The sequence below is a fragment of the Paraclostridium sordellii genome (genome assembly GCF_000953675.1).
In the GTDB taxonomy this organism is placed as follows: Bacteria; Bacillota; Clostridia; order Peptostreptococcales; family Peptostreptococcaceae; genus Paraclostridium; species Paraclostridium sordellii.
Genome location: NZ_LN679998.1, coordinates 3,287,129 through 3,331,040, shown reverse-complemented (window position 1 = coordinate 3,331,040; position 43,912 = coordinate 3,287,129). Strand labels below are relative to the sequence as shown.

The following is a 43,912-nucleotide window of genomic DNA, read 5'->3' as shown; positions in this document are numbered from 1 at the left end:
CCGAACACAGAAGTTAAGCTCTTTAGCGCCGATGGTACTTGGTGGGAAGCTGCCTGGGAGAGTAGGACGTAGCCACGTAATCTTTTTTTACTTTCTCTTAAGATAGTTAATCTTTATTTAAATGAAGTAAAAAATTTTATGACTAAGATTATAAAATAGCAAATAAAAAAGAAGTGTTTTTACACTTCTTTTTTTATACTTCTCTTCTTGGAATTTCCATTTCTATGCTATCTTCTATTTCTTTTAATGTATTGAAATCTTTTGGGTCTACAAACATACATGTATAACCTTCTTCACCAGCTCTTCCTGTTCTTCCAATTCTATGGATATATGTTTCAGCATTTTCAGGTATATCATAATTATATACATGAGATACCCCACTTATATCTAAACCTCTAGATGCAACATCAGTTGCTATTAGATATTGAATATCTGCATTTCTAAAAGATTTCATTATTCGTTCTCTATGAGATTGCTTTATATCACTATGAAGCTTAGCGCAGTTGTATTTTCTTCTATGAAGAACTTCTTCCAGTTTATCAACCCTAGCTTTAGTTCTACAGAATATTATCCCCATAAATGGGTTATCTTGATCTAGAACTGTACATAGAGCATCTTGTTTTTTTCTATCTGTAGTTTCAACCACGTTTTGTTTTATATTAGTTAAAGTTATTTCTTCTTTTTCTATACTAACAACTGATGGATTATTCATATACTTATATGCTAATTTCTTTACGGCAGCATCCATAGTTGCAGAGAAACAAAGCATTTGACGAGTTTTAGGAGTATATCTAAGTATAGTTTCCACTTCATTTCTAAATCCCATAAATAACATTTGGTCAGCCTCATCTAAAACTAAAACTTTCAATTTACTAAGATCTATAGTTTCTCTATCTATATGATCTAATAATCTACCAGGCGTAGCTATAACTAAGTGTATATTTCTTTTTAACTTTTTTAACTGGCCACCAATATCTTTTCCACCATACATTGCTAGCAAGTTAATTTCTGTATTCTCACTAAGTTTTTCTGCTTCTTTAGTTATTTGTATTGCAAGTTCTCTAGTTGGTGAAATTATAAGAGCTTGAATATTGTTATCATCAGATGATAGATTTTCAAATATAGGAAGTAAGAATGCTAATGTCTTTCCTGTTCCTGTTTGAGCTTCTGCTATCAAATCTTTACCTGATTTTATTATATCTATACTTTCTTCTTGTATAGGTGTAGGACTTGTTATTCCCATCTTATTTAATTTTTCTATTGTATTATCATTAATTCCTAATTCTTTAAAATTCATAATATTTACCTCTCAAAATAGTGCTAATTTAATTGATTACAACTTATTAATCATATCATAAATAAGTACATTAATACTAACTATATTATTAATTATTGACATGAATTAATTAATATATATACAATAATTTATTTATACATTAATTATTAGGTATTTATATGTTAAAACTCACATTTAGGAGTTTATGTAGAAAAATGTTTTTATATAGAAAACTTTTTTCTAAAACAATAAAATCTATTTCATTTATATAAGAAAAATATTAATATTACATTAATGTTATTCAATTTATATTACTTATAAAACATTCAAATAGCAATAAAACTTCAGAAAAGAATGTATTTGGAATATGTTTTAAATTAGGAAATTTTTCATAACCTTTTAGTACAATTGAAAGGTCTGAAATTTTGGCAAGTGAAGAACTGCTATTTCCTACAAAACTAATAATTTCTATACCATTATTTTTTGCGGTTTCTGATACTTCTAGAATACTTGAACTTTCTCCAGAGTTAGATATTACTATTAGTAAGACATCATCTTTGTTAGATTTGTTCAAAAGTTGTAAATGAGTGTTGGCTATACATTTAAATCCGTTTATAACAAAACGCTCACTCATATAATTGGCAATCATTTGTGAGTATCCAACACCAAGAAGCATTATTAATTTATTTCTTGATTTATTAAGTATTGTAGAAAGGGGTTTTAGGTTTTTACTTATCTCATTCGAAGCATTTGTAAAAATATCAACAGAAGAATCTGAATCTTCTGACTTATTGGAATAAGATATGTTATAAATCATATCAGAGTAACCTTCAAAACCTAGCTTTTTACATAATTTATATATAATAGTTGTTGATGTAAAGTTATCTTTTGCAACTTTACGGATACCTAGTTTTTTCAAATTATCAATATTACTATATAAATATTTTAATATATTTTGTTCTATAGTAGATAGTTGATATTTATCGCAAAGATATTCAAAGTTCATATAAAACCACCTCAAAGGCTATTATATATGAATTTTGTACAAATATAAATATAAAATATATGGAGGTTAGTCATCATGGCTGAAAAATTTATAAAAGACCCTTGGGCAAGAATCAAAACTCGTAACGGATTAAATGGAGATGAGGTTATATCTGCACTTCAAAAATCAATAAGACGTGGATTAGAAGAACAAGCTTGTGAATTTGCTTATGAAATGTATATAACATCACCTCAAATGGAAGAAAAATTATGGAGAAGATTATTAACTATGACGGTAGAAGATATAGGTATGGGGGATCCAATGGCATGTATTATAGTTAATAATTTATATGAAATGAGAAAGCAATTCTCATATGCAGATGGAGATAGACCTATTTACTTTATACATGCTATAAGATATTTATGCAGCTGTCAAAAAGATCGTTCAAGTGATTTATTAAAAAATATAGTTATAAAAGGATTTGCTATGGGAAGGATACCTGAAATTCCTGATTATGCTCTAGATAAACATACTGTAAGAGGTGCTAAAATGGGTAGGGATTCATTTCATTTCTTAAATGAAGCTAGTAAAGTTATACCACAAATGGAAGTTGAAAATGATTATAAAGAAAGATATGGCAAAATTTTAGAGGTATATAAACCAGAAGATGCAGTAGAAAGCGCATTTCAATATAACCCTTGGCAAGAATAATATATATTATGAAGTAAAATACAACAAAGGGAGATTGTAAAAATGGGACAAAATAAATTTTTAGAAAAATTAGATAAAATATTATCTCCTATTGGAGCTAAAATTGGGAGTCAAAGACATTTAAATGCTATTTCTACAGGAATGATGATGACACTTCCTCTTATTGTAGTTGGATCTTTGTTTTTAATAATTGCAAATCCTCCTATAAATCCAGAATTAGTAAATCCTGATAATACAAATATATTTATTAAATTTTTACTGCAGTGGAAGGCGTTTGCCGTTGCTAATTATGCAACAATAACTGCTCCATATGATATGACTATGGGGTTATTAGGTTTAATGTCTGCGTTTTCAATAGCATATACACTGGCAAGTGATTATAAAATGAATGCAGCTATGTCAGGTTTAATATCAACAGCATTATTTTTTATGATATGTGCTCCAAGTAATGAGGGAAATATTCCTATGTCATTTTTAGGGGCTGATGGTTTATTTGTTGCTATAATCATAGGATTAGCTTCGGTTGAGATAAGTAGATTTGTTGATAAAATGGAATGGAAGTTTAATTTACCAAGTTCTGTTCCCACAGCTGTGGCATCATTTATGAATACATTAGTACCGCTTTTATTAAATATTGTTATTTTATATGGGTTAAATATACTTGTGATGGCAAATACAGGAGTTAGTTTACCTCAATCTATTATGAATATACTTACTCCGGCACTTAATATAGCAGATAATTTATGGGGATATTTATTACTTATAACTTTTGGAAATGTGCTATGGTTATTTGGAGTAAATGGAACATCTATAATATTCCCTATTGCTTTTGCGTTAGGGCTTAGCAATACAGGATTAAATTCAGACTTAGTAGCGGCAGGGCAAGATCCTAATGTAATAATGAATTTACAGATGTTTAGGATAGCTATATTGGGAGGTGCAGGAAATACTTTAGGATTGGCTTTATTAATGTCTAGAAGTAAGTCTACACATTTAAAGTCTCTAGGAAGATTATCTATAGTGCCTGGGATATGTGGAATTAACGAACCTATTATATTTGGAGGACCTATAGTTTTTAATCCTATACTTGCAATACCATTTGTAGCAACTCCTATTTTATGTGTTTCACTTACATACTTTGCTCAAAAGATAGGTCTTATAACTTGTGGATTTATTGTAGATCCATCTTTTACACCTTTCTTTGCACAGGCATATTTATCTTCTATGGATATAAGAAATGTATTGTTTGTTTTCGTTTTAGTGGCAATCAGTATAGTAGTATATTATCCATTTTTTAAAGTTTATGAAGGAAATATGATAAAAAAAGAAATTGAAGAAAATAATGAAGAAGATGACTTTAGTTTTGAAGAACTAGACTTAATATAAAAAGAAGCTTGTATATACAAGCTTCTTTTTATATTAATCTTATTATAGCTAAACATACAAGCATAGCTCCAGAAAGCCATGATAAATTTATATTTACTTTTTCAATGAATTTTTTACCTATATTAACACCTAGAAATAAAGCCAATATGCCAATAGTAAATGATAATAATAAAATTTGAACGAAATTAAAACTTACTAAACTACTACCAAAACCTACAGCTATACTATCTATAGAAAGTGCAACTGCTAAATATACAGACTCCTTTATTGTAAGGGTTTTAGATTTATCATAATCTGCTTTAGTTTCATTTGCATAAATTTCTAAAACAAATTTAAAATCAAATAATTTAAAAGTTAAAGGAGCTCCAATACTGGAAAAGTTTTGAATGTAGGATTTAAAGAAAGATTCAAATAATCTTAATACCCCTAGTGAAAATAATAACGCAAAGCTTAGTATAGAAGCAAAGCTAGGAGATATAAACTCTTTAAGTAAAGAACCTAGTGATAGTGATAAAGCTAAAAACAAAGAACAAACAGTAGTTATTACGATATTTGAAGATAATGGAATTTTTATTCTATCTGTTCCATAAGCAATGCCAGCTACAAATGTATCTATACATAAAGCTAAGACTAAAATAAGCGATTCTAACATTATGACTCACCCCCAAAACTTACGATGTAATAATATACTATTAATGCATTTGATAATTAGTTACTAAAAAATAAGGACGCCTAATAGGCGCCCTTATTTTTAATACTCATAACTCCAACAACATCTTTTTTTAAAAGTTTCACATGTATTATTTATTGAATTAACTTGAACCAGGGAAGATTTGCAAGAACCATTAAAATTATACATACAATTAGATGCACTACATATTATATCTTTATATGTAGTTTCATTATCGCCTGTAGAATTAGTTAGGGTAGATGAATCTGAAGAGTCAACAAAAGTCTTACAGTAAGTTTCTGGAGTAATATCTGCATCAAAACCTTCTATATTTACAACAGATGCATTACACTTTCCAGAGTTATTAAAAGTACAATTTGTAGAAAAACATTTAATCAAAAAAACACCTCCAAATATCTCATAAATATAGTATTAATTTAAATTGGAAAAAATATGCTGTGAATTGAATAGAAATTAAAAAAAAATATTGCAAAACGTCTTCAAATGATTTAGAATAGTAAGTCCTAAGATAAATAGATTAAATATTTAGTAGATATTTCGATTACGCTAACTCAATGAGTTAGTTTTTTTTTATGCAGATTTTAAAAATACACTAGAAAAATATAAAAATTTATGATATTATTTTACTTTAAATTGGGTTGTAGTTTTGTGAATTTATGATATGAGTTATCGTATATTGAATTGCTATAATCTATTTATTTTTTATTTAATTTAATTTTAATTTATTTTTGAAGAAATATCTACTAAATTTATATTTTATCTAGGAGGAATTACAATGAAGATCGGATTTGACCACAAAAAATATTTAGAAGAACAATCTAAATATATCTTAGAAAGAGTTAATAACTATGATAAGTTATACTTAGAATTTGGCGGGAAGTTAATGTTTGACCTACATGCTAAAAGAGTTTTACCAGGATTTGACGAAAATGCAAAAATAAAAGTATTACAAAACTTAAAAGATAAATTAGAAGTTGTAATATGTGTTTATGCAGGCGATATAGAAAGAAATAAAATAAGAGGAGATTTCGGTATCACTTACGATATGGAAGTTTTAAGACTTATAGATGATTTAAGAGCATACGAACTTGATGTTAACAGTGTTGTAATAACAAGATATGAAGGGCAACCTGCTACAACAGTTTTTATAAATAAATTAGAGCGTAGAGGTATAAAAGTATATAAGCATGCACCAACAAAAGGATATCCAAGTGATGTAGATACTATAGTAAGTGATGAAGGTTATGGAGCAAATCCATATATAGAAACGACTAAACCTATAGTAGTTGTTACAGCGCCAGGACCAAACAGTGGTAAACTAGGAACTTGCTTAAGTCAGTTATACCATGAAAATAAAAGAGGAAATGAAGTAGGATACTCTAAGTTTGAAACATTCCCAGTATGGAATGTACCTTTAAAGCATCCTTTAAATATAGCTTATGAAGCGGCAACTGTAGACTTAAAAGATGTTAATATGATAGATTCATTCCATCTTGAAAAATATGGAGTACAATCAGTTAACTATAACCGTGATTTAGAATTATTCCCAGTTTTAAAGAAAATAATAGAAAAGATAACTGGAAAAGAATCTGTATATCAATCTCCAACAGATATGGGAGTTAATAGAGTTGGATACGGTATAATAGACGATGAAGTAGTTCAAGAAGCTTCAAGACAAGAAATAATAAGAAGATACTTTAAAACAGCTTGTGAATATAAAAAAGGACAAGTTGATAAAGGTGCTTATGATAGAATGAATATAATAATGGAAGAGTTAAACTTAAAACCTGAAGATAGAAAGGTTGTAATGCCTGCTAGAAATTACAGTGCTAAGTTAAAAGAAGCTTCTAATACACCAAATGATATATGTCCGGTAGTTGCATTAGAACTTTGCGATGGAACTATATTAACAGGAAAAGCATCTGAAACAATGAACGCAACAGCAGCAGCAGTATTAAATGCTGTAAAGCATTTTGCAGATATAAATGATGATATGCATTTAATATCGCCAGTTGTTTTAGAACCAATCATAAACTTAAAAGCTAATACTTTAGGAAATAGAAATGTTGCTTTAAGCTGTGAAGAAGTATTAACGGCTTTAAGTATATGCGCTGTAACTAACCCAACAGCTCAAGCTGCAATGGAAAAATTACCTATGTTAAAAGGTGCTCAAGCACATTCAACAACTATGTTAAATGTAAATGATGAGCAAACATTTAGAAAATTAGGTGTGGATACAACTTCTGATCCAGAATATCCATCAGCTAACTTATATCAAAACTAATAAATAAAATACAACCGTATTGTAAAATATCTTACAATACGGTTTTTTTAAAGTTATTAATTAAAAAGGAGGTCTAGATGAAAAATAATAGAAAAATAATTCATATTGATATGGACGCCTTTTATGCATCTATAGAACAGAGGGACAATAAAGAATTAAGAGGAAAACCTGTTATAGTTGGAGGAAGTCCAGAAGGCAGAGGAGTTGTAGCTACTTGTTCTTATGAAGCTAGAAAATTTGGGATACACTCAGCTATGCCTTCGAAAATGGCATATGTAAGATGTCCTCATGCTATATTTATTCCTCCAAGATTTGATGTTTATCAAAAGGTATCCCTTCAAATAAGAGATATTTTTCATAGATATACAGATATAATTGAACCATTATCGCTAGATGAAGCATATTTAGATGTGACTGAAAATAAACAAAATATAGAGTATGCAACTACTATTGCTAAGAAAATAAAGTTAGATATATATAATGAAATAGGAATAACATCATCTGCAGGAGTTTCTTATAATAAATTTTTAGCAAAAGTCGCATCAGATTATCAAAAACCAAATGGATTAACGGTTATAACACCAGATAAAGCTCAAGACTTTATAGATAAATTACCTATTAAAAAATTTTTTGGAATTGGTAAAGTAACTGGAAAGACACTAACATTTATGGGAGTTAAAAATGGATATGATTTAAGGCATTTAAATTTAATTCAATTAGAATCGATATTTAAGAAAAAAGGATATGATATATACAATTTTGCAAGAGGTATAGATAATAGGCCTGTACAAGTAAGTAGAGAGAGAAAATCTGTTGGTTCAGAGAATACATTCATTGAAAATGTAAATTTTGATTCAGATGAATTAAATGAATATGTAAAAGAAGTTGTAAAAGATGTATGTGATAGACTTAGACATATAAATAAATGTGGGAAAACAATAACTGTTAAAGTTAAATATGAAGATTTTCAACAAGTAACCAAAAGACATACTTTAAATAGTTATATATATACATATAAAGATATAATTGATAATACAAATTTATTAATAGAAAAAATAAAAAATAAAGATAAACAAATAAGATTGATAGGGGTAAGTATTTCTAATTTACAAGATTTAAAAGAAGAAATTTATGATAATATATCTTTGTTAGATCAACTATAAATTAATATAGGCCTTAGATAAAATTAAATTTAAAAAACTTCAAACGTTTTAAAATAAAATGTTTAAAGTTCATTATAAATATGATATTATATAATCTAATATATTAAGGTGGAGGTTTATACATGGCGAAGCAAGCTACAGATTTGGGAAAAGGTAGTGTTGGTAAGCTGTTATTTCAATTAGCTTTACCAGCTATAATAGCACAGTTAGTAAATGTATTATATAACATAGTAGATAGAATATTTATTGGTAGGATGCCAAATGGAGAACTTGCTATGGCAGGGGTAGGAGTAGCATTCCCAATAATAATGATAGTTTCAGCATTTAGTGCATTAGTAGGTATGGGGGGAGCTCCTTTAGCTGCAATAAAGATGGGAGAAAAAGATAATGATGGTGCAGAAAAAATAATGACAAATAGTTTTTCTATGCTAATAATATTATCAATTATATTAACGCTATCATTTTTAATATTTAAGGAAGATATACTTTGGGCATTTGGAGCAAGTAAAGATACAATAGGGTATGCAAATGATTATATAGGTATATATCTTATAGGAACTATATTTGTTCAAATAGGGCTAGGCATGAATCCATTCATAAATACTCAAGGATTTGCAAAGACTGGTATGATGACTGTTATGATAGGTGCTGTTATAAATATAGTACTAGATCCTATACTGATTTTTGGATTTGGAATGGGAGTAAAAGGTGCAGCTCTCGCAACTATAACTGCACAGTTCGTTTCTGCTATATGGGTATTATTCTTCTTACTTGGAAAGAAAAGTGTACTGAAAATAAGAAAAAATTATATAGTGCCTAAACTAAAAGTTATTGGACCTGTTTTACTTTTAGGGATATCACCTTTTATAATGCAAGCTACAGAGAGCTTAGTTATAATATCAATGAATAATAACCTTGCAAAGTATGGAGGAGACTTAGCAATAGGAGCTATGACGATAATGAGTAGTGTTATGCAAATAATACTTTTACCTATGATGGGATTAACTCAAGGGGCTCAACCGATAATAAGTTTCAACTATGGAGCAGATAAATTAGATAGGGTTAGAAAAACATTTAAACTTTTATTAATGAGTTGTTTGATATATACGATAGTTATGTGGGGAGCTATAATGATATTCCCACAAGTATTTGTATCAATATTTAATAGTAATCCTCAACTTGTAGAAATAACAGTATGGAGTATGAGAATTTACTTTGCAGGAATATTCTTATTTGGGGCTCAGATAGCTTGTCAACAGACATTCCTTGCGCTAGGTCAGGCTAAAATATCAATGATATTAGCTTTACTTAGAAAAATAATATTATTAATACCATTAATATTTATACTACCTATGTTTTTAGAAAATAAATTACAAGGGGTATTAATGGCTGAACCAGTTGCTGATATACTTGCGGCACTTACAACTATAGTATTCTTTAGTATATTCTATAAAAAGACCTTGTCTGTTAAATCTTCAAGTCAACCAAACCTAGAGTTGACTCAGACAAAAGAATAAAAATATATGAAAAAAGCTATGATAATATATAAATATATTATCATAGCTTTTTAACTTATAAGAGTTAAACTATGGTAATATATTTTGGAAAATAATATAAAATTATTATATAATGAAAAATAAACGTTATGAATTAGGAGGCTTAACTATGAAGGCACTTATAGATTTGCATTGTCACACGGTAGCAAGTGGACATGCATATAGCACATTAAAAGAGAATATAGACGAAGCAAAAGAAAAAAATTTAAAATATTTAGGGGTATCGGATCACGCACCTAATATGCCTGGAAGCACTCATCCATATTATTTTGGGAATTTAGGAGTCATAAAAAGTGAAATTAATGGAGTTAGAATGCTAAAAGGAATAGAAGCTAATATAATGGATTTTGAAGGAAAAGTTGATATACCTGAAGATGTTATTGGAAAATTAGATTATGTAATTGCTAGCTTTCATCCACCTTGTATATCAGGGGGTAGTAAAGAAGAAAATACAAAAGCTATAATAAATGTAATGGAAAATAAAGAAGTAAAAATAATAGGACATTTAGATGATAGCAGATATCCGGTTGACTATGAAAAGGTAGTAAAGAAAGCTAAGGAAACAAATACATTATTAGAAATAAACAATTCATCATTAAGACCAAATAGCTTTAGAGTAGGAGCTATAGAAAATGCAAAAAAAATGTTAAAACTTTGCAAAAAATATGAAGTAAAAGTTATTTTAGGAAGCGATGCTCATATATACTATCAAGTTGGGGATTTTAAAAATTGCGAAAAAATATTGAACGAAGTAGATTTCCCTGGAAATTTAGTGGTGAATTTTAACGAAGAATATATAAAAGAAATATTTTTTAAAAAAGAAGTCTAATTATTAATATAAAGAATTAAATGTTAGTGATATAATAATAGGTGATTAAATATAAAAATATTATAAACGTTTACATAGAAAGGAATGAAAATTGATGGATAATAATCAAACTATGGAAGAACTTTTAGCGCAACAAGAAAAAGAAATGAGTAGTTTAAAGATCGGTCAAATAGTAACAGGTAAAATAACTAAGGTATTATATGATGAAATTCGTGTTGAATTAAGCTATGGATTTGATGGAATTATACTTAAATCAGAACTTGTATTAGATAAAAATCAAGAGATAAAAGATAAGTATGAAGTAGGTCAAGAAATAAGTGGTGAAATAACAAAAGTACAACGCAAAGATGGGATAATATATTTATCAGTAAAAAAAGCATTAGTTGAAGAAACTAGAAAAGAATTAAAAGAAGCATTAGATAATCATACTATTCTAACAGTACATGTTGAAAGAAGTATTGAAAAGGGATTATTTGCAAACTATAAAACTGAAACTGTATTTATACCTCTTTCTCAAATAGATGTTAAGTTTGTAAACAATACAGCAGCTTATATTGGTCGTGACTTAGAAGTTTATATGATAGAGATGGATTTAAGAAGAAACAGAATAGTAGCATCTCACAGAGAAGTAGCTCAAGAAAGATTAGATATACAAAAGGCAGAAGAAAGAGCAAGAATAAAAGCAGAGAAAGAAGCTCATAGAGCAAAGGTTAAAAAAGCTAAAGAAGATTTATTTAACTCTTTAGAAATAGGTCAAAAAAGAACTGGTAAAGTAAGTAAGATAATGAGCTATGGCGCATTTATAGATTTAGGTGGAATAGAAGGATTAGCTCATATAAATGAATTAGCTTGGCATAGAGTAGATTCGGTTGAAGATGTTGTTAAAGAAGGTCAAGAAGTTGATGTATATGTTATAAAAATAGATAAAGAAAATAAAAAAATAGGACTTGCTATAAAAGATATAAATAATGATCCTTGGAATGAAGTAAGAGAAAACATGCAAGTCGGAGATATAGTAAAAGTTAAAGTATTAAAGCTTATAGAAAAAGGAGCTTTTGTAGAAGTTAAACTTGGAGTTGAAGCATTTTTACCAATATCTGAATTAAGTGAAGAAAGAGTTATGAAAGTTTCACATGTTGTAAATGTTGACGATGAAATAGAAGTTATGATAATAGACATAAAAAATAAAGAAAAAAGAATGGTAGTTTCTTTAAAAGAAGCAAATAAAGAACCAGAAGAAGATTACTCAGAGTTTTTAGAAACTGAAGAATCTTTAGGATCTTTAGGCGAATTATTCAAAGAAAAATTTAAAGATTTAAAATAGAAAAAATCCGTATAGTGTTTACTATGCGGATTTTTTTTGTTTTAAACTATGGAAAAATGAGAGGGAAATAAGATGTAATTTTATTATATGTAAATTTAATAAAATTATTTAAAAGAACATTACAAGTCAACGTTGAATAGCTTAAAATAAGAATATTATTTTGTCTTTAATAAGACAACTTTATATAGGGGGATTAATAATGAGTAAACAGTTAATGGATTATAGACATATGTTTGATGGAGTAGATCTGACTATAAAACTAGAAGATGGAGCTTATGTTACTCCTATATGTTTTGATAATGGAGCAACAACGCCACCTTTAAAATGTGTTGACAAGGAAATTTTTAAGCATATGCAAATGTACGGATCTATAGGAAGAGGTAAAGGTCCTAAATCAGAATACTCAACTAGAGTATATGAAAAATGTAGAGATTATGTAAAAGAGTTTTTTAACTTAGCAAATGATGATAACTATACAGTTATATTTACTAAAAATACTACAGAAGGAATGAATTTATTAGCAAATGCATTACTAAATAGTAAGTATGATAAAGTAATAACTACCAGAATGGAACATCATGCTAATGATTTGCCTTGGAGATATAATTCAAATTTAATATATATAGAAGTTGATGAAGAAGGAAAGCTTAAAGTAGAAGATATAGAAAAAGAATTAATAAACAATAATGGAGAAGTTAAACTTGTTACAGTTACAGGAGCATCAAATGTTACAGGTTATGTAAATCCAATAAATGAAATAGCAAAAATAGCACATAAATATGGAGCAAAAATCGTTGTAGATGCTGCTCAATTAGCTGCACATAGAGATATAAACATGAAAGGAACAGGAAATGATGATGCTATAGATTATTTGGCATTATCAGGACATAAGATGTATGCTCCATATGGAAGTGGATTAGTTATAGGTCTTAAAGAAGGACTAGAAAATAAAGAGCCATTTTTAAAAGGTGGAGGAGCTGTAGATTTAGTTTTTGATTATGATATATATTGGAGTGATTTACCATCTAAATTTGAAGCAGGGACACCTAACTATTTAGGAGTTATAGCTTTGTATACAGCAATGAATAAATTAAAGGAAATAGGTTTAGAAAATGTTAAGCAACATGAAGATATTTTAAAAAATAGATTAATAAAGGGATTAGAAGATATAGATAGGGTAGTTTTATATGGAGATTCTAGTTGTAAGGAAAGATTAGGTGTGATTTCGTTTAATGTTGATGGAATAAACTTTGATTCTGTTGCAGATAAATTATCCTATATAAGGGGAATTGCTGTTAGACAAGGTGCGTTTTGTGCGCATACTTATGTAAGAAGACTATTAGGTATAAGCGATTCAGATGCTAAAGCTTTACTAAATAGAGATTGTAAAGCAGCAGGAATGGTAAGAGCAAGTTTTGGATTATATAATACATGCGAAGAAGTAGATGAATTTTTAAATACAATGGAGTTTATGATTAATAGATGTAGAAGATTTGAACGAAATTTAATATAAATGAATAAAGTTAGAAATAAGAAAGAAACTAATGATGAGGTGATATTAATGGATAAAAATGAAACTCTAATAAAAGAATTAAATAAATTCCTAAGAGGAATTCACATGGGTGCAGATACATTTAGAGTATACCAAGATAAAGCTAAAAATGAAGAATTAAAAAATGAGTTAAGAAGAATAATGTTTATATTTAGAGAACAAGATGAAAAGGTAAGTTCATATATAAAAAAATTAGGCGGAGAACCTACAGATTCATTGGGAGTTACTGGTGAAATGGCTAGTATATTTGAAAAGTTAAAAGACATGTTTATAGATAGTGATAAAGAAGTTATAGAACATGCTATAAGTGCTGTAGATATGGGTATTGAAGGAGGTAGTAATCTTTTAGATTCGTATAAAGATGAGCATTTAGATAAAGGTATTTTTCAACATTTAAATGAGATGGTAAGTGAGTATAAGAGTATAAACAATAGGCTAGATATATTATATAAATCTCTATAAAAATAGGTATGATTTGATATTTATCAAATCATACCTATTTTAACGAAAATTATAATACTTTACTTTAATAACTTAATTAAAAGAAGTATTATGCCAAATAGTATTAAAAAAACTCCAGCTGTTTTATTAAGCTTTTTATTATCTGTTTTATTTGCAAACTTAGCAGCACCTTTAGAAGATATTAAAGCACATATACTACATAGTAAAAGGGCTTTTAAATCAGTACCACCATGAACAATATGAGCAACTGCACCTGTAAGAGCTGTAAACGACATTATAAACACACTAGTACCAACTGCTATTTTAAGTTGATACCCTAAAACACTAGTTAAAACTAATAGAAGCATTACACCTCCACCAGCGCCTAAAACACCACAAACTATTCCTACTAATGCACCCCAAAATATAGATAAAATTAATTGTTTTTTTGAATTTTTATATGTGATATTTTGTTTGTTAGAATTATTTATAGGTTTAGTTAAGAACTTTATTCCAAGTAAAATAGTCATTATTATAGATGAAGAACCTAAAGTATTGCTTGGAATAAATTTAGCAAAATAACTAAAAATATATGTGAAAATCATTGTGGAAATCATCATTACGATTCCATTTTTTATATCTATATTTTTATTTTTAAAATAAGTTAAAGATGAAGAACCAGCAGCTAAAACATCTGCTGATAAAGCTATACCTATGGCTTTGTAGGCATCAAACCCTAAAATAGCTACTAGCATAGGTGTAATGATTGAAGCTGCAGATAAACCTACTAATCCTATTCCAACACCAGCTAAAATACCTGATATAATAAATACTATTATACTACTCATAAACTCATCTCCATGAAAATTTTAAAATTTAATAATATATTTATTCCCTTAAAAAACTCATCTACACATCAAATTAATTTGTTAAAATTATAGAAAAATTTAAAGTATATAGATATTATTATATAGTGAATACTAATATCAGAAAATTCTATAAACAGGGGGTGTAATTCTTGCAAGAAAGAATAGACTTAACAGAAGGGAAAATAACTGAGAAGTTAATAAAACTAGCATTACCTATAATGGGAACATCATTTATACAAATGGCGTATAACATGATTGATATGATATGGGTTGGAAAAGCAGGAAGTAGTGCTGTTGCAGCAGTTGGAACTGCAGGATTTTTCCCTTGGCTAGCTATGGCATTTATAACCATATCCAGAGTTGGGGGAGAAGTTCAAGTAGCACAAAGCATGGGGAAACATGATATAAAAGAAACCAAATCATATATAAAAGCGGCAATAGAAGTAAATATTATATTGGCTTTAATTTATACATTAGTACTTTTAATATTTAAAGATAGTTTAATAGGTTTTTTTAATTTAGGAGATATTAATGTAATAAATATGTCAAAAGAATATTTAATAATAGTTGCTATTGGAATGATATTTTATTTTATAAATCCTGTATTTACAGCAATATTTAATGGTATGGGAAACAGTAAAACTCCGTTTAGAATAAATACTATAGGACTTGTAACTAATATAGTATTAGACCCTATATTAATACTTGGATTAGGGCCAATACCAAAGTTAGGAGTGGCTGGTGCTGCAATAGCTACTGTATTTTCTCAAATAGTTGTAAGTAGTTGCTTCATTTATATGATTATAAAAAGAAAAGACAGTAACTTTAAAATTAAATTTTTTAGAAATATTGAAATGGATTATTATAAGTCTTTGTGTAAGTTGGGATTACCAGTTGCGATACAAGGTGGAATGTTTACCATATTTGCAATGTTACTTGGAGTCGTTGTTGCATCATGGGGACCAGTAGCTATAGCTGCACAGAAAGTAGGATCTCAAATAGAAGCTATTTCATGGATGACGGCAGATGGTATAGCAGTAGCTCTTAGTAGTTTCGTTGGCCAAAATTATGGAGCTAATAAATATGACAGAATAAATAAAGGATTTAAAATAACTTTAATAATAGCAAGTTTATTAGGATTGATTACAACTGTTATATTAATCTTTGGAGGTAGTAAAATTTTTACTATATTTATAAATGAGTTTGAAACAATAAATGAAGGAGCAAAATACCTAAAGATACTAGGATATTCCCAATTATTTATGTGCATAGAAATAATAACTTCAGGAGCATTTAAGGGAATCGGAAGAACATATATACCATCTATCATCATAACTATTTTAACTGGAGCAAGGGTTCCAATAGCTTATTTTTTATCAAGACCAGAGATATTGGGGCTAAGTGGAGTATGGTGGAGTATAAGTATATCTAGTATAGTAAAAGGTATTATACTAATAAGTGTATATTTATATTTATTCAAAACAAATAAACTATATAAAAACTCAAATAGTCATATCAATACAAAAACAGTATTAAGATAATATGAAAAGTACTAATTATTAAATTAGTACTTTTTTCATTAAAGCAAAAAATAATATATATATAATAGTACTTAATGGTATAATAGAAACTTAGATAATAAAACTGATTTGACTTATTAAAACTAGTTAATAATAAATATAAATGACATATAAGAAGGTGATTGAATGACGAATAAATTTTTACCAGTTTGTAAACAAGATATGATTGATAGAGGATGGGAACAGTTAGATTTTGTTTTAGTAACAGGAGATGCATATGTAGACCATCATAGTTTCGGAACAGCAATAATATCTAGAGTTTTAGAAAATGCAGGTTATAAAGTTGGAATAATAGCTCAACCTAATTGGAGAACTGTAGATGATTTTATGAAACTAGGAGAGCCTAGATTAGGGTTTTTAGTTAATTCAGGAAATATGGACTCTATGGTTAACCATTACTCAGTAAGTAAAAAACATAGAGATAAAGATATGTATTCTCCAGGAGCAAAAATGGGGCTTAGACCAGATAGAGCGGTTATAGTATATTGTAATAAAATAAGAGAAGCATATAAAGATGCTAAGATCATAATAGGGGGATTAGAAGCTAGCTTAAGAAGATTTGCTCATTATGACTATTGGAGCGATAAAGTAAGAAAGTCTGTACTTTTAGATAGTCAGGCAGATTTACTAGTATATGGTATGAGTGAAAGACAAATAGTAGAAGTTGCAAATGCATTAAACGATGGATTTGAACCTAAATATATAAGACATATAAATGGAACTTGTTATGTGGCTGATAGTAAAGATGAAATATATGATGATTATGTTGAAATACCATCATATAAAGAAGTATCTACAAGCAAAGAATCTTATGCTAAAGCTTTTAAAGTTCAATATGATGAACAAGATCCATATAGAGGTAAAGCTATAATACAAAGACATGGTGATAAATATTTAGTTCAAAATAAACCAGAGCCACCTTTAAATAGAGAAGAATTAGATGCTGTTTATGCACTTCCATATGCTAAGGATTATCATCCAATGTATAAAGAAATGGGCGGAATACCTGCAATAGAGGAAGTGAAATTTGGAATAGTAAGTTCAAGAGGATGTTTCGGAAGTTGTTCTTTCTGTGCTATAACATTCCATCAAGGTAGAGCAGTACAAAGTAGAAGTCATGAGTCTATATTAGAAGAAGCTAAATATATAACAGAGTTAGATGATTTTAAAGGATATATTCATGATGTCGGAGGACCTACTGCAAACTTTAGAGATGCTGCTTGTAAAAAGCAAATAACTAAAGGTGCTTGTAAAAATAGACAATGTTTACACCCAGAACCTTGTAAAAACTTAAAAGTAGATCATACTGATTTCTTAGAATTACTTAGAAAAGTTAGAAGCTTACCTAAGGTAAAAAAGGTATTTGTACGTTCAGGAATAAGATATGATTATGTAATGGCTGATAAAAATGATAAGTTCTTTAAAGAGCTAGTTGAACATCACGTTAGTGGTCAGCTAAAGGTTGCACCAGAACATATAGCTGAAGAAGTATTAGAACATATGCAAAAGCCTGCAGGTAACACATATGATAAGTTTAGAGAAAAATTCTTTAGATTAAGTGAAAAAGTAGGTAAAAAACAATATATAATTCCATACTTAATGTCTTCACATCCAGGATCAACTTTAAACTCAGCTATAGAATTAGCTGAATACTTAAGAGACACTAAGTATCAACCAGAACAGGTTCAAGATTTTTATCCAACACCAGGAACATTATCTACAACAATGTTTTACACTGGATTGGATCCATTAACAATGAAACCTGTATATGTTCCAAAATCTAAGCATGAAAAAGCTATGCAAAGAGCATTACTTCAATATAGAGCCCCTAGAAATTATGATCTGGTACATGCTGCATTAGTTGAAGCCGGAAGAGAAGATTTAATAGGTTTTGGACCGAGATGTTTAATTAAGCCAAGAGGAGAGTATCGTAGATACAATAATTCTAATAATAAAGGAAAATCAAACTCTAATAAAAAAGATAGAGGAAATAGAAAAGAAGATACTAGAGGAAAAAGCCAAAATAAAAACTCTAGAGAAAAAGATTTTGGAAATAATAGAAATAATAATAAGTCAAATAAAAGTAAAAGAAAAAAAAGATAGAAAAAGCCGATTTGATTTTATCAAATCGGCTTTTATATTATTGGTTTGAAAATAGGCAAATTGACAAGTTTCGATAAAATAATTATAATAAAAGTTATGACAAAAATCAAAAAAAATTAAAAGTATAGGGAATATTATACTGTAAAAAAATTATAATAATTCGCCTTAAATCGATATAAATAGCTGGATTAAAGAGAAAAGGAGGATGACTGAATGGGAAATAAGCTTAGCATAAAAACTATCGTTGCAATTGGAATAGGATCTGCTGTATTTATGATACTTGGACGTTTTGGATCAATACCGACTGGAATCCCTAATACAAATATAGAAACCGCATATGCTTTCTTAGCTTTAATGGCACTTATGTATGGGCCTTTAGCAGGTTTTTTAATAGGTCTTATAGGACACTGTTTAAAAGATGCTATATTTTATGGATCACCATGGTTTAGTTGGGTAATAGCATCTGCAGTAGTTGGATTAGTTGTAGGTCTTATATCTAAAAAAATAAATATAAGTGGTGGAGAGTTTAATAAAAAAGAAATAATTTTATTTAATATAACTCAAATTATAGCTAATGCTCTTGCGTGGTTTGTTGTAGCCCCAACATTAGATATAGTAATTTATGCAGAGCCTGCATCAAAAGTATATTTACAAGGGTTTTTAGGTGGTACAGCAAATATACTAACTGTTGCAATATTAGGAACTGCTATAATTAAGAGTTATGCAAAAACTAAGATACCAACGGGTAGTTTAGATAAAGAACTATAAAAGGAGATTTAAATGAAAAAGAAAATAATAGAATTCAAAGATTTTACCTTTAAATATAGAGTTCAAGCTAAACCTACTTTGAAAAATATAAATCTTACTATATATGAAGGTGAAAAAGTTTTAGTAGTAGGCCCATCTGGTTCTGGAAAAAGTACATTAGCTCATTGCATAAATGGATTAACTCCTTTTTATTATCAAGGAACTAGTCAAGGAAGCTTGAAAATAATGGATAAAGAAACTAAGGATATGAGCATATTTGAGATTTCAAAACTTGTAGGTACGGTACTTCAAGATCCAGATAGTCAATTTATAGGATTAACAGTAGCTGAAGATATAGCTTTTAAATTAGAAAATGATTGTACCTCACAAAAGAAAATGAAATCTATGGTAGAAAAAGTATCAAAATTAGTTGGAATAGATAAACAATTAGAATCATCTCCATATAGTTTATCTGGAGGTCAAAAACAAAGAGTTACACTTGCAGGAGTAACAGTTGATGAAGTAGATATATTATTATTTGATGAACCTCTAGCTAGTTTGGATCCTGCAACGGGGAAAAGTGCAATAGAACTTATTGAAAAGATTAAAAATGAAACTGAGAAAACAATGCTTATAATAGAACATAGATTAGAAGATGTTCTTCACTGTGATGTAGATAGAATTATAGTTATGAATGATGGTGAAATTGTAGCTGATATGAATGCAGATGAATTAATTTCATCAGATATACTAATTAAAAGTGGAATTCGTGAACCTTTATACATAACAGCTCTTAAATACGCAGGTGTTAATGTAACTAAAGACATGAAACCTGGACATATAGATACAATTGATATTGATAAGTTTAGTGATAAACTTAGAAACTGGGATAAGGAAGTTGTTATTAACAATACTTACAAAAATAGCGAAGTTTTATTAGAATTAAAAAATATATCGTTCCAATATGAAAAGAAAAAGCCTATTTTAAAAGATGTATCGTTTAAAATCAATAAAGGTGAGATGGTGAGTATAGTAGGTAAAAATGGAGCAGGTAAATCAACTATATCTAAACTTATTTGTGGATTTTATAAGCAAACAAATGGAGAGATATTTTTAAATAATAGAGAAATAACAAATGATTCAATAAAAGAACGTGCAGAAAAGATTGGAATAGTAATGCAAAATCCAAATCAAATGATATCCAAGACTATGATATTTGATGAGGTAGCTTTAGGTCTTAGATTTAGAGGAATAGATGAATCTGAAATTAAAGATAGAGTATATGAAACACTAAAAGTATGTGGATTGTATGAATATAGAAATTGGCCGATATCTGCTTTAAGTTACGGGCAAAAAAAGCGTGTTACTATTGCATCTATACTAGTATTAAATCCAGAAATAATAATTTTAGATGAACCTACTGCAGGTCAAGATTTTAAACATTATAATGAAATTATGGAATTTTTACTTAATTTAAATAAAAAAGGTGTAACAATAATTATGATAACTCATGATATGCACTTAATGCTTGAATACACTAATAGAGCCATAGTATTAGCTGATGGAATGAAATTAGCTGATGACACGGCAGCTAATATACTAACGAATAAAGAAGTTATAAAAAAGGCAAATTTAAAAGAAACATCCGTTTATGAATTAGCGGTAAAATGTAGAATAAGTGATTCTAGAAATTTTGTAAATAAATTTATAAATTATGATAGGGGGATCAGAAGAGTATGAAGACAACAATGCTATCATATATAAAAGAAAATTCGCCTATTCATAGATTGACAGGAGCTACTAAACTTATATTTTTTATAACATGGTCTATTGCAGCCATGATAACTTATGATACTAGAGTTCTTGTATCAATGTTTATATTTAGTCTAATAGTATTTAAAATATCTAAAATAAAATTTAGTGATGTAGCATTTGTAGTATACTTTATTTTATTTTTTATGTTACTAAATAATATTGCTATATTTATATTAGGTCCATACCAAGGTGTTGAGATTTATGGAAGTAGAACAGATTTATTAAAGTTAATAGGTCCATATACAATAACTTCAGAGCAATTATTTTATCAGTTAAATTTCAACTTAAAGATATTAGCGACTATACCTATGGCACTTTTATTTATAGTGACTACGGATCCTAGTGAATTTGCAGCATCTTTAAATAAATTAGGGATAAATTATAAAATTGCATATTCTGTTGCAATTGCATTAAGATATATACCAGATATACAAAGGGATTATCATGACATTTCATATGCACAACAAGCTAGAGGAATAGATATGTCAAAGAAAGAAAAGTTAAGTAAAAGGCTTAAAAATATATCTTCTATACTTATGCCATTAATATTTTCTAGTTTAGAAAGAATTGAAATTATAAGTTGCGCTATGGAACTTAGAGGATTTGGTAACAAAAGAAAACGTACATGGTATAATGCTAAACAATTTAGACAGAGTGATTATGTAGTTATAATACTTGGAATATTAATATTAATATGTTCAATGTATATAACTTTTAAAAATGGAAGTAGATTCTATAATCCGTTTATATAATTAAAAGCTATTTAGTGAATTTGTAAATTCACTAAATAGCTTTTTTTATGATCATATAAATTGTTAAAATCATAATTATATCAATTTATATTTAAATTACTGATTTACTAAATTTAATATGCTACTATTATAGCGACAAAACATTCAAAGGGGGAATGAAATTGAAAAAAAGAATGATAAAAATATTAATACTTGCAATATGTATTGCTTGTTTATCGGGATGTAGTAGCAAAGAAAATTTAAAGGAAGATGTAAGTGTAAAAGTATCCATGCCAGATGGACTACCATCAATAGCTTTGTCAAAGTTAGCTTTTGAAAATAAAAATATAAAAGATGGATACAATGTAAATTATAATATAGAAAAAACTCCAGATAATCTATCAACCACAGTAATGAAAGGAGAAGCTGATATTGCTGTGGTACCTTCCAATATGGCAGCTATTGCTTACAATAAAACTAAAAACTATGAAATTGCAGGAACTACAGGACTGGGTTCTTTTTATCTTGTATCTAATGATGATATAGGAGGGTTTAAAGATTTAAAAGGAAAAGAAGTAGTAAACACTGGAAAAGGTTTAACTCCTGATATTACGAATAAGTTTATAATAAAATCAAATGGATTAAATGAAAAAGATATTAACTTTACATATGTAAACTCTGCAAATGAATTAGTTCCTATGATAGTATCAAAAAAGGCAAATACTGCAATAGTTCCAGAACCAGCACTAACTGCATTAAAAATTAAAAATCCAGAAATAAAAGTAGTAAAAAGTTTAAATGAAGAATATAAGAATATAACTAAATCAGATTATGGATATCCTCAGGCAACTATAATTGTAAAATCAGATTTTGCTAAAAATAATAAAGAGTTTGTAAATTTATTTCTAGAAGGAGTTAAAGAATCTATTATATTTGTAAATTCAAATCCAGACAAAGCTGGAGAATATTGCGAAAAAATTGGAGTTGGAACTAAGAAAGAGGTTATAAATAAATCTATAGAAAATGCAAATTTACAATTTATAGGGGTTGAGGAGTCAATAAAAGATTATAAGGGCTACTACAAGATATTATCTGAATATGATGTTAAATCTATAGGTGGGAAAATTCCTGATGAAAAGGTATTTTACAAGAAATAATATAGAAGTTTTAATATTTTGTATAGTACTCCTTAGTGTATGGCAGGGGATAGCCATAAATATAAATAACGATATATATCTTCCTAAAATGGAACAAGTTTTAAGTAGTTTAGGAGAAATTTTAAATCAAAAAAATTTTTACTTAAATATAGGTATGACTATTTTAAGAACTAGTGTAAGTTTTGCTATATCTATGATTATGGCTATAGTACTGGGAGTTTTATCTTACTTAAGCAAAACTTTTAGTAATTTATTAAAACCAATAAATACTATTATACAATCAGTACCAACTATGATTTTAGTAGTATTGATATTAATATGGTTTGATAAAGATAAAGCACCATTTTTAATTGGAGTATTTATTGTGTTTCCAATTTTATATGAAACTGTTCTTGGAGCCTTAAAAAATATAGATAAAAGCATAATTGAAATGATTTATATATATGATATTAATTTAGTTGAAAAAATAAAAAACATATACATACCTATAATTAACATAAATTTATTTCCTATATTGGTATCTACATATTCTTTGGCGTTTAAAGTTATAATTGCAGGTGAAATATACGGTCAACCAATGTATGGGGTTGGAAGTGTGATACAAATAGAAAAAACTAATTTTAATACATCAGCTATATTTGCTTGGATAGTTGTGATATTAGTTATATCGATACTACTAAGTAATCTTCAAAAGTATATTATGAAAAGAAATTATAAATGGAGAAGACAATGACTTTATCAATTAAAAAACTAGATAAACATTATGGAGAAAAATGCATATATGAAAATTTTAAAATTGATTTTGATGATAATAAAGTAAACTGTATCCTAGGTAAATCAGGATGTGGGAAAAGCACTTTATTAAATTTAATATCGGGTATTTTAAAAAGTGACAATACTGATTTTAAAAAAATAGATAAAAAAAATATTAGTTATATATTTCAAGAGGCCAGTTTAATACCTTGGTTAACTATTGAAGAAAACTTACAATTAGTTGGGAAAAAGTTTTATAAAAAACACGAATTAAAAAATATTACAAATAAATATATGAACTTAGTAGATATAGAAACGTATAAAAATATGTATCCTCAAAAGGTTAGCGGGGGAATAAGACAAAGGTGTAATGTAGCGAGAGCATTTGTGAAGCCATCCAAGTATATATTAATGGATGAACCATTTAAATCAATAGATATAAAAATAAAAAATAATATCATGGAAAAAATAAAATATATCTTAAAAAATGAAATGAAAACTGTTATTTTTGTAACTCATGATTTAGATGAAGCCATTTTTTTAGGGGATAAAATATTTATAATAGGTGAAAATCCAGTTAAAGTTAAAGCAGTTTTTGAAAGTATAAAAAATTTAAGTAAAGAAGATATCCTAAAATTTATATAAAATTAAAATTAATGGGGGGAGTATTAATTTATGATTAATGAAAGAATTTCAAAATTAAGAGAATTAATGAAAGAAAAGGACATATTTGCATATATGATACCTTCATCAGATTACCATCAAAGTGAGTATGTAGGTGATTTCTTTAAACTCAGACAATATATGTCTGGGTTTACAGGTTCTGCTGGAACTTTAATTATAACTCAAGAAGAAGCTGGATTATGGACAGATGGTAGATACTTTATACAAGCTGAAGAAGAACTTAAAAATAGTGAGATAAAGCTTTTTAAAATGTATGAAGAAGGGGTTTTAACTATACCTGAATATCTAGAAAAAAATATGCCTAAAGGAAGCAAATTTGCATTTGATGGAAAAGTGGTATCTGCAAATTTAGGTAGAAGTTTAGAAGAAAAATTAAATAAAAATAATATAAAAATTATTTATGAGTTTGACTTAGTAGATAAAATTTATAAAAATAGACCTAAATTACCAACTGAAAGTGCTTTTTTACACGATTTAAGCTACTGTGGTGAAAGTTTTTCTAGTAAATTAAAAAGAGTAAGAGAAAAAATGAAGGAAATGAAAGCTATAACTTATATAATAACTAGTTTAGATGATATTGGGTGGCTTTTGAATTTAAGGGGAAAAGATGTAGATTTTAATCCAGTAGTACTTTCATATTTAATAGTTACATTAGAAGCTATTTTTTTATTTATAGATAAAGATAAAATTAATAAAGATATAATTAAAGAGTTAAATAAAGAAAATACAATTATAAAAAATTATGAGGAAATATATGAATTTATAAAAATTGTAAATAAGGATGAATCCGTATTAATAGATCCAAATAAAGTTAGTTATTATATATATAAATGTTTAAATAAAGATATTAAAAAAATAGAATCCATTGATATAACTACTAAAATGAAGTGTATAAAAAATAAAGTAGAATTAGAAAATGCAAGAAATAGTCACATAAAAGATGGGATTGCAATTACAAAGTTTATATACTGGCTAAAAAATAATGTAGGAAAATTAAATATAACAGAACTAAGTGCAAGTGAGAAATTAGAAAGTTTAAGAAAAGAACAAGATGGATTTATAGAACCAAGTTTTAATACTATAGCAGCATATAAAGATCATGCTGCAATGCTGCATTATAGTGCAGTCCTAGATAATCAATATGAATTAGAAAAAGAAGGGTTGTTTTTGATAGACTCTGGAGGGCAATATTATGATGGGACAACAGATATAACTAGAACTATTGTTTTAGGTGATATAAATGATGAATTAAAAGAAAAATTTACAGCAGTTGTAAGAGGGATGATTTGCTTATCAAAAGCGAAGTTTTTATATGGAACAAGAGGTGTAAACTTAGATGTTTTGGCAAGAGGACCATTATGGGAATGTGATATAGATTATAAGTGTGGAACAGGACATGGTATAGGATTTCTTTTAAATGTACATGAAGGGCCAAATAGTTTTTATTGGAAAATTAATGATGGTAAAGTAAATAACCCTATAATTGAAGAAGGTATGATAACAACTAATGAGCCAGGGATATATGTTGATGGTTCATATGGAATAAGAATTGAAAATGAGATAGTAGCTAAAAAGGGAATAAAAAATGAATATGGTCAATTTATGTATTTTGAAACTATTACTTATGCTCCTATAGACTTAGACGGTATAGATATAAAATATATGAATAAAGATGAAATAACATATTTAAATAAATATCACAAATTAGTATATGAAAAAATTTCTCCATATTTAAGTGAAGAAGAGAAAAGTTGGTTAAAAGAGTACACTAGAGAAATATAATTAAAAAACTATATGTATTAAAATAATTATTAAAAATATAAATATAAAATTAACCTAGAAATAATATTTATATTAGGTCTATAATAAATGTAGAAATTTATTATGGAGGTATTAATTATGGCTAAAGCAGTAAAAACTAATGCTATGAGAATTTTAGATTCAAAAAAGGTAAAATATAATATGTATTCATATGATGTTTCAGATGATCATATAGATGGTATATCTGTTGCAAGTAAAATTGGAAGAGATGTAAATGAAGTATATAAAACTTTAGTTACACATGGAACAAGCAAAAATATTTATGTATATGTAATACCTGTTCATGAAAATTTAGATTTGAAAAAGGCTGCAAAAGTAGCAGGAGAAAAGAAAATAGAGATGGTACATGTAAGTGATATAAATAAATTAACAGGGTATATAAGAGGTGGGTGTTCTCCCATTGGTATGAAAAAATTATACAAGACATTTGTAAATGAAACAGCTAAAAATTTAGAAAATATAATAGTAAGTGGCGGGAAAATAGGATATCAAGTTGAGTTAAGTCCAATAGATTTACAGAAGGTAACTAATTGTAAATTTGAAGATATTATATAAAAATCTAAACTTGAAGAAAGAGTGGTAAAATGGATAAAGATTTTTTTAGGAGAGATGCTATAACTCTAGCTAGAGATTTACTGGGTAAATACCTTGTAAGGAAATATGAAGGAGAACAAATAATTACAAAGATAGTAGAAACAGAGGCTTATATGGGGATAGAAGATAAAGCTGCACATGTCTTCAATGATAAAAGAACAAGTAGAACGGAACCTTTGTATCAGGATGGAGGATGCATATATGTATATTTAATTTATGGAATGTATCACTGCTTAAATATATCGGCGAATATTGAAGGAGTTCCACAATGTGTTTTAATAAGAGCGGTTGAACCTGTAAGTCCAATGAATTTAATTTCTCAAAACAGATACTTAAAAAATTATGATGAATTAAGTTCATATCAAAAGAAAAATATATGTAATGGTCCGGGAAAATTATGTAAGGCCTTGAAAATAGATAAAGAATTAAACTTTAAAAGTATATTAGGTGATGAATTATATATACTGGACAATGACGAAGAAATTAAAAAATCTGATATTATAGAAAGTAAACGAGTAAATATTGATTATGCACAAGAAGCCAAAGATTATCTATGGAGATTTTATATAAAGGATAATAAGCATATATCAAAAAAATAAATTATAAATATATGTATAAAAACAAAAAAATGGTAAATACTCTTAATATAAGAGGTAAAGTAATCTCCCCCAAAACTTTAAATATCTCTTACAACCATAAAACTCATATATCCCCAATTTAAGCATATACTTTCGGAAAAGTATATGCTTTTTTATTGTGAAAATAAATAAAAAATGATAAAGTTTAAATATAGTCGAATATTAAATAAGAAAGTAGAGGATACGTTCGTGAGAATTATAAGATCATCACAAATTACTGAAGCAGTAAAAGACCTTTGTATAAAAGCGAATATATACTTAGGGGAAGATGTTAAACAATCTATAGGAGAATATGAGACAAAAGAAAAAAATGAATTGGGAAAAAACGTTTTAAATATATTAATTCAAAATTACAAAATAGCAGAAGAAAAACAAATGCCAATATGTCAAGATACAGGAATGGCTGTATTTTTTGTGAAAGTTGGGCAAACGGTTCTAATAGATGGACAAAATATAACCGATGCTATAAATGAAGGTGTTAGACAAGGATATGTAGATGGATATTTAAGAAAATCTGTTGTAGATCCTATAAGTAGGGTTAATACAAAAGATAATACACCTGCTATAATACATTACGATATAGTTGAAGGTGACAAAATATATATAGAATTTGCACCAAAGGGATTTGGCAGCGAAAATATGAGTAAATTAAAAATGCTAAAGCCTTCAGATGGTATAGATGGAATAAAAAAATTTATAATAGACACAGTAAAAGAAGCAGGTCCTAATCCATGCCCTCCTATAGTTGTAGGAGTTGGAATAGGAGGAACTGTTGAAAAGTGTGCTCAAATAGCAAAAAAGGCTTTGCTTAGGGATTTAGGGACACATAACGAAGATAATAATATAAAAATGTTAGAGATAGATATATTAAGAGAGATAAATAAACTGGGAATAGGGCCTCAAGGCTTGGGAGGCAATACTACTGCGCTTGCTGTGAATATAGAGTCTTTTCCAACTCATATAGCAGGGCTTCCTGTAGTAGTTAATATAAACTGCCATGCATCAAGACATAAAAGTATTGAAATATAAGGGGGATAAAATGAAAAAAGTAACTCTTCCAATAGATAATGAAATAGTAGAAAATCTTAAGTGTGGAGAAATGATTAGCTTAAGTGGTGTTATTTATACAGCTAGAGATGCTGCTCATCAAAGGTTGATAAACTGTATAAAAGAAGGAAAAGAACTTCCTTTTAAATTAAAAGGACAAGCTATATATTATGTTGGACCAACACCTAGTAAAGAAGGGGAAGTTATAGGGTCTGCAGGGCCTACTACTAGCTATAGGATGGATGATTTAACTACCCCACTATTAGATAGAGGGTTAAAGCTGATGATTGGGAAAGGAAAGAGAAACCAAACGGTTATTGAATCTATGAAAAAAAATAAATGTGCATATCTAGTTGCAATAGGTGGAGCTGGTGCATATATATCTAATTCTATAAAAAAGTCAGAAGTAATAGCATATGAAGAGTTAGGAGCAGAAGCAATTAGAAAATTGGAAGTTGAGGATTTATTGGTTATAGTTGCGATTGATTGTAAAGGTAATAACATTTATGAATTAAATAGATAATAAAAATCAATTATGAAAGAGGTTAAGATTATGAGTAAAAATTATGCAGAATTAGCGCTTAAGGTACATGAAGAGAATAAAGGTAAAATTTCTGTATGTAGTAAAGTCAAAGTTGAAGATAAGGATGATTTATCAATAGCATACACACCAGGAGTTGCAGCACCCTGTGTTGAAATTTCTAAAGATGAAAGCTTAGCCTATAAATATACTTCAAAAGGTAATATGGTTGGAGTGATAAGTGATGGAACAGCTGTATTAGGACTTGGAGATATAGGAGCTAGTGCATCAATTCCTGTAATGGAAGGAAAGGCTATACTATTTAAAGAATTTGCAAATGTTGATGCTTTTCCAATATGTTTAAATACTAAAGATGTAGATGAAATAGTACGTACTGTAAAATTAATGGAACCTGTATTTGGGGGAATAAACTTAGAAGATATAAGTGCTCCTAGATGTTTTGAAATTGAGGAAAAATTAAAAAAAGAGTTAAATATACCGGTATTTCATGATGATCAACATGGAACAGCTATAGTTTTATCGGCAGCAATAATAAATGCATTAAAATTAATAGATAAAAAACTTGAGGACCTTGAAATAGTTATAAATGGCCCTGGGGCAGCAGGTATTGCAATAGCGAAAATGTTATTAAGTATGGGTGTGAAAAATATTATTTTATGTGGATTAAATGGAGCATTAGAAGAAAATATGGATGATTTAAACTGGGCTCAAAGAGAAATGCTTAAAGTTACTAATATTAACAATGAAAAAGGTTTATTAAAAGATGTAATAAAACATAAAGATGTATTTATAGGAGTATCAGGACCTAACTGTGTAACTAAGGACATGGTAGCTTCTATGAATGAAAAATCTATAATATTAGCAATGGCAAATCCTACTCCAGAGATAATGCCTGATTTAGCTAAAGAAGGAGGAGCATATATAGTAGGAACAGGAAGAAGTGATTTCCCAAATCAAGTAAATAATGTATTAGCTTTTCCGGGAATATTTAGAGGGGCATTAGATGTTAGAGCTAGTGAGATTAATGAAGAAATGAAAATTGCAGCAGCTAATGCTATTGCAGATTCAATAAAAGAAGAGGATTTAAATCCAAATAATATATTACCGAAAGCTTTTGACAGAGAAGTAGCAAAAAATGTAGCAGAAGCTATAAAAAAAGCGGCTATAGATTCAGGAGTAGCTAGAATATAAAGAATAAGAGGATATCTTTTAAGATATCCTTTTATTTATGTGATAGAAAAAATATTAAATATAGACTATAATAAAATGTATATTCATCATGTAAAAATATATATACAAATGTAAAAAGAAGGGGTAATTTAAATGAATGAACCTATTTATAAAAAAATAGAAAATTATATAAAAGATTTAATTCAATCTAAAACTTTAAAGCAAGGAGAATTAATTCCATCTGAAAAACAATTAAGTGAAGAATTTAATGTAACTAGAATGACAGTAAGATCAGCTCTTAATAATTTAGTTAAAGATGGATATATAACTAGACAACGAGGTGTTGGAAGTATAGTTTTAGCTAACAAGGTATATGATAATATATCTGCGGTAAGCGGTTTCACTGAAGAGATGGAAAGCAAAGGATATATAGTTTCTAATATATTAGTTGAATTAAATATTGTAGAAGCTGATGAAGAACTTATGAATAAATTAAATCTTACAGAAAAAGAAAATGTATGGGAGATAAAAAGAATACGACTTGCTAACAATGTAAAACTCTCGTATATGGAAACATATATGCCTGTAAAATTATTTCCTAATTTAAAGAAATCTCATTGTGAAAGTTCACTGTATAATTATGTTGAAAATGAATGTGGATATAAAATTGCTATGTCAGAACGAGAAGTAAGTGCAGTCTTAGCAAATGATGAGCTTGCAGGATTATTAGATTTAACAAAACCAGAAGCGTTGTTATATATAAGTCAAGTTTGTAAACTACAAAATAGTGAGGTGTTTGAATACTCTCATACTTATCACTATGGATATACTTTAACTTTAAGTGCTGTATCTGAATAATCAGATACAGCTTTTTATTTTATATGTAAAATAAAACGGGAAAATGTTTTTATAAAACTATTGAAATGTATATACATTTAAAATATAATATATATAACAATATAAAATATATATAGATTATGAAATTATGTATGTACTAAAAATTAGATAAAGTGATTAATTGAACAACCTAAGAAAACGTTTTGAGATAAAAATAAAAGGAGGAGTAATTATGGGTGCAATAATGAAATTTATGGATAAGTATATTATCCCTGTAGCTGGAAAATTAGGTGCACAGAGACATTTAGTAGCAGTAAGAGATGGTTTCGTAGCAATGATACCTATTACTATGATAGGAGCTGTAGCAACACTAGTAAATAATTTGCCAGTAGAAGCATATAAAAACTTTATGGCAAAAATATTTGGGGAAAACTGGACGATGTTGGGAGCAGATTTATGGTGGGGATCAATTGCCACTATGGCTGTATTTTTAGTTGTTTCAATAGCATATAATCTTGCTAAATCTTATGATGAAGATGGATTACAAGCAGGACTTATAGCATTAGCAATTTTCTTTGTAATGGCACCTCAGGTAGCTGATATAAAAAATGAAGCAGGTAAAATAATAAGTTCTGGATGGGGATTTATTCCTTCGGGATATATATCAAATTCAGCATTATTTTCAGCTATAGTTATAGGATTACTTTCAACAGAAGTTTTTGTTAGATTATCTAAAATAAAGAAAATGACTATAAAAATGCCGGATGGAGTTCCACCAGCTGTAGCTAAATCTTTTGCAAAACTTATACCAGGAATGTTAACGATAGCAATATTTGGAATTATAGGAGTGTTGATAAAGAAGTTCACAGGTGGATTATTCTTAAATGATTTATTAAATACTTATTTAGCAGCACCGCTTAAAGGAATGGCAGATTCATTAGGATCAACGATGTTAGTAACTTTCTTTATACATTTACTATGGACAGTTGGATTACATGGGGCAAATATAGCAATGCCCGTTACCGAAACGTTATTATTAGACTTAGGGGCTGAAAATGCAGCTTTAGCTCAAGCTGGAGCAACTCAAGGTTATCATATTTTTGCAGGATCATTCCTTGATGCATTCGTATATTTAGGTGGGTCAGGTATGATACTTGGTCTAATAATAGCCTTAATAATAGCAGGTAGAAGACGTAAAGATATGATTGCTTTAGGATTAGCGCCATCTTGCTTTAACATAAGTGAGCCAGTTATATTTGGGTTACCAATAGTACTAAATCCAATATATATGATACCTTTTGTACTAGCTCCAGTTATATGCTCAGGAGTTGCATATATGGCTATAAAAATAGGATGGGTAATGCCGGTAATAATGCCTAAGATACCATGGGTTACACCTCCAATACTAGGTGGAATAATGGCAACAGGTCACTGGAGTGGTGGTGTATTAGCAATGATTAACTTATTAATATCAATATTAATTTATATACCATTTGTTATAGCATCAGAAAAAATAGAACAAAGAAAAGGAACATTAACTCCAGTAGAAAGTAATGATGATGATTTTAGCTTTGATGATTTAGAATTATAAAGACTACGATGGGAGATGAAACTATGAAAAAGGGACTTAAGATAGTGACTATAGGAGGAGGATCTAGTTATACTCCAGAACTTGTAGAAGGGTTTATAAAAAGATATGATGAATTACCAGTAAAAGAATTATGGTTAGTTGATATAGAACAGGGGAAACATAAATTAGAAACGGTTGGAAATCTGGCAAAAAGAATGGTAAAAAAAGCTGGAGTTGATATGGAAATTCATCTTACTTTAGATAGGAAAAAAGCATTGAAAGATGCTGATTTTGTAACAACTCAGCTAAGAGTAGGGTTATTAGAAGCAAGAATAAAAGATGAGAGTATTCCTCTATCTCATGGTGTTATAGGTCAAGAAACTAATGGCGCAGGAGGTCTTTTTAAAGCTTTAAGGACTGTACCGGTAATACTAGATATAATAAAAGATGTAGAAGAATTATGTCCTAAGGCTTGGATTATCAACTTCACAAACCCAACAGGTATAATAACTGAAGCAGTATTTAGATATACTAATTTTAAAAATTATATAGGTTTATGTAATGTACCCATAGGTATGAAAAATGGAATAGCTAAATTATTTGATGTTGAGAATGAAAGAATACAAATGGATTTCGCAGGTTTAAATCATATGGTATACGGGTTAAATGTTTCATTAGATGGAAATGATATTACAAATGAAGCTATAGATAAATTTGTACATTCAAAACTATCTATGCAAAATATAAAAGCCATAGAATTTAATGCTGATTTTATTAAAAATTTAGGGCTTATACCTTGTCCATACCATAGATATTATTATAAAACCAAAGAAATGCTAGATGAAGAATTAACTGAGTTTTCAAAAGGTAAATCAAGAGGGCAAGTGGTTAAGGAACTTGAGGATCAATTATTTGAATTATATAAAGATGAAAAATTAGATATAAAACCACCTCAACTAGAAAAGAGGGGAGGAGCATTTTATAGTGATGCAGCTTGCAACTTGATAAGCTCAATTTATAATGATAAACAAGATATCCAAGTTGTAAATACTCTAAACAATGGAGCTATAAGAAATTTCAAAGATGATCAAGCTGTTGAGGTTAGCAGTGTTATAACTAAAAATGGACCGAAGCCACTATCAATGGGATATTTACCAGATGCTGTTGACGGACTAGTAAGTCAAATTAAGTCATTTGAGTTACTAGCTGCTAAAGCTGCTGTATGTGGAGACTACAATTCTGCATACTTGGCACTTTGTATAAATCCGCTAATACCATCTGATGATTTGGCAAAAACTATACTAGATGAAATGATTAAGGCTCATAAAGAATATCTACCACAATTTAATAAATAAAAAAAGTTGTATTTATTAATTCTAAAAAGGGGATGTTTTTAACATTCTCTTTTTAGTTATAAAGATATTAATAATATTAATTTATGGTATAATTATTTAAATATAAAGTTTATAATTTCTAAAATTTGGAGCGAATAGATGAAAAAAAGATATATCATAGTAATATTAGTTTTAATTGTTTCATGCTTTTCATTATTTGTAATAAAACAAAATGAAAAAGATGAAAAAATAGATTACAAAAGCAAAAATTATGAAAAAAAGATTGAGCCTATATCTAAAGAATTAGCAATTAAAGTCTTAAAATCTAAATATGGAAATAAAGTTTCTAATACTGAGGAAGATATAAAGCAGGTTGGAGATGAGTATATAGTGGATGTTCATGTTAGCGTTGAAGATGAAGATGAAGGATCTTTACAAGCTCATGTTCACAATCAGAGTTTAGGTGAACAGAAGATAAACATATATACAGGAGAATTAGTTGAAGAACAAAAAAAGTAGGATAATATCCTACTTTTTTATTAAACTAAACGAGTTCCTTCTTCGTCTTGAGTTATTAAACCTTTTTTCATAAGAACGCCTAAAGTACGTTTAAAGTTCTTTTTACTACAGTTAAAAACAGATGATATATCAGATGGATCTGATTTATCATTATAAGGCATAAATCCTCTTGATGCATTATTTAAATAATTAATTATTTTTGATTCAAGTTCGTTTAACTCTTGTTCTCTACCTTGTCTAGGAGTAAGACCTAATTTTCCGTCTTCATAAACTTTTATTACTTTTAAGTTTAATTCATCTCCTATATTAAGCTTAGTAAAGTATTCATTATTAAGTATAACTCCATCAAATTTATTATCTACACAAACCATAGCACTATCATTTGTTTGGAAACCATAAACTACACCAGTAACAGTATCTCCAACTTTATAGTTTGAATCAGTAGATAAACGATCTTCTATTCTAGTTGTAGCAGCTATTCTATCTGATTTATCTAAATATAAGTAAAATAAATACTTATTTCCTTTTTTTATATCATAATGCTTTGCACTAAAAGGAACTAAAATATCTTTTTCTAATCCTATATTTATAAAATAGCCTATTTTAGTAGCATCAACAACTTCAAAATAACCTATTTCATCAATTTTTCCTAAAGGAGGGTTTAAAGTTGCTGCTAATTTATCTTTTGAATCTTTATATACAAATACGTTAACTTCATCTCCTGGGATTAAAACTTCATAATTTGTAAACTTTTTATGCATGAAAATATCATCGTTAGTATTTCCTGTTTTAGCATCTAAAAAGAATCCAAAATCAGCTTTTCTAGCAATGGTTAATTTATTAAAATCACCTATTTTTATCAATATAATTCACCTCTTTATTTAATATTACAAAATATATATTCTATTATAATACCATATTTATGGGTATCTTATAAATAAAATATAGTTTATATATTTTTTTATAAGAAAAGACTACAAAGTATTGAAGTAATAAGTAAATAATAGTATAATTGGTATATACCAAAATTGGTATATACCATACGAAAAGAGTGGTGGAAAAATGAAGTTAGTAGATAAAAATAGTACAATTCCTCTTCATATACAATTAATGAAAATTATAAAAGAGATGATTGAATCAGGAGAACTTAAGGCTGGAGATTCTATTATGCCAGAGCGTGAATTATGTACGATACAAAATGTAAGTAGAATGACTGTAAATAAAGCAATAGTAAATTTAGTAAATGAAGATTTTTTATATAGAGTACAAGGCAGAGGAACTTTTGTAGCAGTTAGAAAAGAAAAAAATAGATTTTCTAGTATGCAAGGATTTACAGAGGTTATGGAAGAAAAAGGAATTCATATAAAAACAGATATATTATCTTTTGAAGAATCAGAACAAGATGAATATATAAGAAAAGAATTAAAAATATATGATAAAGATCAAATGATATATAGGGTTGAAAGATTAAGGTATATAGAAGATGAGCCTTTTGGTTTAGAAATAAGTTATATACCAAAATATATTTGCAATAACCTGGAAAACGATTTAAAAACTAAAAACTCATTATATTCAATAATAAATGATGTTTATAACCATAAGATGAAAAGGGCTGAGCAAATAATAGAACCTATTATGCTTACTAAAGAAGAATCAAAAATTTTAAAGCAATGTGAAGGTGATTTAGCCTTAAAACTTAAAAGAACTTCTTATATAGATGGAGACATACCTGTAGAATATACTATTTCTATATTTAGAAGTGATAAGTATCAATATGAAATTTTATTAAATGCATAGGGGGTAGAAGAATGAAAGCGATAATAAATGGAAAAATTTTATTAAGAAATGAAATATTAGAGGGAAAAAATATTATATTTGATGACAAGATAATAAATATTACAGATGAGATACCAAAAGACTGTGAAATAATAGATGTAAATAATAATTTTGTATCACCTGGGCTAATAGACATTCACATACATGGGAATATGGGAAAAGATACTATGGAAGGAACTGATGAAGCAATAGATACTATATCAAAATCAATTGCAAGACATGGAGTAACTTCTTATTTGCCTACTACAATGACTATGGATGAAGAATCTATAACTAAAGCATTAGAATCAATAAAAAGAGGGATGAATAGAAATATAAAAGGAGCAAAGGTAATTGGTGCGCATCTAGAGGGACCTTTTATAAATAAAATTTATAAAGGAGCTCAAAATGGAAACTATATAGTAAATCCAAGTTATGAACTTGTAAAGAAATATGAAGATGTAATAAAGGTTATAACATATGCACCTGAAGAAGATAAGAATTTAGAGTTCACTAAGGATATAAAAAGAAATACAAATATAGTTTTATCTATTGGGCATAGTGCAGCGACTTTTATAGAAGCAAGAGATGCGATAAGATTAGGGGCGAGTAATATAACTCATACATTTAATGGAATGACTGGATTAAATCATAGAGATCCTGGAGTTGTTGGAGCAGCATTAACCACAGATACTTACTGTGAACTTATATGTGATACTATACATATAACTAAGGATTTATTTCAGTTTATATTAGATAGTAAAACAAAGGATAAAGTAGTACTAATAACTGATTCCATGGAAGCAGGAGGACTAGAGGATGGAACATACAGTTTAGGAGGTCAGGCAGTTATAGTAAAAGATGGTGCTGCTAGGTTAGAAAGTGGATCTTTAGCAGGAAGTGTTTCAAGTTTAAATAGTATGGTAAGAAACTTTTATAAAAATACTAATTTAAAATTAAATGAAGCTGTTCACCTAGCTTCGCTTAATCCAGCTAGATCAATAGGAATAGATGAATATAAAGGTAGCCTAGATATAGGAAAAGATGCAGATATTGCAATATTCGATGAGAATTTAAATTGTAAAATGACTATTTCAAGTGGAGAAATAATATTTAAATAAAAATTTAAAGGTAAGGTGGATGGGAAATATGAGGATATTAGTTTGTAAAGATTACGAAGAGATGAGTAAAAAAGCAGCACAATTAATTGCAAGTCAAGTTACATTAAAACCTAATTCTATATTAGGGTTAGCTACAGGAAGCACTCCAATAGGAATGTATAGAGATTTAGTTAAGATGTATGAAAAAGGAGAATTGGATTTTTCAAATATAAAAACATTTAATTTAGATGAATATTATCAATTACCAAGAGATAATGACCAAAGTTACTATTACTTTATGCATAAGAACCTATTTAATGATATAAATATAAAAGAAGAAAATATTAATATACCAAATGGAATGACCAAAGACGTAGTAAGTGAATGCATAAATTACGATAAAGCTATTGAAGATATAAAAGGAGTAGATATACAAGTTTTAGGTATTGGAAATAATGCACATATAGGATTTAATGAGCCATCAAATGTATTTATAAAAAATACTCATTTAGTAGACTTAAAAGATTCAACAATAAAAGCTAACGCAAGATTTTTTGAATCAATAGAAGATGTTCCCAAAAAAGCTGTTACTATGGGGATAGGCTCAATATTAGCGGCTAAAAAAATATTGCTATTAGCATCTGGAGAAGGTAAAGCAGAAGCAGTATATAATACTGTACATGGAGAGGTAAACCCTCAAGTTCCTGCTTCTATACTTCAGTTTCATAATGATGTAACATTAATATTAGATGAGGCTGCTGCAAGTAAACTAAATAAAGATGATTATGAGTTAGTATAATCAAAATAAAAAACTGCTATATAGCAGTTTTTTATTTTAAAAAATCTAATTAACGAAATAATGGAAAATAGGTGATTATTTAAAATTAGGCATACTAAACTTTATAAATATTAATATAAACATAAAAAATATAAAAAATCTACAAAAGGTTTAAAATACAAGGTTTTAAAAAAATAAAAAAGAAGTGGAAAAATTCAAAAAAAGTATTGAAATATATGTTCGTATTTTATATAATATGATTTGTTGTTTAGAAATTTTAAACAAAAGGTTTAGTAAAAATGAGTAAAATTGGGAGGTGGACCATGGATATAGGTGAAAAGATAAAGAGATTAAGAATTGAAAAGCAATTAACGCAAGAGGAGTTAGCTAATAGATGTGAACTTTCTAAAGGATTTATATCTCAGCTAGAGAACAACCTAACATCACCATCCATTGCTACACTTATAGATATATTGGAAATTTTAGGTACTAATCTAAAAGAATTTTTTAATGAAATGGATAATGAGAAAATATGTTTCTCAAAAGAGGATATGTTTGAGACGGAAGATGAAGATTTAAAATATAATTTTAAATGGTTGGTTCCAAATTCTCAAAAAAATGAAATGGAGCCAATTTTAATAAGTTTATCTCCAGGAGGACAATATAAAGAAGAAAAACCTCATGAAGGGGAAGAATTTGGATATGTATTGTCTGGTTCTATATACCTACATATCGGGGATAAAAAAAATAAGGTTAGAAAAGGTGAAAGCTTCTATTTTAAACCTAGAGCAAATCATTATATATCAAACGCTGGAAAAACAGAAGCTAAAGTAATTTGGGTGAGTACGCCACCATCATTTTAATTGAAAGAGGTGATATATTTGTTAGAAAATATAATAGAGTTAAGAAACTTATCTAAAAGATATGATGATAATCAAGTATTAGATAATTTAAGCTTAGATATAAAAAAGAATGAATTTTTAACATTATTAGGACCGAGTGGTTGTGGTAAAACCACAACTCTTAAAATAATAGCTGGATTTGAATATGCAGATGAAGGTAAGGTTTTATTCGAAGAAAAAGACATCACAGATATACCACCTTACGAAAGACAAATAAATACAGTGTTTCAAAAGTATGCATTATTTCCTCATATGAATATATATGAAAATATTGCATTTGGATTAAAGATAAAGAAAATGCCTAAAGATGAGATAGATAAAAAAGTCAAAGAAATGCTAAAGTTAGTTGCACTTGAGGGATTTGAGAACAGACAAGTTGAATCTTTAAGTGGAGGTCAACAACAAAGGGTTGCTATAGCAAGAGCATTAGTAAATGAACCTAAAGTTTTATTACTAGATGAGCCACTAGGAGCATTAGATTTAAAATTAAGAAAAGAAATGCAAATGGAGCTTAAAAAAATACAAAAGAAATTAGGCATAACATTTATATTTGTAACTCATGACCAAGAAGAAGCACTTACTATGTCTGATAAGATAATAGTAATGAATAAAGGTAAAATTCAACAAATGGGAACTCCTCAAGACATATATAATGAGCCTGAAAATTCATTTGTAGCAAGATTTATAGGAGAAAGTAATATATTTGATGGAGTTATGCTAGAAGATTACTTAGTTGAATTTTGCTCAACTAAATTTAAATGTGTAGATAAAGATTTTGAAAAAAATGAGAATATAGAAGTTGTCATAAGACCGGAAGATATAAAAATGGTAGAACCACAAAAAGGAATGTTAAAAGGAAAAGTTACATCTGTATTATTTAAAGGTGTTCATTATGAAATCGAAGTGAATGAAAGTGGGAGAAAATGGATATTGCATAATACGCAAAGTGCTATTGTTGGAAGTGAGCTAGGATTAGATATATATCCAGAAGATATTCATATAATGAGAAAAGTGAGTGAATAAATATGAAAAAAAATAAATCTTTCCTTGCTTATCCATACATAATATGGAGTGCGTTATTCATAGTGATACCTTTAATACTTATGGTAGTCTTTAGTTTTACTATAGAAGATGGAAATAAAATTGTATTTTCTCTAGATAACTATCAAAGGTTAATGAACCCTATTTATTTAAAGGTATTTTTACGTTCAATAATTTTAGCTGGAGCATCTACTATAATATGTTTATTAGTAGGTTATCCTGTTGCGTATATAATATCTAAAGCTCATATAAGTAAAAGAAATACATTAATTTTACTATTTATACTTCCAATGTGGATGAACTTCCTTTTAAGAACTTATGCATGGGTTGCTATTCTAGGTAAAAATGGAATATTAAATTCTTTCCTAGGATTATTTGGAATAGAGCCTGTAACATTACTTTATACAAACTTTGCAATATTACTTGGAATGGTTTATAACTTTTTACCATTTATGGTACTACCTATATACACATCATTATCAAAAATGGATAATGATTTAATAAATGCAGCTAAAGATTTAGGGGCAAATAGTTTTCAAGTATTTACAAAAGTTATATTCCCATTAAGTATACCTGGAGTTGTATCAGGTATAACAATGGTGTTTATGCCAGCTGTAACTACATTTGCTATATCTAGATTATTAGGTGGAGGTAAATTTATGCTATTAGGAGATTTAATAGAGCAACAATTTACCGTAGTAGGAGATTGGAATTTTGGATCTGCTATATCTATATTTATGATGATAATAATTTTAATATCTATGGCAATTATGTCTAGATTTGAAGATGATAGTGATAAGGAAGGCGGTGGGTTATTATTTTAAAGAAATTAGTATCTAATGTGTATTTAACGCTAGTATTTTTATTTTTATATGCTCCAATAGTAGCATTAGCGGTATTCTCATTTAATGATTCTAAATCAATGGCCCACTGGGGTGGATTTACATTTAAATGGTATCAACAGCTTATTCATAATGATAGTATTATGAATGCTCTTTATTATACAATTGTAGTAGCTATTATATCTTCTATAGTAGCTACTATAGTTGGAACAATAAGTGCAATTGGAATTCACAAGATGAGAGGAAAAAGAAGAAAGGTAATACTTAATATAAATTATTTACCTGTATTAAACCCTGATATAGTTACAGCTGTAGCTTTAATGAGTTTATTTGTATTCTTAAACTTAGAATTTGGATTTTTAACTATGTTATTATCTCATATAATGTTTAGTATACCGTATGTGATTTTATCTGTACTTCCTAAAATAAAACAACTTCCTCAAAATATAGAAGAAGCTGCAATGGACTTAGGAGCAACACCAATGTATGCTTTAAGAAAGGTAGTATTACCTCAAATAAAGCCAGGTATAGTTTCAGGATTTTTAATTGCATTTACTATGTCCATAGATGATTTCATAATAAGTTTCTTTAATACTGGAAATGGTGTTAGTAACCTTTCAATTGAAATATATGGAATGGCAAGAAGAGGTATAAAACCAGAGATAAATGCATTATCAACTATAATGTTTACCGTAGTATTAATATTATTATTAATATCTAACAAAAAACAATCTATAGTAAGGGGTGATAAGTAAATGAAATTTAAAAAAATATCAGTACTAATTACTATAGGAGCTTTAGTATCTGCTATGCTTACAGGTTGTGGGTCAACAGATTCTAAGAAAGTTTTAAATGTATATAATGTCGGAGATTATATAGATGAAAGTCTTATACCTATATTTGAAAAAAGAACGGGTATAAAAGTACAATATGAAACATATGATACAAACGAAATGATGTATCAAAAGGTTAAAAGCGGTAGTACAAACTATGATTTAATTTTCCCTTCTGATTACATGGTAGAAAAAATGAAAAAAGAAGGATTACTTCAAAAAATAGACTTTAAAAATATACCTAATATAAAATATATAGATAAAAGTTTCATGAGTCCAGTATATGACAAAGATAGTGCATATAGTGTTCCATATATGTGGGGAACTTTTGGAATCTTATATAATAAAAAGTTAGTTCATGAAAAGGTAGATAGCTGGGATATACTATGGAACCCTAAGTACAAAGGAAATATAATGATGTTTGACTCAGTAAGAGATACTATGGGGATAGCATTAAAAAAACTTGGATACAGTATGAATACAACTAACCCTAAAGAAATAAAAGAAGCAATGCAAGAGTTAATAAAACAAAAAGATTTAGTACTTGCATATGTAAATGATGAAGGAAAAGATAGACTTTTAGGTGAAGAAGCAGCTATGGGTATTATATACTCAGGAGATGCAGTTACTTTAATGGAACAAAATCCCAATTTAGCTTATGCTATACCTAAAGAAGGAACAAATAAATGGGTAGATGCTATGGCTATACCTAAGACAGCTCAAAATAAAAAAGAGGCTGAAATGTTTATAAACTTTTTACTAGACCCAGAGATAGCTAAGATAAATGCTGAATATATAGGATACTCTACTCCTAATGTAGGGGCATTAGAATTATTAGATCCTGAAGTGACAAAAAATAAAGTTGCATATCCTTCAAAAGATGTTATGGATAAAACTGAAACATTCAGAGATTTAGGGGATAAAATAAGATTATATGATGAAGCTTGGATACAATTAAAATCAAAATAAAAAATAAAAACTTACTCTAACCTAGAGTGGGTTTTTATTTTTTTATAATAAATAGCATATAATAATTATTATATAATAAAAGTATTATTAAATTGTTAGGAGGCATTTATGGCAAGAAAAAGGAAAAAACTTTTAAATAGGAAACTGAGGCTTAGACCAAGAACAAAAAAGAAAATTATTATGTATTTAAAGAAAGTAACTATAATAACTTGTATAATTTTATCTATATACATAGTATTTGATATAAATAGATATGAGGAAAGAAGTATAACTAGAGAAGATGTAAGAGTCGATGAAAATAGATTTCAATTTATAAAAAAAATTGAGAAAGAAGCTAAAAAAAGTTATAAAAAGTATGGAGTTTTGCCATCAATAACTGTTGCTCAAGCTATTTTAGAATCCGGATGGGGGCAATCTGAATTAACTCAAGGTAGTAACAATGTATTTGGGATTAAGGCTGATGAAAGTTGGAGAGGAAAGATGGTAGAAGCTAATACAAGTGAAAATTACAGTGATATGGTGATTGCTAGATTTAGAAAATATAATTCTATAGAAGAGTCAATTAAAGATCACGCTAAATTTTTAAGTGAGAATAATAGATATAGAGAAAATGGTTTATTTGATGGGAAAACTTATAAAGAACAAGCTCAAGCTCTAGAAAATGCAGGATATAGTACTAAAAAAAATGAGAATGGAGAACTTATATATGCAGATATGCTAATAGATTTAATTGAAAGATACAACTTAAATTTAATGGATAAATAAAAAATATAAAAAAACTGTTGACTTATAAAAATTATAATGATATTATTATACATGTGCTCGAGAGAGCCGAAGAACTTTGAAAATTAAACAGTAGGTTAATTATAAAAATTCTTTTTAAAGAATTAAACAACAAACAACCAAGCCAGATATTCAGATAAT

Annotated in this window: 42 protein-coding genes; 36 read left to right on the top strand and 6 right to left on the bottom strand. The window is 28.1% G+C overall.

The genetic code is table 11. The annotated features are described in order from the left end of the window. Positions 1 to 193 precede the first annotated feature (193 nt). On the bottom strand, positions 194 to 1,297 hold the full coding sequence (locus ATCC9714_RS16160) for a DEAD/DEAH box helicase (RefSeq protein ID WP_057545878.1): 1,104 nt from the start codon (positions 1,295 to 1,297) through the stop codon (positions 194 to 196). Positions 1,298 to 1,577: 280 nt separating this feature from the next. Further along, entirely contained in the window at positions 1,578 to 2,282 is a 705-nt protein-coding gene (locus ATCC9714_RS16155) for a MurR/RpiR family transcriptional regulator (RefSeq protein ID WP_054630759.1), read from the bottom strand. Positions 2,283 to 2,357: 75 nt separating this feature from the next. On the opposite strand from ATCC9714_RS16155, the gene ATCC9714_RS16150 reads away from it, so the two are divergent. Both ATCC9714_RS16150 and ATCC9714_RS16145 read left to right on the top strand, forming a co-directional pair. Beyond that, positions 2,358 to 2,972, top strand: a complete 615-nt coding sequence (locus ATCC9714_RS16150; RefSeq protein ID WP_021127780.1) for an AAA family ATPase — start codon at positions 2,358 to 2,360, stop codon at positions 2,970 to 2,972. 42 nt (positions 2,973 to 3,014) lie between these two features. Beyond that, the gene (locus tag ATCC9714_RS16145; RefSeq protein WP_057545879.1) at positions 3,015 to 4,358 is read left to right on the top strand and encodes a PTS sugar transporter subunit IIC; all 1,344 of its coding nucleotides are present in this window, start codon (positions 3,015 to 3,017) and stop codon (positions 4,356 to 4,358) included. Positions 4,359 to 4,386: 28 nt separating this feature from the next. On the opposite strand, the gene ytaF is transcribed toward ATCC9714_RS16145, so the two are convergent. Next, complete coding sequence (ytaF, locus tag ATCC9714_RS16140; RefSeq protein ID WP_057545880.1) at positions 4,387 to 5,010, bottom strand: sporulation membrane protein YtaF; 624 nt, start codon at positions 5,008 to 5,010, stop codon at positions 4,387 to 4,389. 99 nt (positions 5,011 to 5,109) lie between these two features. Continuing rightward, positions 5,110 to 5,427 (bottom strand): DUF1540 domain-containing protein, encoded by a 318-nt coding sequence (locus ATCC9714_RS16135; protein ID WP_021122533.1) that lies wholly within the window; start codon positions 5,425 to 5,427, stop codon positions 5,110 to 5,112. 397 nt (positions 5,428 to 5,824) lie between these two features. Here ATCC9714_RS16135 and ATCC9714_RS16130 point away from each other — a divergent pair, with 397 nt between their 5' ends. The 7 genes from ATCC9714_RS16130 (at position 5,825) to ATCC9714_RS16100 (ending at position 14,219) form a co-directional block, all read left to right on the top strand. Beyond that, positions 5,825 to 7,333: a DUF1846 domain-containing protein gene (locus ATCC9714_RS16130; RefSeq protein WP_021127783.1), complete on the top strand. Its 1,509-nt coding sequence runs from the start codon at positions 5,825 to 5,827 to the stop codon at positions 7,331 to 7,333. Between the two features lie 77 nt (positions 7,334 to 7,410). After that, on the top strand, positions 7,411 to 8,496 hold the full coding sequence (dinB, locus tag ATCC9714_RS16125; RefSeq protein ID WP_054630756.1) for a DNA polymerase IV: 1,086 nt from the start codon (positions 7,411 to 7,413) through the stop codon (positions 8,494 to 8,496). Positions 8,497 to 8,618: 122 nt separating this feature from the next. Continuing rightward, entirely contained in the window at positions 8,619 to 10,013 is a 1,395-nt protein-coding gene (locus tag ATCC9714_RS16120; RefSeq protein WP_021127785.1) for an MATE family efflux transporter, read from the top strand. Between the two features lie 148 nt (positions 10,014 to 10,161). Continuing rightward, positions 10,162 to 10,881 (top strand): phosphatase, encoded by a 720-nt coding sequence (locus ATCC9714_RS16115; protein WP_054630754.1) that lies wholly within the window; start codon positions 10,162 to 10,164, stop codon positions 10,879 to 10,881. A gap of 94 nt (positions 10,882 to 10,975) precedes the next feature. Next, entirely contained in the window at positions 10,976 to 12,205 is a 1,230-nt protein-coding gene (locus ATCC9714_RS16110; protein WP_057545881.1) for a 30S ribosomal protein S1, read from the top strand. A gap of 199 nt (positions 12,206 to 12,404) precedes the next feature. Further along, complete coding sequence (locus ATCC9714_RS16105; protein ID WP_077065745.1) at positions 12,405 to 13,718, top strand: aminotransferase class V-fold PLP-dependent enzyme; 1,314 nt, start codon at positions 12,405 to 12,407, stop codon at positions 13,716 to 13,718. A gap of 48 nt (positions 13,719 to 13,766) precedes the next feature. Next, entirely contained in the window at positions 13,767 to 14,219 is a 453-nt protein-coding gene (locus tag ATCC9714_RS16100; protein WP_057545882.1) for a DUF2383 domain-containing protein, read from the top strand. Positions 14,220 to 14,278: 59 nt separating this feature from the next. Here the strand turns inward: ATCC9714_RS16100 and ATCC9714_RS16095 are convergent, their stop codons facing one another. Beyond that, the gene (locus ATCC9714_RS16095) at positions 14,279 to 15,046 is read right to left on the bottom strand and encodes a sulfite exporter TauE/SafE family protein (protein ID WP_021122549.1); all 768 of its coding nucleotides are present in this window, start codon (positions 15,044 to 15,046) and stop codon (positions 14,279 to 14,281) included. A gap of 239 nt (positions 15,047 to 15,285) precedes the next feature. Here ATCC9714_RS16095 and ATCC9714_RS16090 point away from each other — a divergent pair, with 239 nt between their 5' ends. The 18 genes from ATCC9714_RS16090 to ATCC9714_RS16005 all read left to right on the top strand — a co-directional run bounded on the left by ATCC9714_RS16090 (position 15,286) and on the right by ATCC9714_RS16005 (position 34,708). Next, the gene (locus tag ATCC9714_RS16090) at positions 15,286 to 16,608 is read left to right on the top strand and encodes an MATE family efflux transporter (protein WP_409339675.1); all 1,323 of its coding nucleotides are present in this window, start codon (positions 15,286 to 15,288) and stop codon (positions 16,606 to 16,608) included. 165 nt (positions 16,609 to 16,773) lie between these two features. Then, the gene (locus ATCC9714_RS16085; RefSeq protein ID WP_057545884.1) at positions 16,774 to 18,750 is read left to right on the top strand and encodes a YgiQ family radical SAM protein; all 1,977 of its coding nucleotides are present in this window, start codon (positions 16,774 to 16,776) and stop codon (positions 18,748 to 18,750) included. A 213-nt stretch (positions 18,751 to 18,963) separates the two neighbouring features. Then, positions 18,964 to 19,518, top strand: coding sequence for an ECF-type riboflavin transporter substrate-binding protein (locus ATCC9714_RS16080; protein WP_057545885.1), 555 nt, complete (start codon positions 18,964 to 18,966; stop codon positions 19,516 to 19,518). A gap of 12 nt (positions 19,519 to 19,530) precedes the next feature. Beyond that, entirely contained in the window at positions 19,531 to 21,237 is a 1,707-nt protein-coding gene (locus ATCC9714_RS16075; protein WP_057545886.1) for an ABC transporter ATP-binding protein, read from the top strand. After that, a complete protein-coding gene (locus ATCC9714_RS16070) occupies positions 21,234 to 22,064 on the top strand; it encodes an energy-coupling factor transporter transmembrane component T family protein (RefSeq protein ID WP_054630747.1) in 831 nt (276 codons plus the stop codon). Before ATCC9714_RS16075 ends, ATCC9714_RS16070 begins: the two co-directional genes overlap by 4 nt. Before the next feature lie 161 nt (positions 22,065 to 22,225). Next, positions 22,226 to 23,200, top strand: a complete 975-nt coding sequence (locus ATCC9714_RS16065; protein WP_054630746.1) for an ABC transporter substrate-binding protein — start codon at positions 22,226 to 22,228, stop codon at positions 23,198 to 23,200. Then, entirely contained in the window at positions 23,175 to 23,933 is a 759-nt protein-coding gene (locus tag ATCC9714_RS16060) for an ABC transporter permease (protein ID WP_077065746.1), read from the top strand. Before ATCC9714_RS16065 ends, ATCC9714_RS16060 begins: the two co-directional genes overlap by 26 nt. After that, a complete protein-coding gene (locus ATCC9714_RS16055) occupies positions 23,930 to 24,598 on the top strand; it encodes an ATP-binding cassette domain-containing protein (RefSeq protein ID WP_054630745.1) in 669 nt (222 codons plus the stop codon). Before ATCC9714_RS16060 ends, ATCC9714_RS16055 begins: the two co-directional genes overlap by 4 nt. A 30-nt stretch (positions 24,599 to 24,628) precedes the next feature. Continuing rightward, the gene (locus tag ATCC9714_RS16050; RefSeq protein WP_057545887.1) at positions 24,629 to 26,419 is read left to right on the top strand and encodes an aminopeptidase P family protein; all 1,791 of its coding nucleotides are present in this window, start codon (positions 24,629 to 24,631) and stop codon (positions 26,417 to 26,419) included. Between the two features lie 117 nt (positions 26,420 to 26,536). Beyond that, the gene (ybaK, locus tag ATCC9714_RS16045) at positions 26,537 to 27,013 is read left to right on the top strand and encodes a Cys-tRNA(Pro) deacylase (RefSeq protein ID WP_021122568.1); all 477 of its coding nucleotides are present in this window, start codon (positions 26,537 to 26,539) and stop codon (positions 27,011 to 27,013) included. A gap of 29 nt (positions 27,014 to 27,042) precedes the next feature. After that, positions 27,043 to 27,651 (top strand): DNA-3-methyladenine glycosylase, encoded by a 609-nt coding sequence (locus ATCC9714_RS16040; protein WP_055330956.1) that lies wholly within the window; start codon positions 27,043 to 27,045, stop codon positions 27,649 to 27,651. Between the two features lie 228 nt (positions 27,652 to 27,879). Beyond that, entirely contained in the window at positions 27,880 to 28,719 is an 840-nt protein-coding gene (locus ATCC9714_RS16035; RefSeq protein WP_021127801.1) for a fumarate hydratase, read from the top strand. 10 nt (positions 28,720 to 28,729) lie between these two features. After that, positions 28,730 to 29,260, top strand: coding sequence for a Fe-S-containing hydro-lyase (locus ATCC9714_RS16030; RefSeq protein ID WP_021122573.1), 531 nt, complete (start codon positions 28,730 to 28,732; stop codon positions 29,258 to 29,260). A gap of 30 nt (positions 29,261 to 29,290) precedes the next feature. Then, positions 29,291 to 30,469: an NAD(P)-dependent malic enzyme gene (locus ATCC9714_RS16025; RefSeq protein ID WP_057539057.1), complete on the top strand. Its 1,179-nt coding sequence runs from the start codon at positions 29,291 to 29,293 to the stop codon at positions 30,467 to 30,469. A 132-nt stretch (positions 30,470 to 30,601) separates the two neighbouring features. Continuing rightward, entirely contained in the window at positions 30,602 to 31,306 is a 705-nt protein-coding gene (locus ATCC9714_RS16020) for a GntR family transcriptional regulator (protein WP_055333197.1), read from the top strand. 211 nt (positions 31,307 to 31,517) lie between these two features. Beyond that, positions 31,518 to 32,876, top strand: a complete 1,359-nt coding sequence (locus tag ATCC9714_RS16015; RefSeq protein ID WP_077065747.1) for a PTS sugar transporter subunit IIC — start codon at positions 31,518 to 31,520, stop codon at positions 32,874 to 32,876. A gap of 23 nt (positions 32,877 to 32,899) precedes the next feature. Continuing rightward, positions 32,900 to 34,210: a 6-phospho-beta-glucosidase gene (locus tag ATCC9714_RS16010; RefSeq protein ID WP_057545888.1), complete on the top strand. Its 1,311-nt coding sequence runs from the start codon at positions 32,900 to 32,902 to the stop codon at positions 34,208 to 34,210. A 138-nt stretch (positions 34,211 to 34,348) separates the two neighbouring features. Then, complete coding sequence (locus tag ATCC9714_RS16005; protein ID WP_021127807.1) at positions 34,349 to 34,708, top strand: hypothetical protein; 360 nt, start codon at positions 34,349 to 34,351, stop codon at positions 34,706 to 34,708. A gap of 20 nt (positions 34,709 to 34,728) precedes the next feature. Here the strand turns inward: ATCC9714_RS16005 and ATCC9714_RS16000 are convergent, their stop codons facing one another. Further along, on the bottom strand, positions 34,729 to 35,571 hold the full coding sequence (locus ATCC9714_RS16000) for a CvfB family protein (protein ID WP_021122585.1): 843 nt from the start codon (positions 35,569 to 35,571) through the stop codon (positions 34,729 to 34,731). Positions 35,572 to 35,770: 199 nt separating this feature from the next. Here ATCC9714_RS16000 and ATCC9714_RS15995 point away from each other — a divergent pair, with 199 nt between their 5' ends. From ATCC9714_RS15995 to ATCC9714_RS15955, 9 genes are all read left to right on the top strand, one after another. Then, positions 35,771 to 36,505 carry a GntR family transcriptional regulator gene (locus ATCC9714_RS15995; RefSeq protein ID WP_057545889.1) on the top strand — a complete coding sequence of 245 codons (735 nt, stop codon included), beginning with the start codon at positions 35,771 to 35,773 and terminating at the stop codon, positions 36,503 to 36,505. An 11-nt stretch (positions 36,506 to 36,516) separates the two neighbouring features. After that, positions 36,517 to 37,644 carry an N-acetylglucosamine-6-phosphate deacetylase gene (nagA, locus tag ATCC9714_RS15990; RefSeq protein WP_057545890.1) on the top strand — a complete coding sequence of 376 codons (1,128 nt, stop codon included), beginning with the start codon at positions 36,517 to 36,519 and terminating at the stop codon, positions 37,642 to 37,644. Positions 37,645 to 37,672: 28 nt separating this feature from the next. Continuing rightward, positions 37,673 to 38,422: a glucosamine-6-phosphate deaminase gene (gene nagB, locus ATCC9714_RS15985; RefSeq protein ID WP_021127811.1), complete on the top strand. Its 750-nt coding sequence runs from the start codon at positions 37,673 to 37,675 to the stop codon at positions 38,420 to 38,422. 302 nt (positions 38,423 to 38,724) lie between these two features. Next, positions 38,725 to 39,264 (top strand): helix-turn-helix domain-containing protein, encoded by a 540-nt coding sequence (locus tag ATCC9714_RS15980; protein ID WP_021127812.1) that lies wholly within the window; start codon positions 38,725 to 38,727, stop codon positions 39,262 to 39,264. Positions 39,265 to 39,282: 18 nt separating this feature from the next. Next, positions 39,283 to 40,326, top strand: a complete 1,044-nt coding sequence (gene potA, locus ATCC9714_RS15975) for a spermidine/putrescine ABC transporter ATP-binding protein (protein WP_057545891.1) — start codon at positions 39,283 to 39,285, stop codon at positions 40,324 to 40,326. Between the two features lie 2 nt (positions 40,327 to 40,328). Further along, entirely contained in the window at positions 40,329 to 41,168 is an 840-nt protein-coding gene (locus tag ATCC9714_RS15970) for an ABC transporter permease (protein ID WP_057545892.1), read from the top strand. A gap of 98 nt (positions 41,169 to 41,266) precedes the next feature. After that, a complete protein-coding gene (locus ATCC9714_RS15965; protein ID WP_021127815.1) occupies positions 41,267 to 41,941 on the top strand; it encodes an ABC transporter permease in 675 nt (224 codons plus the stop codon). Continuing rightward, complete coding sequence (locus tag ATCC9714_RS15960) at positions 41,942 to 42,988, top strand: ABC transporter substrate-binding protein (protein WP_021127816.1); 1,047 nt, start codon at positions 41,942 to 41,944, stop codon at positions 42,986 to 42,988. It begins immediately after the preceding gene. Positions 42,989 to 43,096: 108 nt separating this feature from the next. Then, complete coding sequence (locus ATCC9714_RS15955) at positions 43,097 to 43,753, top strand: glycoside hydrolase family 73 protein (protein ID WP_055332974.1); 657 nt, start codon at positions 43,097 to 43,099, stop codon at positions 43,751 to 43,753. The last annotated feature ends 159 nt before the right edge of the window (positions 43,754 to 43,912 follow it).

Coding starts and splice junctions, on each gene's coding strand:
- ATCC9714_RS16020 (WP_055333197.1), top strand. CDS start 30,602: ATGAATGAACCTATTTATAAAAAAATAGAAAATTATATAAAAGATTTA.
- ATCC9714_RS16015 (WP_077065747.1), top strand. CDS start 31,518: ATGGGTGCAATAATGAAATTTATGGATAAGTATATTATCCCTGTAGCT.
- ATCC9714_RS16145 (WP_057545879.1), top strand. CDS start 3,015: ATGGGACAAAATAAATTTTTAGAAAAATTAGATAAAATATTATCTCCT.
- ytaF (WP_057545880.1), bottom strand. CDS start 5,010: ATGTTAGAATCGCTTATTTTAGTCTTAGCTTTATGTATAGATACATTT.
- ATCC9714_RS16155 (WP_054630759.1), bottom strand. CDS start 2,282: ATGAACTTTGAATATCTTTGCGATAAATATCAACTATCTACTATAGAA.
- dinB (WP_054630756.1), top strand. CDS start 7,411: ATGAAAAATAATAGAAAAATAATTCATATTGATATGGACGCCTTTTAT.
- ATCC9714_RS16070 (WP_054630747.1), top strand. CDS start 21,234: ATGAAGACAACAATGCTATCATATATAAAAGAAAATTCGCCTATTCAT.
- ATCC9714_RS16095 (WP_021122549.1), bottom strand. CDS start 15,046: ATGAGTAGTATAATAGTATTTATTATATCAGGTATTTTAGCTGGTGTT.
- ATCC9714_RS16120 (WP_021127785.1), top strand. CDS start 8,619: ATGGCGAAGCAAGCTACAGATTTGGGAAAAGGTAGTGTTGGTAAGCTG.
- ATCC9714_RS16075 (WP_057545886.1), top strand. CDS start 19,531: ATGAAAAAGAAAATAATAGAATTCAAAGATTTTACCTTTAAATATAGA.
- ATCC9714_RS16005 (WP_021127807.1), top strand. CDS start 34,349: ATGAAAAAAAGATATATCATAGTAATATTAGTTTTAATTGTTTCATGC.
- ATCC9714_RS16150 (WP_021127780.1), top strand. CDS start 2,358: ATGGCTGAAAAATTTATAAAAGACCCTTGGGCAAGAATCAAAACTCGT.
- nagA (WP_057545890.1), top strand. CDS start 36,517: ATGAAAGCGATAATAAATGGAAAAATTTTATTAAGAAATGAAATATTA.
- ATCC9714_RS15955 (WP_055332974.1), top strand. CDS start 43,097: ATGGCAAGAAAAAGGAAAAAACTTTTAAATAGGAAACTGAGGCTTAGA.
- ATCC9714_RS16050 (WP_057545887.1), top strand. CDS start 24,629: ATGATTAATGAAAGAATTTCAAAATTAAGAGAATTAATGAAAGAAAAG.
- ATCC9714_RS16040 (WP_055330956.1), top strand. CDS start 27,043: ATGGATAAAGATTTTTTTAGGAGAGATGCTATAACTCTAGCTAGAGAT.
- ATCC9714_RS16085 (WP_057545884.1), top strand. CDS start 16,774: ATGACGAATAAATTTTTACCAGTTTGTAAACAAGATATGATTGATAGA.
- ATCC9714_RS15995 (WP_057545889.1), top strand. CDS start 35,771: ATGAAGTTAGTAGATAAAAATAGTACAATTCCTCTTCATATACAATTA.
- ATCC9714_RS16115 (WP_054630754.1), top strand. CDS start 10,162: ATGAAGGCACTTATAGATTTGCATTGTCACACGGTAGCAAGTGGACAT.
- ATCC9714_RS15980 (WP_021127812.1), top strand. CDS start 38,725: ATGGATATAGGTGAAAAGATAAAGAGATTAAGAATTGAAAAGCAATTA.
- ATCC9714_RS16110 (WP_057545881.1), top strand. CDS start 10,976: ATGGATAATAATCAAACTATGGAAGAACTTTTAGCGCAACAAGAAAAA.
- ATCC9714_RS16090 (WP_409339675.1), top strand. CDS start 15,286: ATGGGAACATCATTTATACAAATGGCGTATAACATGATTGATATGATA.
- ATCC9714_RS16055 (WP_054630745.1), top strand. CDS start 23,930: ATGACTTTATCAATTAAAAAACTAGATAAACATTATGGAGAAAAATGC.
- ATCC9714_RS16030 (WP_021122573.1), top strand. CDS start 28,730: ATGAAAAAAGTAACTCTTCCAATAGATAATGAAATAGTAGAAAATCTT.
- nagB (WP_021127811.1), top strand. CDS start 37,673: ATGAGGATATTAGTTTGTAAAGATTACGAAGAGATGAGTAAAAAAGCA.
- ATCC9714_RS15960 (WP_021127816.1), top strand. CDS start 41,942: ATGAAATTTAAAAAAATATCAGTACTAATTACTATAGGAGCTTTAGTA.
- ATCC9714_RS15970 (WP_057545892.1), top strand. CDS start 40,329: ATGAAAAAAAATAAATCTTTCCTTGCTTATCCATACATAATATGGAGT.
- ATCC9714_RS16010 (WP_057545888.1), top strand. CDS start 32,900: ATGAAAAAGGGACTTAAGATAGTGACTATAGGAGGAGGATCTAGTTAT.
- ATCC9714_RS16080 (WP_057545885.1), top strand. CDS start 18,964: ATGGGAAATAAGCTTAGCATAAAAACTATCGTTGCAATTGGAATAGGA.
- ATCC9714_RS16100 (WP_057545882.1), top strand. CDS start 13,767: ATGGATAAAAATGAAACTCTAATAAAAGAATTAAATAAATTCCTAAGA.
- ybaK (WP_021122568.1), top strand. CDS start 26,537: ATGGCTAAAGCAGTAAAAACTAATGCTATGAGAATTTTAGATTCAAAA.
- ATCC9714_RS16025 (WP_057539057.1), top strand. CDS start 29,291: ATGAGTAAAAATTATGCAGAATTAGCGCTTAAGGTACATGAAGAGAAT.
- ATCC9714_RS15965 (WP_021127815.1), top strand. CDS start 41,267: ATGGCCCACTGGGGTGGATTTACATTTAAATGGTATCAACAGCTTATT.
- ATCC9714_RS16160 (WP_057545878.1), bottom strand. CDS start 1,297: ATGAATTTTAAAGAATTAGGAATTAATGATAATACAATAGAAAAATTA.
- ATCC9714_RS16105 (WP_077065745.1), top strand. CDS start 12,405: ATGAGTAAACAGTTAATGGATTATAGACATATGTTTGATGGAGTAGAT.
- ATCC9714_RS16060 (WP_077065746.1), top strand. CDS start 23,175: ATGAAAAGGTATTTTACAAGAAATAATATAGAAGTTTTAATATTTTGT.
- ATCC9714_RS16130 (WP_021127783.1), top strand. CDS start 5,825: ATGAAGATCGGATTTGACCACAAAAAATATTTAGAAGAACAATCTAAA.